Consider the following 57,263-nt stretch of genomic DNA (forward strand, 5'->3'; position numbering starts at 1 on the left):
AAGCTGGTTGCGTGAAAAGATGAAGACCCTGTTCTTCGGCTCTGGCCATGGTGGTGAGCGGGGAGCGCTACTGTACAGCCTGATCGGGACGTGCAAACTGAATGACGTGGAGCCAGAAAGCTACCTTCGCCATGTGCTTGGCGTCATAGCAGACTGGCCGGTCAACCGGGTCAGCGAACTGCTTCCGTGGCGCATAGCACTGCCAGCTGAATAACACATCCCCGTCAATACGGCCCTCGCTGTACGCTTACATATAAAGCTCCGTCAGATATTATGGAGAACAGAACGTTTCTGCGCTGTCTTGCTAGGGCGATAAACACCTAGCTATGTCGTTTGTGTAGTAGGCCCTAGATATTGGGGCTATGAGTGCAGCGAAGGCTGTCAGGAACAACGACCGCTTAAGAGCTTTATTACCCCGCCTTGACGGATGTTCTCCTCGTATTGACGAACTGGAACGCCGGATTGTCAGCGCCAATGATATAAGACGGTAAATCACCATTTGGATTAGCTCGATCCATCCAACATGTTGTTTCCTAGAGGTTCTTACATCAGAAAGGACATCAACATACTGAGCAGAGAAGACTTTTAGATGGTAAAGCAAATGCGCTAGCAGGGCGAGTACATTGTCGATATTGCGACTCAGGTTGGTTATTCTGAGCGAACTTGTACCGGCGGTCAGTCTGAAGCTGCAGCCACTTATTCTTCCGGATCACAGGTAATCATATATGGCAAACTGTAATACAGTCGCTTGTACTGAAAAGTATTATGTATAAAATAGAATCTGTATTCATATCAGCACAAGGGACCACCAAATCCCGGCAGCATTCCTTACGTCAGTTATCCCGCATCACCCTGTGAGTGCGGGATTTTTTTTTTGAGGTTCCTTTTTATTGAATATATATAAATAATGAATAATCGTGGATTCTGATAATCCCCTGCAGGGTGCAATCAGGTAAACAGTAAATACATCAGTTCATACCGTTTGTCTTTTTTTAACAAAGAAAATAGTCCTGGAGTAGTTCCCGGGCATTTGCCCGGGATGATTACTGTTTTAACGGATTATTAATCTTTGCATATTCAAATGGACTGATAAATCTTTCTCTGTTTGCATTCAGAAAATCGGCCCACCACTGTAGCATCAGTCGGCGTTCTCCCAGATGTTCTGCTTTATGAATGTAAGCAGCACGTACACCATTACGCTCCTGATGACTCATCTGACGTTCCACTGCATCACGGGACCACAATCCTGATTCTATTAACGCGCTACATGCCATCGTCCTGAATCCATGCCCACAGATATCCTGGGTTGTGTCATACCCCATAACTCTGAGGGCTTTATTTACGGTGTTTTCACTGATTGGTTTATGCGGGTCATGTGCTCCCGTAAAGACCAGACCATTTTCACCAGCCCATGTCTGAAGTTCTGTAAGTATAGCTACAGCCTGCTTGCTGAGGGGAACAAGATGCGGAGTTCTCATCTTGGAACCCCGGTGCGAGAAATTTACGCCTGGCAGAGGCTCGCGTTCAGCAGGAATAGTCCACATGGCATTTTCAATATCAATTTCTGACCAGCGGGCATATCTGAGTTCACTGGAGCGAATAAAAACCAGTAAATTCAGCATAACAGCAAGTCGGGTAACAGGCTGACCTTTATAACTGCCAATACGGGACAGAAGTTCAGGAAGACGTGAAAGATCAAGAGCGGGGCGATGCTGGCGTTTTACAGTGGTCAATGCGCCAGCCATATCCAGAGCAGGATTATATCTGATGATGCCAGACTGTACGGCATAACGCATTACAGCAGATATCCTTTGCTGCAGACGACTGGCGATTTCATAAATCTGTTTAGCCTCTGCAGCGCGAACTGGGATAAGCAGGTCCGGAGTGTTGAGTTTTGTGATATCCCGGTTGCCGATAAAAGGGAAAACATGCGTCTCGAGGCTTTTGAGTACTTTATCGCTGTGTGATTGTGTCCATTGTTTATTACTGGCATGCCAGCGTCGTGCAATATGTTCAAAAGAGAGCTGTAAATCAGGGACTACTTTTTTAGCTCTTTTCTGTTCGCAAGGGTCAATCCCCGCCGAAATTAGTTTTCGGGCCTCATCCCGTTTTGCACGAGCTTCGGAGAGAGAAACTTCTGGATACACACCAAGTGCAAGAGTCTTCTCCTTACCCAAAATACGATAACGGAGACGCCAGTAACGGGAACTATTGGGATGTACCAGCATGAGCATGCCAGCTCCGTCAGTGAGTTTATACGCCTTGTCAGTGGGCTTTGCAGCCCGAATTTTTGCGTCAGTCAGTGCCATATTTCAGCCTTCTGAATGCGTTAAAGAGGGTACAAATTCTGTCGAACTGAGGTATACCCGCAATTATACCCACACAATGGGGTTGATGTGGGGGGAATCTGGTTGAGTTCGGTAGAATTGATTTGGAGGAAGAACACTTAAATCATGGTGTTCTGAAACGAAAAACGGACCTCCGTGGAGGTCCGTTGATATGAATTTGGTGCCCGGACTCGGAATCGAACCAAGGACACGGGGATTTTCAATCCCCTGCTCTACCGACTGAGCTATCCGGGCAACGGGGCGCATTAAACCTGATTCGCCTCGTCTCGTCAATCAAATTTCTTCAATTTAGGGCAGACTGCACAATCTATCATCACTTTGCCGCTATTGCACGCATTGTCAGGCAAACCAGGCGGTCCAGGCGGCGGAAAGCGGCATTGCCAGAAGGAGTGCTGGAAGCATGTTGACCACCGGGAACATTTTAATGCCACAGATGCGTAATCCGGTTGCCAGCAGCAATAAACCGCCTACAGCGCTGAAGTCTGCCATCATCGACGGTGTGGTCAGCGGTAATATCAGCGCGGCAGCCCACGCCAGCGTTAACTGGATGATCAGTAATGGAATGCTAATCACCGACACCGCAATACCCAACGAGCAGGCGAAGATCATCGCCGTAAAGAAATCGAGAAATGACTTGGCGATTAAAATACTCGGATCGCCGGTCATCCCTTCGTTCATCGCCCCGAAGATCCCGGTGCCGCTGGCGCAAAACAGGACAATAATCGCGACATAATTCTGAATAAAAGATTCATGCGCTGGCTTCTTACGTGAGTGGCGAAACAGATTTTGTGCTTTGGTGACCGCGGTATTGACGCCTTTTTCCAGCAGACAAATTTCGCCGATTAATGCCCCGAGTAAGGTTGTTAAAACCATCGCCGGAAGGTTGGCGCATTTCACCACCAGTAAAATACCAATCCCCAGCGATGCCAGACCAAAAATTGATGTCATGGAGACGCGGATACGTTCCGGTAAGCGTTGACTAAGGAGTGCACCGAGAACGCCACCCAGTAATACTGCACTTGCGTTGATAAAAGGACCGATGACCACAAGAGTTCCTGTTAGCTGCATTGTCTGATTTTCTTATTATGACCGTTTGGCTCCTTCGATGGCTTGTTTGTTCGCAAAGTCCTGGCTTGCACGCTCTGGCGAAAGGTGCCATGATTGCGCGAATTTTCTCCTCTCTGTACGGAGTTTGCCCGATGCACGCCACCTCCTTACATTCTCTCGCTTATCGCCGTTTCGCGCGAAACTCCTCCCTTTTTCTGCTCATGCGGTGAGGTTAACGCACGCTCACTGCAGGACAACAGTAAAATCAGAGCGTTTCTGCTTTTACTGATGTCTGGCGGTCGGAGCTGGTGACCAGTTTGACCCATATCTCGTGGGGCAGGGTTTTTCACCTTGTCCGGTATTCTTACTTCCCCGAAACGGGTTTTGCGCTTATGAAATCAATGAATATTGCCGCCAGTAGTGAACTGGTATCCCGACTTTCTACTCATCGCCGCGTGGTGGCGTTGGGAGATACTGATTTTACGGACGTCGCGGCAGTCGTCATTACCGCTGCGGATAGTCGCAGTGGCATTCTTGCGTTGCTTAAGCGCACCGGTTTTCATCTACCGGTGTTTTTGTATTCCGAACATGCTGTTGAATTACCTGCGGGCGTTACGGCGGTAATCAACGGCAACGAGCAGCAGTGGCTGGAGCTGGAATCCGCAGCCTGTCAGTATGAAGAGAATTTGCTGCCACCGTTTTATGACACGCTGACGCAGTACGTTGAGATGGGCAACAGCACCTTTGCTTGCCCTGGACATCAACATGGTGCGTTCTTTAAAAAGCATCCTGCCGGACGCCATTTTTACGATTTCTTTGGCGAGAACATCTTTCGCGCCGATATGTGTAACGCTGACGTAAAATTGGGCGATCTGCTTATTCATGAAGGATCGGCGAAGGATGCGCAGAAATTCGCAGCCAAAGTCTTTCATGCCGATAAAACCTATTTTGTACTGAACGGCACATCGGCAGCGAATAAAGTGGTGACGAATGCGCTGTTAACGCGTGGCGATCTGGTGCTCTTCGACCGTAACAACCATAAGTCGAATCATCACGGCGCGCTGATTCAGGCGGGGGCGACGCCGGTCTATCTGGAAGCTTCACGTAACCCGTTTGGTTTCATTGGCGGTATTGATGCGCACTGTTTTAATGAAGAGTATCTGCGCCAGCAAATTCGCGACGTTGCGCCAGAAAAAGCCGACCTGCCGCGCCCGTTTCGCCTGGCGATTATTCAGCTGGGAACCTATGACGGCACTGTCTATAACGCCCGTCAGGTGATCGATACCGTTGGGCATCTGTGTGATTACATTCTGTTTGATTCCGCGTGGGTCGGTTACGAACAGTTTATCCCGATGATGGCGGATAGCTCGCCGCTGCTGTTAGAACTTAACGAAAACGATCCGGGGATCTTTGTGACCCGGTCGGTGCACAAACAGCAGGCGGGCTTCTCGCAGACATCGCAGATCCATAAAAAAGATAACCATATTCGCGGGCAGGCGCGTTTTTGCCCGCATAAGCGGTTAAATAATGCCTTTATGCTCCATGCTTCTACCAGCCCGTTCTATCCGCTGTTTGCCGCGCTGGACGTTAACGCCAAAATTCATGAAGGGGAGAGTGGGCGTCGGCTGTGGGCGGAGTGCGTTGCGTTGGGGATTGAAGCCCGGAAGGCGATTCTTGCGCGCTGTAAGCTGTTCCGCCCGTTTATCCCGCCTGTTGTTGATGGCAAATTGTGGCAGGATTATCCGACATCAGTGTTAGCCAGTGACCGTCGTTTTTTCAGTTTTGAGCCGGGGGCGAAGTGGCACGGCTTTGAAGGATATGCCGCGGATCAGTATTTTGTTGATCCGTGCAAGCTGTTACTCACTACACCAGGTATCAATGCCGAAACCGGCGAATATAGCGACTTTGGCGTTCCGGCGACGATTCTGGCGCACTACCTGCGTGAGAACGGCATTGTGCCGGAGAAGTGCGATCTCAACTCCATTCTGTTCTTATTAACTCCGGCGGAAAGCCACGAGAAGCTGGCACAACTGGTGGCGATGCTGGCGCAGTTTGAACAGCATATTGAGGATGACTCGCCGCTGGCTGAGGTGTTGCCGAGCGTTTATAACAAATATCCGGTGCGCTATCGCGACTACACCCTGCGCCAGTTGTGTCAGGAGATGCACGATTTGTATGTCAGTTTCGACGTCAAAGACCTACAAAAAGCGATGTTCCGCCAGCAGAGTTTCCCGTCAGTGGTGATGAATCCCCAGGATGCGCATAGCGCTTATATTCGCGGTGAAGTGGAGTTGGTGCGGATTCGTGATGCCGAAGGGCGAATTGCGGCAGAAGGGGCGTTGCCTTATCCACCAGGCGTGCTTTGCGTGGTACCCGGAGAAGTCTGGGGTGGGGCGGTTCAACGTTATTTCCTTGCGCTGGAAGAAGGGGTGAATTTGTTGCCGGGATTTTCGCCGGAGCTGCAAGGTGTCTATAGCGAAACCGATGCAGATGGCATGAAACGGTTGTACGGGTATGTGTTGAAGTAAGAATAAAAAAACGGGTCACCTTCTGGCGACCCGTTTTTCTTTGCGTAATTAGTGGCTAACCGTCTGTGTGCCTGTCGGGACACGAACGTGTTTATATTTGAACATCGCCATGAACGCGAAGGCCAGAACCACGGAGTAACCTGCGAAAATCAGCCATACGGTCTGCCAGTCGGTAATGCCGTTTTGGGTGTACATCTCAACCACTTTACCGCTCACGATGCCGCCGAGGATACAGCCGAAGCCGTTAGTCATCATCAGGAACATCCCCTGCGCACTGGCGCGAATTGCCGGGCTAACTTCTTTTTCGACAAACACCGAACCAGAGATGTTGAAGAAGTCGAATGCGCAGCCGTAAACAATCATCGACAGAACCAGCAGTACGGTGCCGAACGGAGTCGGGTCACCGTAAGCAAACAGCGCAAAACGCAGGATCCACGCCACGATACTGATCATCATTACGTTCTTAATGCCGTAGCGGCTTAAGAAGAACGGGATGGTCAGAATGAACAGGGTTTCAGAGATCTGCGAAATCGACATGATGATTGACGCATGCTGCACGATGAAGCTGCTGGCAAACATCGGATCTTTGTCGAAGCTGTGCAGGAAGGTGTTACCGAACATGTTGGTAATCTGCAGTTCCGCGCCCAGCAGCATTGAGAAGATGAAGAAGATTGCCATACGCTTGTTTTTAAACAGCGCGAATGCATCGAGGCCCAGCAGGGTTGTCCAGCTCTGATTCGCTTGCTGTTTAGCAACCGGAATATGCGGCAGAGTCAGGGTAAACAGAACCAGAATGGCGGAAAGTGCTGCGCCAATATACAGCTGCATGTGGCTTAATTCGAAGCCAGACAGGCTCACCACCCACATTGCCATGATAAAGCCGATGGTGCCCCAGATACGGATTGGCGGGAAGTCAGTAACGATATCCATCCCGGCATTTTGCAGGCGATAGTAAGAGATGGTGTTGATTAACCCAAGCGTTGGCATATAAGCAAACGAGTTAATCAATATCACAAGGAACATCGCTTCCGGTGTCGTGACCTGTGCCGCCATGAACAGCGTGATAGCGCCAATGGTGTGGCAAATGGCATATACCCATTTCGCACTTAACCATTTGTCGGCCACAATCCCCAGCAGCGCAGGCATAAAGACCGCTGCGATACCCAGTGAGCTATAAACTGCGCCAATAGAAGCACCGTCAAACTTCAGGGTAACAAACATATAGGAGCCGAGGGTCGTCAGCCAACTTCCCCACAGACAGAACTGCAGAAAAGAGAGGATTTTCAGCTGCAGCTTAAGATTCATGTTAATTTCCTCACATCGTGATGCGGATGAGTGTTTGAAAAAGCACATTTGACCGTGCGAGATGATGCGATTCTATCAACTTCGCGGACTGGTTTTTTGTTACCTGTGGCAAATAATTGCAAACATTCCCAATTTGCAAAACGAAATTGTGATGTGGATAACATTTTTGCCCCTGAGCATCGTCAGGGGCGGTTAATGGAATTATCGGCGGCGGTAGGATTTTTGCGCGGTATTCACTTTATAAAGATAACGGCGAGATTCCGCAGAGGGATGGCGGGTCGTCAGCGTCTGATAAACATCGCCCGGCGTCATGGTGTTAATAATATTGGCAGCCTGAATCTTATCATTCGAAAAGACTCGCAGCACGCTGCCTGCGCCGCCGTTATAGGCGGTGATGACGGCATAACGCCGCGATGTTGGGTTATCAATTCCGCCGAGATAAACATTGTTCAGCATCGCCAGATACGCGGTGCCGGTATCAATATTGCTGGCAGGATCAAACAAGAAACTGCGGCTCGGCGTGCCGGATTTCCCCTGCGAGCGGAACACATCTTTCCCGGCAGTATGTTGTACCACCTGCATTAATCCCAGCGCATCGGAACGGCTGACCGCATACGGGTTAAAGGAAGATTCAGTCTGCATAATTGCCAGAATCAGCGACTCATCAACGCCATATTTCCGTGACGCCTGGCGGACCATACCGAGATATTTGTGCGCACGTTTATCAAGGTGGTTCGGTACCATGTTAATGGTGACGCTGTAGATGATACGCAGCCCGTTACTGCGGCTTTGCAGACGGTTTTTCAGCAGATAATCCGCGAAGTTGCTTGCGCGACCTTCCCAGCGAATCGGCTGCCCGGTGTTGTCCACCACCTGACCGTAAAGGAAAGGTTCTTTCGAAATCGTAATATCATCAACGTCGGAATAGAGATCGACCGAACTCGGATCGTCACCCATCAGCAACGTTTTGATAATTGCCCGGCGCAAATGCGCGGCAGGTTCTGTCCCGGCGATAGTTTCGATAGTAATCGTACCGTCATCGAAGTTGATGTGGCTGCGGGTCTGATATTGATCGGTGTATTTCACGTAGTCCTTAGGACCGGCGATCACCACCTCTTTGAATCCCCAGATGTTCTCAATATTGTGGGCAAATTGCCCCATCAGAATATCAAAACCGTTGGTATCTTTGACCCAGGCTTCGTTATAGGTATCGCCTTTTTTGGTCGTCGAACAGGAGATGAGCAACGGCGCAATCAAAGCCAGCGCGAGATATTTTTTCATCATTCCGGGTGCGTGTTGTGTTTGTTTTTATGCAAGTTGCCGGAGGCGTGCTCCGGCACTGTTTTTATTTTTTATCTTCCGGCGTATAGCCCTCGATATGCACCTCTTTACCCTCGAACAGGAAGTTGACCATCTCCTGCTCAAGCAGCTTGCGGTGCTCGGCATTCATCATGTTGAGTTTCTTTTCATTAATCAGCATGGTTTGCTTGTGCTGCCACTGCGCCCAGGCTTCTTTGGAGATCTCGTTATAGATGCGTTTTCCCAGCTCGCCGGGGTACAGCTGAAAATCCTGACCTTCTGCTTCACGTTGCAGGAAAGTACAAAAAATCGTTCTGCTCATAAATCATCCTCTTTATCGACTCACGCGCTAAACCGGCGCGCCAGTGCGTAACTGCTGTAACAAACGCTCCACGGGAGCCGCCAGGCCAACTGACGGCGGTTGCGCTAAGTTATACCAGAGCGCATTGCCTTCATCCATGCAGCCGGTGAATGACGACACGGGAAGCCACATAGGCACAATATCTAAGTGGAAATGGCTGAAGGTATGCCGAAACGCGGTCAGTTGCGTCAGGTTATCGGCAGCAATCTGCCGTTGCGCCAGCCACTGCCGCAAACTTTCTTCGTCGGCAAACTGCGGGAAACAGTATAAACCGCCCCACAATCCGCTCGGCGGACGCTGCGCCAGCAATACTTCATCTTCGTGCTGTAATAGCAAAAAGTAGCCGGTGCGCTCCGGCAGCGTCTGTTTCGGTTTTTTGCCCGGATAAAGCGCCCAGCTATTGTTGGCGGCGGCAATACATCCGTTTTGTAGCGGACAGAGCGAACATTTCGGTTTCGAGCGCGTACAAATCATCGCACCCAAATCCATCATCGCCTGATTAAACCGTTCCACGCCAACCGCGGGCGTCATCTGCTCGCTCAAACTCCATAATTTATTCTCGACCTCTTTTTTCCCTGGCCAGCCGCTTACAGCATAGCAGCGCGCCAGCACCCGTTTGACGTTACCGTCGAGAATCGGAAAGTGCTTACCCAGAGAAAGCGAGAGAATCGCGCCTGCGGTGGAACGCCCGACGCCCGGCAGTGCTGCAACTTCCTCAAAGGTTTCCGGGAATTTACCGCCGTGTAAGGTCGCCACTTGTTGTGCCGCTTTATGCAGATTGCGCGCGCGGGCGTAATAGCCAAGCCCGGTCCACAAGTGGAGAACTTCGTCGAGCGGCGCATTGGCGAGATCGGTCACCGTCGGGAAGCGCGCCATAAAGCGTTCAAAATAGGGGATAACGGTCGCAACCTGAGTTTGTTGCAACATCACTTCTGAGAGCCATACTTTGTAGGGCGTCTTGTCAATTTGCCAGGGCAGAGTTTTTCGCCCGTATTTATCGTACCAGTCCAGAACCTGGGCTGAAAATTGCGACGCTTGCATGGTCACCGAATTCACTGTTGTTGGGGGCAAGATTGCAGCACAGCGACGGCAGGGTGTAAACCGGAACTTTCCGCAGCCACGGCCTTATCATGCTTGCATCCGGCAACTAACTTTGGATAATGCCCGTTTTCAGAACACTTTCACAAGCGACTAAACCTTTATGAAAAACGACGTCATTTCACCGGAATTTGATGAAAACGGCCGCCCACTGCGCCGTATCCGTAGTTTTGTGCGCCGCCAGGGGCGACTGACCAAAGGCCAGGAACATGCGCTGGAAAACTACTGGCCGGTGATGGGCGTTGAGTTCAGCGAAGATATGCTGGATTTCCCCGCGCTTTTTGGCCGTGAAGCGCCGGTGACGCTTGAGATTGGTTTTGGCATGGGGGCGTCGCTGGTGGCAATGGCTAAAGATCGCCCTGAGCAGGACTTCCTCGGCATTGAAGTGCATTCACCGGGCGTTGGTGCGTGCCTGGCTTCTGCGCATGAAGAAGGTTTAAGCAACCTGCGCGTGATGTGTCACGATGCGGTTGAAGTGCTGCATAAAATGATTCCTGACAATTCATTGCGCATGGTGCAGCTCTTTTTCCCTGACCCGTGGCACAAAGCGCGCCATAATAAACGCCGTATCGTTCAGGTGCCGTTTGCCGAACTGGTAAAAAGCAAACTGCAGCTGGGGGGCGTATTCCATATGGCGACCGACTGGGAACCTTATGCGGAACATATGCTTGAAGTGATGTCTTCTATTGACGGTTATAAAAACCTGTCAGAGAGCAATGATTACGTACCGCGTCCGGCATCACGTCCGGTGACGAAATTTGAACAACGTGGTCATCGTCTTGGTCACGGAGTATGGGACTTAATGTTCGAGAGGGTGAAATAATGGCAAAGAACCGTAGCCGTCGTCTGCGTAAAAAAATGCACATCGACGAATTCCAGGAATTAGGATTTTCGGTGGCATGGCGATTCCCGGAAGGTACATCGGAAGAACAGATTGATAAAACCGTTGATGATTTTATTAACGAGGTTATCGAACCGAACAAACTGGCCTTTGACGGCAGCGGTTATCTGGCCTGGGAAGGTCTGATCTGCATGCAGGAAATCGGCAAATGCACCGAAGAACATCAGGCGATTGTGCGTAAGTGGCTGGAAGAGCGCAAACTGGATGAGGTACGCACCAGCGAACTTTTCGACGTTTGGTGGGACTAAGAAAGCATACGGGCGATGACAAATGCAAAACTGCCTGATGCGCTACGCTTATCAGGCCTGGAAAGATGCACGATCGAGTAGGCGGGATAAGGTGTTTACGCCGCATCCGGCATGGAAAACGCGTACTTTGTTATCAATCTGGGGCCAGCAAATGCTGGCCTGATTTTTTCTTGAGGGAAGACTATGATGCGCAAAATGCTGCTGGCGGCAGCACTTTCAGTGACGGCAATGACCGCTCACGCCGACTACCAGTGCAGCGTCACGCCGCGTGACGATGTGATTGTCAGCCCGCAAACCGTGCAGGTGAAGGGCGAAAACGGCAATCTGGTGATCACGCCAGACGGCAACGTGATGTATAACGGTAAGCAATATTCCCTGAATGCCGCCCAGCGCGAGCAGGCGAAGGATTATCAGGCTGAACTACGCAGCACGCTGCCGTGGATTGATGAAGGCGCGAAAAGCCGCGTCGAGAAAGCCCGTATTGCTCTGGATAAAATTATCGTTCAGGAGATGGGCGAAAGCAGCAAAATGCGCAGCCGTCTGACCAAACTTGATGCGCAGCTGAAAGAGCAGATGAACCGCATTATTGAAACGCGCAGCGATGGCCTGACGTTTCACTATAAAGCCATTGATCAGGTTCGCGCCGAAGGCCAGCAATTAGTGAATCAGGCAATGGGTGGAATTTTACAGGACAGCATTAATGAAATGGGCGCGAAAGCGGTGCTGAAAAGCGGCGGTAACCCATTACAGAATGTGCTGGGAAGCCTGGGGGGGCTGCAATCCTCAATCCAAACCGAGTGGAAAAAGCAGGAAAAAGATTTCCAGCAGTTTGGCAAAGATGTTTGTAGCCGCGTTGTGACTCTGGAAGATAGCCGCAAAGCCCTAGTCGGGAATTTAAAATAATCCTCTATTTTAAGACGGCATAATACTTTTTTATGCCGTTTAATTCTTCGTTTTGTTACCTGCCTCTAACTTTGTAGATCTCCAAAATATATTCACGTTGTAAATTGTTTAACGTCAAATTTCCCATACAGAGCTAAGGGATAATGCGTAGCGTTCACGTAACTGGAGGAATGAAATGGAGTTTTTCAAAAAGACGGCACTTGCCGCACTGGTTATGGGTTTTAGTGGTGCAGCATTGGCATTACCCAATATCACCATTTTAGCAACCGGCGGGACCATTGCCGGTGGTGGTGACTCCGCAACCAAATCTAACTACACAGCGGGTAAAGTTGGCGTAGAAAATCTGGTTAATGCGGTGCCGCAACTAAAAGACATTGCGAACGTTAAAGGCGAGCAGGTAGTGAATATCGGCTCCCAGGACATGAACGATAATGTCTGGCTGACACTGGCGAAAAAAATTAACACCGACTGCGATAAGACCGACGGCTTCGTCATTACCCACGGTACCGACACGATGGAAGAAACTGCTTACTTCCTCGACCTGACGGTGAAATGCGACAAACCGGTGGTGATGGTCGGCGCAATGCGTCCGTCCACGTCTATGAGCGCAGACGGTCCATTCAACCTGTATAACGCGGTAGTGACCGCAGCTGATAAAGCCTCCGCCAACCGTGGCGTGCTGGTAGTGATGAATGACACCGTGCTTGATGGCCGTGACGTCACCAAAACCAACACCACCGACGTAGCGACCTTCAAGTCTGTTAACTACGGTCCTCTGGGTTACATTCACAACGGTAAGATTGACTACCAGCGTACCCCGGCACGTAAGCATACCAGCGACACGCCATTCGATGTCTCTAAGCTGAATGAACTGCCGAAAGTCGGCATTGTTTATAACTACGCTAACGCATCCGATCTTCCGGCTAAAGCACTGGTAGATGCGGGCTATGATGGCATCGTTAGCGCTGGTGTGGGTAACGGCAACCTGTATAAATCTGTGTTCGACACGCTGGCGACCGCCGTGAAAACCGGTACTGCAGTCGTGCGTTCTTCCCGCGTACCGACGGGCGCTACCACTCAGGATGCCGAAGTGGATGATGCGAAATACGGCTTCGTCGCCTCTGGCACGCTGAACCCGCAAAAAGCGCGCGTTCTGCTGCAACTGGCTCTGACGCAAACCAAAGATCCGCAGCAGATCCAGCAGATCTTCAATCAGTACTAATCGCCTCGCCCTGGTATCGTGCCGGGGCTTTTTCACTTCAGACTCACGTCCATTGCCAATTTTAATTACCCTAATGATAATCACCGGAATAAATTATTCTGCGCGAGGGTTTTCGGGTGAAAAAGCAATGGATTGTTGGCACGGCGCTGCTTATGTTGATGACAGGTAATGTCTGGGCAGATGGCGAACCACCAACTGAAAATATCTTAAAAGATCAATTCAAAAAGCAGTATCACGGCATTCTCAAGCTTGATGCTATCACCTTAAAAAATCTTGATGCTAAGGGTAATCAGGCCACCTGGTCAGCGGAAGGCGATGTCTCTTCCAGTGACGATCTCTATACCTGGGTCGGTCAGTTGGCAGATTACGAACTGCTCGAACAGACCTGGACGAAAGATAAACCGGTAAAATTCTCGGCGATGTTAACCAGTAAAGGAACGCCCGCGTCTGGCTGGTCGGTGAACTTTTACTCTTTTCAGGCGGCAGCCAGCGATCGTGGGCGGGTGGTCGACGATATCAAAACGAATAATAAATATCTGATCGTGAATAGCGAAGATTTCAATTATCGCTTTAGTCAGCTTGAATCTGCGTTGAATACCCAGAAGAACTCGATTCCTGCGCTGGAAAAGGAAGTGAAAGCGCTTGATAAGCAAATGGTGGCGGCGCAGAAAGCAGCGGATGCATATTGGGGAAAAGATGCAAACGGTAAGCAAATGACCCGCGAAGACGCCTTTAAAAAAATTCACCAACAGCGTGATGAGTTTAATAAACAGAACGATAGCGAGGCGTTCGCGGTTAAATATGACAAAGAGGTTTATCAACCGGCGATTGCGGCATGTCATAAACAGAGTGAAGAGTGTTATGAAGTGCCGATTCAGCAGAAACGAGATTTCGATATCAACGAACAACGGCGACAGACTTTTCTGCAATCACAAAAACTTAGCCGTAAATTGCAGGATGACTGGGTAACGCTCGAAAAAGGGCAATATCCGTTAACGATGAAAGTTTCAGAAATAAACAGTAAAAAAGTCGCGATTTTGATGAAAATTGACGATATCAACCAAGCTAATGAACGCTGGAAAAAAGATACCGAACAACTGCGGCGCAATGGGGTGATTAAGTAAGTTTGATATAGTGCACGATTTGTAGCAGGATGCGGCGTTGACCCCGCATCCGGCAATCAACGTCTGATGCGACGCTTGCGCGTCTTATCAGACCTACAACCGCTGCCACATGTCGGCTGGATAAGGCGTTCACGCCGCATCCGGCAATACAAGTTTACTCAGCCAGAAAAAGCTCCAGCAGCGAATTTAAAAACAGCTTCCCATGTTCCGTTATCTGCCAGTAATCCGCACATTCGGTGAGATAACCCTGGGCAATCGCCTCGTCTAACTGTGGGCGAATCACATCTTCGCAAAGCCCGGTATACGCAATAAACTCCACGCGCGGCGCGGCCTCCAGCAGACGGAAGCGATTCATAAAGAACTCAAACGGCTTATCTGTGGCTTCGACATCACGCTGGCTTTCCAGATACCTTCCTTGCATAAAACCACGCGGATGACGCGTTTTGGTGGTACGCAGAATGCGCCCATCCGGGAAGGTCACTTTGCCGTGTGCGCCGCAGCCAATACCGATGTAGTCACCAAAGCGCCAGTAGTTGAGATTGTGCTGGCACTGATAACCGGGTTTGGCGTAAGCGGAAGTTTCATATTGCTGATAACCCGCTGCGGTTAATAACTGATGCCCCTGTTCGAATATATCCCACAACGCGTCATCGTCCGGCAGCACCGGTGGTCGCGAACCAAACAGCGTATTGGGTTCGATGGTCAGTTGATACCAGGAAAGATGCGGCGGATTCAGTTCAATGGCCTGGCGTAGATCGCCAAGCGCCTCTTCCAGTGATTGATCCGGCAGCCCATGCATCAAATCAAGGTTAAAGCTACGTAACCCTAAACCGCTCGCCAGCTTCGCCGCGCGTTTCGCTTCTTGCGGGCCATGAATACGCCCAAGTCGTTTCAGCTTTTCTTCGCTAAAACTCTGCACACCAATAGAGATGCGGTTCACACCAGCACGCTGATAATCGACAAAGCGATCGGCTTCTACCGTGCCAGGGTTCGCTTCCATAGTAATTTCTGCATCCGCTGCCAGCGGCAAACGCGCACGCACGCCGTCCAGCAGCGTTTGCATCGCCGGGCCGGAAAGCAGGCTCGGCGTACCACCGCCAATAAAGATTGTCTTTACTTCACGGCCCTGAGCGTAAGCCACATCGTTGTCCAGATCGTTAAGCAGATGCTGAACATAATCGTCGTGCGGCACTTCTCCTTTCAACGCGTGAGAGTTGAAATCGCAGTACGGGCATTTCTGCACGCACCACGGGATGTGAATGTAGAGACTCAGCGGAGGTAATTTAACCATTACGTAAAGCGTCCAGCAGCAGTTTCAACGCCTGACCACGGTGGGAAATGGCGCTCTTTTCTTCGCGGGTCAGTTCGGCGGCGGTTTTCCCTTCGGAAGGTACGAAGAAGATTGGATCATAACCAAAGCCACCAGTGCCCGCTGGTTCACGAGTAATCACGCCCGGCCAGCTACCGTGGCATACCAGCGGAGTGGGATCTTCCGCGTGACGCAGATATACCAGCACGCAGTGGAAACGCGCCTGACGTTGGTCGTCCGGTACGTCTTTCATTGTTTCCAGCAGTTTTTGCAGATTCTTTTGATCGGTCGCGTCTTCACCGGAATAACGCGCGGAGTAAATGCCCGGCGCGCCGCCAAGCACATCTACCGCCAGACCAGAGTCGTCGGCAATTGCCGGTAAAGCGGTCACTTTTGCCGCATGGCGCGCTTTCAGAATCGCGTTTTCGATAAAGGTCAGGCCGGTTTCTTCAGCGGAATCAACGCCGAGGTCTGTTTGGGCCACGATATCAAGACCGAAGTCGCTAAGCAGCGACGCCAGCTCACGCACTTTACCGACATTGCCGGTTGCGAGGACAACTTTTTGCATAGGATACCTAATTAATTAACGCCGCGATTTCTGGCGGGATTTGTTGCGGATTAATGATTTTAATTTGTTTGTGGCGGCCAAGTTCGCCTTTTTCAATCACCACCTGGCTTTTGGCAACCCGGAATTGCTTACCGAGAAACTTCACCAGATGACTGTTGGCCTGGCCGTCAACCGGCGGCGCGGTAATGGCGACTTTAACTTCGTCGCCATGTAAACCGACAATAGAATCACGGCTGGCTTTCGGCTGAATATAGAGCCGTAAAACCAGACCGTCATCATTAACTGTTACGGCATTCATAACGCCATCCACAGCCCTGGCAGCAGCATATTTCCGGTTGCCTGTAATACTTCTGCGACACCCATATTGATGACATACAGCAGCAGAACGAGGATCATCGGCGAGAAATCAATCCCACCCATTGCCGGTAGCAGGCGGCGAATCGGGCGCAGCAGCGGATCGGCCAGCTGAATCAGCACGTATTCAATCGGGCTACGCCCCTGGCTTACCCAGCTCATAATCGCCATCACCAGCAGGACCCAGAAAATCAGCAGGCCGATGGTTTTCAGCAGAATCAGTAAACCGGCAATCCAGATGATTGGCAGGAAGGTCACCACTTTAAACAGCACGATGGCTTTGATAAAACTGAGAATATAGGCAACCAGCAGCGAGGCGCTGTCAATTGGCCCCATTGCCGGAATAACGCGGCGCAGTGGCCCGATAATTGGCTGCGTTACCTTCACTACAAACTGTGAGAAGGGGTTGTAAAAATCACAATGAGCCCACTGCATCCAGATGCGTAATAACAGCACCATGGTATACAGCTCAATGACCGTTGAAAGCAGGAAAGTCAACGTATTCATGGCGTTCCTTTAATTCCTTATTTTTTAGAGTAATCACGCGCACCAAAAATTGCAGTGCCGATACGAACCATCGTGCTACCTGCCGCAATGGCGGCTTCCATATCGTCCGACATTCCCAGAGAGAGCGTGTCGATATGCGGGTAGCGCGTTTTCAGTCCGGCAAATGCTACAGCCATTTGGCGTGCAACTTCAAACTGCCTTACATATTCTGACTCAGGCGCAGGGATTGCCATCAACCCGCGCAGACGTAAACGCGGTAGTTCAGCGACCGCAGCTGCCAGCTCGTCCAGTTCAGCCAGTTGAATCCCGGACTTACTGTTTTCATCACTAATGTTAATTTGAATCAGAACGTTAAGAGGGGGAAGTTCTGCCGGGCGCTGGTCGTTGAGACGGGTAGCGATGCGCAAACGGTCGATGGTATGACACCAGTCGAAATGCTCTGCCACCAGGCGGCTTTTATTAGACTGCAACGGGCCAATAAAATGCCATTCTAATCCTGTTACGCCCAGTTCCTGAAAGTGGCGAATTTTATCTACCCCTTCCTGAACGTAGTTTTCACCAAATTGACGCTGCCCGGCATCAATGGCTTCTGCGATGGCGCTCGCAGGTTTTGTTTTACTGACTGCAAGCAGCGTAATTTCTTCTGGAGAACGGCCGCAACGCGTTGCAGCCGCTGAGATTTTGTCCCGGACCTGTGCCAGGTTATGCGCAATATCGTTCATTTTCCGAGGATCTTAGTATGAATATGGAAGAAATTGTGGCCCTTAGTGTAAAGCATAACGTCTCGGATCTACACCTGTGCAGCGCCTGGCCCGCACGATGGCGCATTCGCGGCAGAATGGAAGCTGCGCCGTTTGATACGCCGGACGTCGAAGAGCTACTGCGGGAGTGGCTGGATGACGATCAGCGGGCAATATTGCTGGAGAATGGTCAGCTGGATTTTGCCGTGTCGCTGGCGGAAAACCAGCGATTGCGTGGCAGCGCATTCGCGCAACGGCATGGCATTTCGCTGGCGTTACGGCTGTTACCTTCGCACTGCCCGCAGCTCGAACAGCTTGGCGCACCAACGGTATTGCCGGAATTACTCAAGAGCGAGAATGGCCTGATTCTGGTGACGGGGGCGACGGGGAGTGGCAAATCTACCACGCTGGCGGCGATGGTTGGCTATCTCAATCAACATGCCGATGCGCATATTCTGACGCTGGAAGATCCTGTTGAATATCTCTATGCCAGCCAGCGATGTTTGATCCAGCAGCGGGAAATTGGTTTGCACTGTATGACGTTCGCATCGGGATTGCGGGCCGCATTGCGGGAAGATCCTGATGTGATTTTGCTCGGAGAGCTGCGTGACAGCGAGACAATCCGTCTGGCACTGACGGCGGCAGAAACCGGGCATTTGGTGCTGGCAACATTACATACGCGTGGTGCCGCGCAGGCAGTTGAGCGACTGGTGGATTCATTTCCGGCGCAGGAAAAAGACCCCGTGCGTAATCAACTGGCAGGTAGTTTACGGGCAGTGCTGTCACAAAAGCTGGAAGTGGATAAACAGGAAGGACGCGTGGCGCTATTTGAATTGCTGATTAACACACCCGCGGTGGGGAATTTGATTCGCGAAGGGAAAACCCACCAGTTACCGCATGTTATTCAAACCGGGCAGCAGGTGGGGATGATAACGTTTCAGCAGAGTTATCAGCACCGGGTGGGGGAAGGGCGTTTGTGACGTTGCCATGCCCGATGCGCAAGCTTATCGGGCCTACAAAGGCAATAAATGTCTGATGCGACGCTAACGCGTCTTATCAGACCTATAGCCGCTGCCAGATGTGTGCTGGATAAGGTGTTCACGCCGCATCCGGCAATAAGACGCGATGATATTATTTACACTCCGCCAGGCGTTTAAATCGCCTTAATATCCCTGCTCGAAATAGCTTTCGAGAATAATAACCGCAGAGGCAGAGTCAACTTTGCCTTTGTTGAGCGCCCGATAGCCGCCCTGTTCAAACAGACCGGAACGGGCTTCCACAGTGCTAAGACGCTCGTCATGGAGCTTTACTTCAACACCGAAACGGCCATGAATACGGTTGGCAAATTTACGCGCTCTGGCAGTCAATGGTTGCTCGGTGCCGTCCATATTCAGCGGCAAACCGACGATGATTTCGTCCGGCTGCCACTCTTTCAGTAAACGCTCGATAATGTTCCAGTCCGGCGTACCGTCCTGTGCTTTAATTGCAGGCAAAGGGCGAGCGGTGCCGGTAATGCGTTGGCCGACCGCTACGCCAATGCTTTTGGTGCCGAAGTCGAAGGCGAGTAAGGTTCCACTCATCAGGCGTGCCCTGCCACACCAGGCATGGTGAGAATATCCACACCAATCAGTTTTGCCGCCTCGCGCCAGCGGTCGGCAATCGGCGTTTTGAACAGAATATTCAGATCTGCCGGGGCGGTTAGCCACGCGTTATCGAGAATTTCTTGTTCCAGTTGGCCTTTCTCCCAGGAGGCATAGCCCAGAGCCACCAATACGTCAGACGGTTGTTTATCGGTGCCGAGCGTTTCCAGCACATCGCGGGAAGTGGTCATCACCGTGTTGTCTGAAATGCGAATGCTGGAAGCAAAATTGGAGGGCGGAGTATGCAAAATAAACCCGCGATCTTCAGCCAGTGGGCCGCCGAGCATAACCGGTTTATCCAGACGGATTGATTCATCACGCGGCTCCGGCGTGATCTTCAGCTTTTCCAGAATCCCTTCAATTTTGAGATTTTCCAGCGGCTTGTTGACGATGATCCCCATTGCACCATTGGTATTATGTTCGCAAATGTAGACCACGGAACGACGGAAAATCGGATCCTGGAGAGCAGGCATGGCAATAAGAAAGTGATGCTGTAAATTCATTGTCAGAGGTTCTGTTTCCTGGTTCAAAAAAGCAACAGCGCCCAGTATGCGTGGAAAGAAGGGCGCTGTCACTCAGAGTCTCAACGAGATCCTTCTCGCTAAGGTGGGTTACTGCTGCTGTAAACGTGCTTCGATGGCATCCATTAACATTCCGGTGATCGACACCGGAAACTCTGCTTCAATCTCACGAATACAGGTTGGGCTGGTGACGTTAATTTCAGTCAGACGGTCGCCGATGATATCCAGACCAACAAAAATCAGCCCTTTTTCTTTCAGCGTCGGCCCGATCTGACGGGCGATTTTCCAGTCACTTTCCGTCAGCGGACGAGGTTCACCGCGACCACCGGCAGCCAGATTGCCACGGGTTTCGCCCCCCTGCGGAATACGCGCCAGGCAGTACGGTACCGGCTCGCCATCCACCACCAGCACGCGTTTGTCGCCATCTTTAATGGCTGGCAGGTAATTTTGCGCCATGCAGTAGCGAGTGCCATGCTCAGTCAGGGTTTCGGCAATCACGCCGAGGTTTGGATCGCCTTCTTTCACGCGGAAAATCGACGCGCCGCCCATACCGTCCAGCGGCTTAAGAATGATGTCGCTGTGTTTCTCCCAGAACGCTTTTAGCTGCGCTTTATTGCGCGTAACCAGCGTTTCTGGCGTTAAGTCAGAGAACCAGGCGGTAAACAGTTTCTCGTTACAGTCGCGCAGGCTCTGCGGCTTGTTAACGATCAGCGTCCCTTTCTCTTCGGCACGTTCCAGAATATAGGTCGCGTAGATAAACTCGGTATCAAACGGCGGGTCTTTACGCATCAGGATCACATCGAGATCGGCCAGCGGCAGATCCTGTTCACCGACGAACGAAAACCACTCTTCGTAGTTCTGCTTCACGTTCAGCGTGCGGGTATGGGCGCGGGCTTCGCCATTGATCAGATACAGATCGCCCATCTCCATATAGTGAAGTTCGTAACCACGACGCTGTGCTTCCAGCAACATAGCGAAACTGGAATCTTTCTTGATGTTGATGTTTGCGATGGGGTCCATCACGATGCCGAGCTTGATCATTATTCTTCTCCGTTAGCCCAAATCGCCAAATCGTACTTGTAGCGCGGTAATGGCGGTGAGCGCAGTTGTCTCTGTACGCAAAACGCGAGGTCCCAACAGGATATCAGTAAATTGATAGCGGGCAGTCATGGCAATTTCATCTGCCGATAAACCGCCTTCCGGGCCAATCAGCAGGCGGACGCGTTCAACCGGTAACGGCAACGTATTGATGCTGTTACTGGCGCGCGGGTGAAGATTCAGTTTCAGTCCTTCATCCTGCTCTGCACACCAGGCTTCCAGATCCATCGCTGGACGGATTTCCGGCACCCGGTTACGACCACACTGCTCACAGGCAGCAATTGCAATCTTCTGCCACTGCTGGAGCTTCTTGTTCAGACGTTCACTATCCAGTTTAACGCCGCAGCGCTCAGAAAAAAGTGGCGTAATGAGGCTTACACCGAGTTCGATCGATTTCTGGATCGTAAATTCCATTTTTTCACCACGCGACATCACCTGACCGAGGTGAATATGCAGCGGAGATTCGCGATCGTCGAGCTGGCCTTCCAGCACCTTCACTTCCACGCTTTTTTTGCTGGCGCTGGTAATTTCGGCGTCAAAGACCTGGTTGCTACCGTCAAACAATTGCAACGCCTGCCCCGGCCCCATGCGCAGTACGCGCCCGATATGGTTGGCGGCATCTTCGCAAAGCGCGATGTGAGAATGGCTGGTCAGTGGTTCAGGATGATAAATGCGGGGGATACGCATAGTTAAAAATCCGCGTCGTCTCCCCACGCGGTTGTACGCGTGGGGTAGGGGTTAACAAAAAGAATCCCGCTAGTGTAGGTTAGCTCTTTCGCGCCTGGCAAGCGCGTTGCACATACGGGTTATGATTGCCCTGCACCTTCGCGATGCGTTCATCGCGCTCGCACTCCCAGTCGGTAACCGGATACATCTTGTTCCATGCGTTGAACAGCTGCGTTTGCTGGCGAGAGAGTGTCAGGTTGTATTGGTCGCGCATATAGAAGTAGGTGCGCGCAATGGCACCGCGTGCACGCGCTGGTGGTTCGGCAGCTTTTTCTTTGAAATCGACCTTCATGGCGCATTGACCGTACTGGCCTTCGCCGCCATTCCACTGGCTGTACATAAAGTTGCCGCGATCGCCATTCACCTCACCGACTGACGGCTGCAGGTTATGCATATCGCTTTCCATCTTGCGATAGACCGGATCTTTAGCGCAGTTTTTACGTCCACCGTCCTGCCAGCACTGGCGCTGGTGACCGAATTGCCAGGCGGGAACGACGTGTTCCCACTCTACGCGGCTGGCGCGGTTTTCATTTTTGCGCACCTGATAGCCGCACGATTGCAGATCAACAACGCCTTTTTTGCCCTGCCAGTTAATTTTACATCCGCAATAAAACGTACCGGGCGCGTCAGCGTGGACTTTTACCGCCGCGGCTTTCGCCTGAGAAAAACTATTGATACCTTCGGCCAACGCCGGGCCGGAAAATGCTGCGCTCAGTACCACCGCAGCAATAGACAAATAACGGTACATCACTTACTCCGTGTTAAAACGAGCCAGCAACGTAGCGAAAGTTGTTTTGGTATGCAATCAGCCAGATCAGGAAAGTTCCTGATAGTTCAGATGGTTATTTCGCAACCAGCTGTTCACCGCAGTGAACACAGCGATAGACGGCCTCGCCACGAACTACGCGATTATGGCGGCGTACGGTAAGCTGATGCTCCTGGCACTTGCAGCGGTAGGGGAAGGTGTTGCGACGCACGGATTGCAGTTCGAACTGATGCGTACGACGGGCGGGAACACCCAGCACGTTTTCCATCATCCACTTCCACTCTTTGCCATGTGGCGCTACGCGGCCGAAATGTTTCCATACCAGCAAATGTGCCAGTTCGTGCGGCACCACTTCTTCAATAAAGGCTTCACTGTTTTCCAACAGCAAAACGGGATTGAGGCGAATTTCATAGCTTTCCAGCCAGGCTGTTCCGGCGGAGGTTCCGCGCTGGGTGTAAGAGAGTTTTGGCTCCGGGTAGTTACGCCCTAGCTTCAGGTTGGCCTGGGCGAGTTTTTCCCGCAGGCGACGCATAACGGCCTGTTGGATGGCGATAGGGAGACGGGATGTTTTCATAGCGGCAGAGGATAGAGCGAAGAAAAGATGACTGCAAGAGGTGGCTTCCTCCGCGATGGGAGGAAGCTTGGGGAGATTAATCGTGAGCGCCTATTTCGCGCAGTTTACGACCTTTCATCAGATTACGTTCAATATGTTCCAGCGAAACGTGTTTGGTTTCCGGTACCAGCCACAATGTCAGCAGGATAAACAGTACGTTCAGAGCCGCATACACCCAGAAGGTGTTGGCGTTACCCAGCGTGTTGAGCATGGTCAGGAACGTTGCGCCAACGATCATGTTGGCAATCCAGTTGGTGGCAGTGGAGCAGGTGATGCCAAAATCGCGGCCTTTCAGCGGCTGAATTTCGGAGCACAGTACCCAAATCAGCGGACCGGCACTCATGGCAAAACCGACAATAAACATCAGCAGCATGGCGATGGCGAAATACTGCGCCGACGGAGAGTGAATACCGATATGCATCATTGTACCGAGTACGCCCATGCCAGCAGCCATCACCAGGAAGCCCAGCGTTAGCGTTGGTTTACGTCCCCAGCGGTCAACAAGGCCGATTGCGATAAAGGTGGCAAGTACGTTGGTCAGGCCGACAATCACGGTCCCCCACATTTGCTCGGTAGTGTTGGTATAACCCGCCAGTTCGAAGATTTTCGGCGCGTAATACATGATGACGTTCATCCCGGTGAATTGCTGCATTACCTGCAACAGTACGCCAAGGAACACCGCGCGGCGGAAGTTGCTGTTCTCTTTAAACAGCGCCCAGCCACTCTGTTTAACCTGCAAACTTTCACGGATTTCATCCAGTTCGCGTTTCGCTTCCGCGCTGGTGTCACGCAGGCGTAGCAGCACGCGTTCGGCATCAACAAAACGGCGTTTGGCGGCAAACCAACGTGGGCTGTCTGGCAGGAAGAAGACACCAATCAGCAGCAAAATTGCCGGGATGATAATCACACCCAGCATCCAGCGCCATGCACCGGTGTAGCTGAAGGCTGTATCAGAAAGATAAGCACCGAGGATCCCGATAGTGATCATCAACTGATACATCGAGATCATACTGCCACGAATTTTTTCCGGCGCAATTTCAGAGAGGTACAGCGGTGCGGTATAAGAGGCCACACCCACCGCCAGCCCCAGTAGAACGCGGGAAAGAATCAGTACTTCAACGTTTGGCGCAGCCGCAGAGAACAGCGAACCGGCAACAAACAAAATTGCGCCGATCATCAGGCTCTTTTTGCGCCCGAGTTTAAAGGAGAGCCAGCCGCTGCCCACCGCACCGACTGCCGCACCGAACATCATGGAGCTTACGACCCATTCTTGCGTGTGCGAAGTAATCTGGAATTCATCTGCAATAAACGGCAGTGCGCCAGCAATTACACCGATATCCAGGCCAAAGAGTAATCCCGCCAGAGCGGCAAGGAAGCAGACGAAAAACGTCATTGCCTTGTTTGACCGCCCCTGTTTTTTAGCGTCAGGCATGATGCCCTCCAATATGGTTATTTTTTATTGTGAATTAAGATAGGTGAGTACGACGTAAAAAGATGTGAAGCAAATCACATCAGTGTAATCGCTTACACTAACATTTATCTTAGTTATGGTTTAAGTGCATGAAAATAATTGAGTTATATCATCATAGATTAAACGCTGTTATCTGCAATTAAGACTTTACTGAAAAGAAATGTAACAACTGTGAAAACTGAATAATAATATGAAAATATTACAAATATTTGGCTGGTGTTATTGGTGTAATCGGTTTCAGTAGTGATGATAATTTGCGATAAAACGTGTTGAGGAAGAATGATGTTATTGTGCGGGCAGCTTTTTGCCGGATGCGGCGTGAATGCCTATCCACCGCGGTGAGGTAAAAGAAAAAGGCCAGCGCGAGGCTGGCCTTTGAAAGCAGGTGAAGAAAGATTACTTCAGACCGGCAGCATCGCGCAGCAGCTGCGCTTTGTCGGTTTTTTCCCACGGGAAATGTTCACGACCAAAGTGACCGTATGCTGCGGTTTCTTTGTAGATCGGGTGCAGCAGATCCAGCATCTGAATCAGACCGTATGGGCGCAGGTCGAAGAACTCACGTACCAGCAGAGTCAGTTGTTCAGAAGGCACTTTCTCAGTACCGAAAGTTTCTACCATGATGGAGGTCGGTTCAGCCACGCCGATTGCGTAGGAAACCTGAATTTCACAACGATCGGCCAGGCCAGCAGCAACGATGTTTTTCGCGACATAACGTGCTGCGTAGGCTGCGGAACGGTCCACTTTTGATGGATCTTTACCAGAGAATGCTCCGCCACCGTGACGTGCCATGCCGCCGTAGGTATCAACGATAATTTTACGACCAGTCAGACCGCAGTCACCCATCGGGCCACCGATAACAAAACGACCGGTCGGGTTGATGAAGAATTTGGTGGCAGAAGTCAGCCATTCAGCGGGCAGAATCGGCTTGATGATCTCTTCCATTACCGCTTCTTGCAGCGATTTCTGGTCGATCTCTTCAGAGTGCTGAGTGGAAAGCACGACAGCATCAATACCAACGATTTTGCCGTCGTCATACTGGAAAGTCACCTGGCTTTTCGCGTCCGGGCGCAGCCACGGCAGAGTACCGTTTTTACGCACTTCAGCCTGACGCTGTACCAGACGGTGTGCATAGGTGATAGGTGCTGGCATCAGCACGTCGGTTTCATTAGTTGCGTAGCCAAACATCAGACCCTGGTCACCCGCGCCCTGTTCCAGCGGATCGGCACGGTCAACGCCCTGGTTGATGTCAGGAGACTGTTTGCCGATAGCACTCAGAACCGCACAGGAGTTAGCGTCAAAGCCCATGTCGGAATGTACATAGCCAATTTCGCGAACGGTGTTACGGGTGATCTCTTCGATGTCTACCCAGGCGCTAGTGGTGATTTCGCCGCCAACTAAAACCATGCCGGTTTTTACGTAGGTTTCGCAAGCAACGCGTGCTTTCGGATCCTGTTCGAGGATCGCGTCTAAAACGGCATCAGAGATTTGGTCAGCAATTTTGTCAGGATGCCCTTCAGAGACGGACTCGGACGTAAAAAGGTGTTTTGCCATATTTAATATCACCTAAAGAGAATTTGGTTAGCTCAAACTGTTGTGTGGATTTTCTGTGGTAGCGGATCCTACCACGACTCTGCAGGTTAAAAACACTGGCAGTCTGAGTGTTAATCGGTATGGATGGATTAACATCTGGATGGCTATTTTAGGTCAATTCTTCACCCGATTTCCACTTTTTTTTGAATCGTGTCTCATTCTGTTAAAAACGTGGCTGGAAATTTTTCCTGACAATGCCGGCATTCTGCGTATTTATCTTTTGCAATTTTCTGCCATTGTGGGGTATAAAACGCGGCGCGCGGCTTAAATAAAAAGCACACGACGTTTCTTTCGTGTTGCCACTTCCAGCCGGGTTGAAATCAGAGTTTTGGCTTGTGGGTTCGTCTTAACAGGCGGCCGTGGAGGTGATACGAAATAATGAACCGTTGTCTGCTGCTTAACCTGTCTCACCGTTCTGGTGAAGATTCGTTCCCCGCACTCTGCATCTCTGCTTTGCATACCTGCCGATGTTATACCCATCTCGGCGCTTCTCAGGATTCAAGAGCTGGTTACAGTTACTGAGGACTGAACAAGGGCGCTCTTGTAAAAACAAGAGTTTTCTCGTGGTTTCGCCGAACTGTCACACTTACGTTCGGTTATGTGCTTAATAATGTTATGAAAAAGAAACCGGTTGCGCAGTCGGAGCGTCAGCATACACTGCTGGAAAATCCATGTGCTTATGGGTTGTTATCGCAGTTCCAGGCTGCGATAGTCGTTAACTGTTTTACACTTAATAAAATAATTTGAGGTTCGCTATGTCTGACGACATGTCTATGGGTTTGCCTTCGTCAGCGGGCGAACACGGTGTACTACGCTCCATGCAGGAGGTTGCAATGAGCTCCCAGGAAGCCAGCAAGATGCTGCGTACTTACAATATTGCCTGGTGGGGCAATAACTACTATGACGTTAACGAGCTGGGCCACATCAGCGTGTGCCCGGACCCGGACGTCCCGGAAGCTCGCGTCGATCTCGCGCAGTTAGTGAAAACTCGTGAAGCACAGGGTCAGCGTCTGCCTGCACTGTTCTGTTTCCCACAGATCCTGCAGCACCGTTTGCGTTCCATTAACGCCGCGTTCAAACGTGCGCGGGAATCCTACGGCTATAACGGCGATTACTTCCTTGTTTATCCGATCAAAGTTAACCAGCACCGCCGCGTGATTGAGTCCCTGATTCATTCGGGCGAACCGCTGGGACTGGAAGCAGGCTCGAAAGCAGAGTTGATGGCGGTGCTGGCACATGCTGGCATGACCCGTAGCGTCATCGTCTGCAACGGTTATAAAGACCGCGAATATATCCGCCTGGCATTAATTGGCGAGAAGATGGGCCACAAGGTCTACCTGGTCATTGAGAAGATGTCAGAAATCGCCATTGTGCTGGATGAAGCAGAACGTCTGAATGTCGTTCCTCGTCTGGGCGTGCGTGCACGTCTGGCTTCGCAGGGCTCGGGTAAATGGCAGTCCTCCGGCGGGGAAAAATCGAAGTTCGGCCTGGCTGCGACTCAGGTACTGCAACTGGTTGAAACCCTGCGTGAAGCCGGGCGTCTCGACAGCCTGCAACTACTGCACTTCCACCTCGGTTCGCAGATGGCGAATATTCGCGATATCGCCACAGGCGTTCGTGAATCGGCGCGTTTCTATGTGGAACTGCACAAGCTGGGCGTCAATATTCAGTGCTTCGACGTCGGCGGCGGTCTGGGCGTGGACTATGAAGGCACCCGTTCGCAGTCTGACTGCTCCGTAAACTACGGCCTCAATGAATATGCCAACAACATCATCTGGGCGATTGGTGATGCGTGTGAAGAAAACGGTCTGCCGCATCCGACGGTAATCACCGAATCGGGTCGTGCGGTGACTGCGCATCACACCGTGCTGGTGTCTAATATCATCGGCGTGGAACGTAACGAATACACGGTGCCGACCGCGCCTGCAGAAGATGCGCCGCGCGCGCTGCAAAGCATGTGGGAAACCTGGCAGGAGATGCACGAACCGGGAACTCGCCGTTCTCTGCGTGAATGGTTACACGACAGTCAGATGGATCTGCACGACATTCATATCGGCTACTCTTCCGGCACCTTTAGCCTGCAAGAACGTGCATGGGCAGAACAACTCTATCTGAGCATGTGCCATGAAGTGCAGAAGCAACTGGATCCGCAAAACCGTGCGCATCGTCCGATAATCGACGAACTGCAGGAACGTATGGCGGACAAAATGTACGTCAATTTCTCGCTGTTCCAGTCAATGCCGGACGCATGGGGGATCGACCAGTTGTTCCCGGTTCTGCCGCTGGAAGGGCTGGATCAAGTGCCGGAACGTCGCGCTGTGCTGCTGGATATTACCTGTGACTCTGACGGTGCTATCGACCACTATATTGATGGTGATGGTATTGCCACGACAATGCCAATGCCGGAGTACGATCCAGAGAATCCGCCGATGCTCGGTTTCTTTATGGTCGGCGCATATCAGGAGATCCTTGGCAATATGCACAACCTGTTCGGTGATACCGAAGCGGTTGACGTGTTCGTGTTCCCTGACGGTAGCGTAGAAGTAGAACTGTCTGACGAAGGCGATACCGTGGCAGACATGCTGCAATATGTACAGCTCGATCCGAAAACGCTGTTAACCCAGTTCCGCGATCAAGTGAAGAAAACCGATCTTGATGCTGAACTGCAACAACAGTTCCTTGAAGAGTTCGAGGCAGGTTTGTACGGTTATACTTATCTTGAAGATGAGTAAGTCCTGTGTTACTTGAATCCGCTTAATTTAGCGGTGATAATCCGCCACAATTTATTGTGACAAATCCAACCCTTCCTCGTCGGGCCTAACGACGCGGAAGGGTTTTTTTATATCGACTTTGTAATAGGAGTCCATCCATGAGCACCTTAGGTCATCAATACGATAACTCACTGGTTTCCAACGCCTTTGGTTTTTTACGCCTGCCGATGAACTTCCAGCCGTATGACAGCGATGCCGACTGGGTGATCACCGGCGTGCCGTTCGACATGGCCACCTCTGGCCGTGCGGGTGGTCGCCACGGTCCGGCAGCGATCCGTCAGGTTTCGACGAATCTGGCCTGGGAACACAACCGCTTCCCGTGGAATTTCGACATGCGTGAGCGTCTGAACGTCGTGGACTGCGGCGATCTGGTATATGCCTTTGGCGATGCCCGTGAGATGAGCGAGAAGCTGCAGGCGCACGCCGAGAAGCTGCTGGCTGCCGGTAAGCGTATGCTCTCCTTCGGTGGTGACCACTTTGTTACGCTGCCGCTGCTGCGTGCTCATGCGAAGCATTTCGGCAAAATGGCGCTGGTACACTTTGACGCCCACACCGATACCTACGCGAACGGTTGTGAATTTGACCACGGCACCATGTTCTATACCGCGCCGAAAGAAGGTCTGATCGACCCGAATCATTCCGTGCAGATTGGTATTCGTACCGAGTTTGATAAAGACAACGGTTTTACCGTGCTGGACGCCTGCCAGGTGAACGATCGCAGCGTGGATGACGTTATCGCCCAAGTGAAACAGATTGTGGGTGATATGCCGGTTTACCTGACCTTTGATATCGACTGCCTGGATCCTGCTTTCGCGCCGGGAACCGGTACGCCAGTGATTGGCGGCCTGACCTCCGATCGCGCCATTAAACTGGTACGCGGCCTGAAAGATCTCAACATCGTTGGGATGGACGTAGTGGAAGTGGCTCCGGCATACGATCAGTCGGAAATCACCGCTCTGGCTGCGGCGACGCTGGCGCTGGAGATGCTCTATATTCAGGCGGCGAAAAAGGGCGAGTAAGCACCAGATGCGATGCGCACGGGTAAAACGTGCCATTAATGTCGGATGCGGCGTGAACGCCTTATCCGACCTACGTTCGGCACCCGTAGGCCGGATAAGATGCGCCAGCATCGCATCCGGCAATGCGCACAGGGTAACAAATGTGCCATTCATGTCAGAAGGGGCGTGAACGCCTTATCTGACCTACGTTCGACACCACCAGGCTTTACTTAATCCCATCTGCGCTCATACGATCGCGAATATGCTGGGCGCGTTCGGCGGATGCAGGATGGTCGTCAAACATTGAGCTTTGGCGACCTTCTTCCAGTTTTGCCAGTTTTTCAAAGCTGGTGGCAAGACCTGCCGGGCTGATGCCGCGTTGGCGCAGAAGATCGTAAGAATAATCATCGGCTTCTGCTTCCTGGCGCTGGGAGAATTGCGAATTGACTAATTTCTCGCCCAGATCACCGAGTTGTGATTGAGATAAACTGCCGACAATCCCGCCCGCAGAGGCCGCAGCTACTCGCACGGCATTTGTACCAAGTGCCACCTGCATTCCTTTTTTCACATGGCCTAATGCCACGTGCCCCATTTCGTGACCGATCACCGCTTCGACTTCGTTATCCGTCATCATATCCATCAGCCCGCTATAGACACGGATACAGCCGTTAGCCATTGCAAAGGCGTTCACATCCTTCGCCATATACACTTTGTAATTTACCGGCTGACCGTTGATATTGTTGCCTAGCGCATTGGCAATAGTTGTCAGACGTTTAGCGTATTCGCTATTGGCTGGCGCAATCGTCGCCTTGCTGTCCATCTCCTGACATGCCTGATCGCTCAGGGTTTTCACCTGCTCATCACTCAAACTGTAAGCCTGAAAAGCTTCCGCTCCTGATGAGAGCAGTCCGTTGGAGTCCATATTCTGGCAACCGGTCAGTACCGTTGCCACGCTCATTGCTACCAATAAGGCGCGAATTTTCATGTTTTCTCTTCCGCACAAGGTCAGGATTATTCTAAAAATGCGCCGTTTGCAGGTGAATCGACGCTCAGTCTCAGTATAAGGAAAAGCGCAACGGACGGGCGAGTAGATTGCGCAACATGCGAGCATGATCCAGAGATTTCTGAAGCAGCAAAAGGATGTTCCATGTACATGACGCGCGGCTTGCGGTAAATTGTTGGCAAATTTTCCGGCGTAGCCCAAAACGCGCTGTCGTCAAGTCGTTAAGGGCGTGCCCTTCATCATCCGATCTGGAGTCAAAATGTCCTCACGTAAAGAGCTTGCCAATGCTATTCGTGCGCTGAGCATGGACGCAGTACAGAAAGCCAAATCCGGTCACCCGGGTGCCCCTATGGGTATGGCTGACATTGCCGAAGTCCTGTGGCGTGATTTCCTGAAACACAACCCGCAGAATCCGTCCTGGGCTGACCGTGACCGCTTCGTGCTGTCCAACGGCCACGGCTCCATGCTGATCTACAGCCTGCTGCACCTCACCGGTTACGATCTGCCGATGGAAGAACTGAAAAACTTCCGTCAGCTGCACTCTAAAACTCCGGGCCACCCGGAAGTAGGTTATACCGCTGGTGTGGAAACCACCACCGGTCCGCTGGGTCAGGGTATTGCCAACGCAGTCGGTATGGCGATTGCAGAAAAAACGCTGGCGGCGCAGTTTAACCGTCCAGGTCACGACATTGTCGACCACTACACCTACGCCTTCATGGGCGACGGCTGCATGATGGAAGGCATCTCCCACGAAGTTTGCTCTCTGGCGGGTACGCTGAAGCTGGGTAAACTGATTGCGTTCTACGATGACAACGGTATCTCAATCGATGGTCACGTTGAAGGCTGGTTCACTGACGACACCGCAATGCGTTTCGAAGCTTACGGCTGGCACGTTATTCGCGACATCGACGGTCATGACGCGGCATCCATCAAACGCGCAGTAGAAGAAGCGCGCGCAGTGACTGACAAACCGTCCCTGCTGATGTGCAAAACCATCATCGGTTTCGGTTCCCCGAACAAAGCCGGTACCCACGACTCCCACGGTGCGCCGCTGGGCGACGCTGAAATTGCCCTGACCCGCGAACAGCTGGGCTGGAAATACGCGCCGTTCGAAATCCCGTCTGAAATCTATGCTCAGTGGGATGCGAAAGAAGCAGGCCAGGCGAAAGAATCTGCATGGAATGAGAAGTTTGCGGCTTACGCGAAAGCTTATCCGCAGGAAGCGGCTGAATTTACCCGCCGTATGAAAGGCGAAATGCCGTCTGACTTCGACGCCAAAGCGAAAGAGTTTATCGCTAAACTGCAGGCTAATCCGGCGAAAATCGCCAGCCGTAAAGCGTCGCAGAATGCTATCGAAGCGTTCGGCCCGCTGTTGCCTGAATTCCTCGGCGGCTCTGCTGACCTGGCACCGTCTAACCTGACCCTGTGGTCTGGTTCTAAAGCAATCAACGAAGATGCTGCAGGTAACTACATCCACTACGGTGTTCGCGAGTTCGGTATGACCGCGATTGCTAACGGTATCTCCCTGCACGGTGGTTTCCTGCCGTACACCTCCACCTTCCTGATGTTCGTGGAATACGCACGTAACGCCGTACGTATGGCTGCGCTGATGAAACAGCGTCAGGTGATGGTTTACACCCACGACTCCATCGGTCTGGGCGAAGATGGCCCGACTCACCAGCCGGTTGAGCAGGTCGCTTCTCTGCGCGTGACCCCGAACATGTCTACATGGCGTCCGTGTGACCAGGTTGAATCCGCGGTCGCGTGGAAATACGGCGTTGAGCGTCAGGACGGCCCGACTGCGCTTATCCTCTCCCGTCAGAACCTGGCGCAGCAGGAACGAACTGAAGAGCAACTGGCAAACATCGCGCGCGGTGGTTATGTGCTGAAAGACTGCGCCGGTCAGCCGGAACTGATTTTCATCGCTACCGGTTCAGAAGTTGAACTGGCTGTTGCTGCCTACGAAAAACTGACTGCCGAAGGCGTGAAAGCGCGCGTGGTGTCCATGCCGTCTACCGACGCATTTGACAAGCAGGATGCTGCTTACCGTGAATCCGTACTGCCGAAAGCGGTTACTGCACGCGTTGCTGTAGAAGCGGGTATTGCTGACTACTGGTACAAGTATGTTGGCCTGAACGGTGCTATCGTCGGTATGACCACCTTCGGTGAATCTGCTCCGGCAGAGCTGCTGTTTGAAGAGTTCGGCTTCACTGTTGATAACGTTGTTGCGAAAGCAAAAGAACTGCTGTAATTAGCATTTCGGGTAAAAAGGTCGCTTCGGCGACCTTTTTTATTACCTTGATATGTCCGTTTGCGGACAAGCAATAGATAAAGCGTGTTGTAGATCACAAATATTTATATGCAATAAATATCAATTATGTAATATGCATCACGATATGCGTATTGACATTTGTTGTTATAACTATAACTCAATGTTATATAAGAAATTAATAATTAACTGTTTTCAAAACACCGGTTTCCCTGCTCAATTGCTTTCATTAAACCGCACGAGTATTTTATTTTTACCGCCGGACGGTACCCTAAAAATAAAATAAGGATAATTTATGCGGCTTAGTGATTATTTTCCAGAATCATCAATCTCAGTTATACATTCAGCAAAAGATTGGCAGGAAGCTATCGATTTCTCGATGGTATCATTGCTGGATAAAAACTATATCAGCGAGAATTACATTCAGGCAATTAAAGATTCCACCATTAACAATGGCCCTTATTATATTCTCGCACCAGGCGTGGCAATGCCTCATGCGCGACCGGAATGTGGGGCGCTTAAAACCGGGATGTCTTTGACATTACTTGAACAAGGTGTTTATTTTCCGGGGAATGACGAACCAATTAAATTACTCATCGGACTCTCTGCTGCCGATGCCGATTCGCACATTGGCGCTATTCAGGCGTTAAGTGAATTACTGTGCGAAGAAGAAATACTCGAACAACTCTTAACAGCATCATCAGAAAAACAATTAGCGGACATTATCAGCCGCGGATAATTACTCTCTCCTCTACAGGATAATATTATGGAAAACAAGTCTGCTCGTGCAAAGGTCCAGGCTTTTGGGGGCTTTTTGACTGCAATGGTCATCCCCAATATTGGTGCTTTTATTGCCTGGGGTTTTATTACTGCGTTATTTATTCCCACCGGTTGGCTGCCTAACGAACATTTCGCCAAAATTGTCGGCCCGATGATTACCTATTTATTGCCCGTGATGATTGGTTCTACCGGTGGTCATCTGGTCGGCGGTAAACGCGGCGCGGTCATGGGCGGAATAGGTACTATTGGTGTGATCGTCGGCGCAGAGATCCCGATGTTCCTTGGCTCAATGATTATGGGGCCGCTCGGTGGGCTGGTCATAAAATATGTTGATAAGGCACTGGAAAAACGCATACCTGCTGGTTTTGAGATGGTTATCAATAACTTCTCATTAGGTATCGTGGGGATGCTCCTTTGTCTGCTGGGTTTTGAAGTGATCGGCCCGGCGGTGTTAATTGCCAATACTTTCGTCAAAGAGTGTATTGAGGCGCTGGTACATGCGGGTTATCTGCCATTGTTGTCAGTCATCAATGAACCGGCGAAAGTGCTTTTCCTCAATAATGCGATCGATCAGGGCGTCTATTATCCGCTGGGAATGCAACAGGCTTCGGTTAACGGTAAATCCATCTTCTTTATGGTGGCCTCTAACCCAGGTCCGGGCCTGGGGCTGCTGCTGGCGTTTACCTTGTTTGGTAAAGGGATGAGTAAACGTTCTGCGCCCGGGGCGATGATTATTCACTTCCTCGGTGGGATCCACGAACTGTATTTCCCGTATGTGCTGATGAAGCCGCTGACCATTATTGCCATGATTGCGGGCGGTATGTCTGGCACCTGGATGTTTAACTTACTGGACGGTGGTCTGGTGGCTGGCCCAAGTCCGGGGTCTATCTTTGCTTACCTGGCACTGACGCCGAAAGGCTCGTTCCTGGCGACAATTGCCGGTGTTACGGTAGGTACCCTGGTGTCCTTTGCTATTACTTCGCTGATACTGAAGATGGAAAAAACGGTGGAAACGGAGAGCGAAGATGAGTTTGCTCAGTCAGCCAATGCGGTTAAGGCGATGAAACAAGAGGGTGCATTCTCGTTAAGCAGGGTTAAGCGTATCGCCTTTGTTTGCGATGCGGGGATGGGCTCCAGTGCGATGGGCGCGACCACCTTCCGTAAACGCCTGGAAAAAGCGGGGCTGGCAATTGAAGTAAAACATTACGCCATAGAAAACGTGCCTGCGGATGCGGATATCGTCGTTACTCATGCCAGTCTGGAAGGGCGCGTGAAACGTGTGACGGATAAACCACTGATATTGATTAATAACTATATTGGCGATCCAAAACTCGACACTTTATTTAATCAATTAACCGCCGAACATAAACACTGATTACAGAGGTAAAAATGAAAACCAAAGTTGCTGCTATTTATGGCAAGCGGGATGTCCGTCTGCGCGTATTTGAACTGCCAGAAATTACCGATAATGAATTACTGGTGAGTGTAATTTCTGACAGCGTCTGTTTATCGACCTGGAAAGCGGCGTTACTCGGTAGTGAACATAAACGCGTACCCGACGATTTAGAAAATCATCCGGTCATTACCGGGCATGAATGTGCCGGGGTTATTGTCGAAGTGGGTAAAAATCTCACTGGCAAATATAAAAAAGGCCAGCGTTTTGTATTGCAACCGGCGATGGGGTTACCAAGCGGATATTCAGCGGGCTACAGCTACGAATATTTTGGCGGCAATGCCACTTATATGATTATTCCCGAAATCGCCATTAATTTGGGCTGCGTATTACCGTATCACGGCTCTTATTTTGCTGCGGCGTCGCTGGCAGAGCCTATGTGCTGCATTATTGGTGCTTATCATGCCAATTATCACACCACGCAATATGTTTATGAGCATCGCATGGGCGTCAAACCTGGCGGCAATATTGCACTGCTGGCGTGTGCAGGTCCGATGGGCATTGGCGCTATCGATTACGCCATTAACGGCGGCATACAACCGTCGCGGGTGGTGGTGGTCGATATCGACGACAAACGTCTGGCGCAGGTACAGAAGCTGCTGCCGGTGGAACTGGCGGCCAGTAAAGGCATTGAGCTGGTGTATGTGAATACCAAAGGGATGAGCGATCCTGTCCAGATGCTGCGGGCGCTGACAGGAGATGCCGGGTTCGATGACATTTTTGTTTATGCGGCGGTGCCTGCTGTCGTTGAGATGGCTGATGAATTACTGGCGGAAGATGGCTGTCTGAACTTCTTTGCCGGGCCGACGGATAAAAACTTCAAAGTGCCGTTTAATTTCTACAACGTCCATTACAACAGCACGCACGTCGTCGGTACATCTGGCGGTTCAACGGACGACATGAAAGAGGCGATTGCCCTTAGCGCCACTGGGCAGTTACAGCCGTCGTTTATGGTGACCCATATCGGTGGCCTGGATGCGGTGCCAGAAACCGTGCTCAATCTGCCGGATATCCCTGGCGGTAAAAAACTCATTTATAACGGCGTGACCATGCCGCTCACTGCCATTGCCGATTTTGCCGAAAAAGGCAAAACCGATCCGCTGTTTAAAGAGTTGGCGCGGCTGGTTGAGGAAACGCACGGCATCTGGAATGAACAGGCCGAGAAATATCTGCTGGCACAATTTGGCGTTGATATCGGGGAGGCCGCGCAATGATGTCCCTGGCGTGGCCATTATTTCGCGTTACGGAACAGGCAGCGTTGGCTGCCTGGCCGCAAACCGGATGTGGCGACAAAAATAAAATTGATGGCCTGGCGGTCACCGCGATGCGCCAGGCATTAAACGACGTCGCTTTTCGTGGACGAGTGGTTATCGGCGAAGGAGAAATTGACCATGCGCCGATGCTGTGGATTGGCGAAGAGGTGGGCAAAGGCGATGGGCCAGAAGTCGATATCGCGGTTGATCCCATTGAAGGCACGCGGATGGTGGCGATGGGGCAGAGCAATGCGCTGGCGGTCATGGCTTTCGCCCCTCGAGATAGCCTGTTACATGCGCCCGATATGTATATGAAAAAGCTGGTTGTTAATCGGCTGGCGGCGGGCGCGATTGATCTGTCTTTGCCTCTGACGGACAACCTGCGCAACGTGGCGAAAGCGTTAGGCAAACCGCTGGATAAGCTGCGCATGGTTACGCTGGATAAACCGCGCCTGAGTGCCGCGATTGAGGAAGCAACACAGCTGGGCGTGAAGGTTTTTGCCCTGCCGGATGGCGATGTCGCCGCCAGCGTGCTGACCTGCTGGCAGGATAATCCTTACGATGTGATGTACACCATCGGCGGTGCGCCAGAAGGCGTGATTTCTGCCTGTGCCGTTAAAGCATTAGGCGGGGATATGCAGGCCGAGCTGATTGACTTTTGCCAGGCTAAAGGGGATTACACGGAAAATCGGCAGATTGCAGAGCAGGAGCGCAAGCGTTGCAAGGCAATGGGCGTTGACGTTAACCGTGTGTACTCGCTCGATGAACTGGTGAGGGGGAACGATATCCTCTTTAGCGCTACGGGCGTGACGGGCGGTGAGCTGGTGAACGGTATCCAACAGACGGCGAATGGGGTGCGGACGCAGACATTACTGATCGGCGGCGCGGACCAAACGTGTAATATAATAGACTCCCTGCATTGATGGTGATCTATCGGAAGACCAATGGCGACGCTGACAGAAGATGATGTGCTTGAGCAACTGGATGCACAGGACAATTTATTTTCATTTATGAAAACTGCGCATACCATTTTGCTCCAGGGGATACGCCAGTTTCTGCCGTCGCTGTTTGTCGATAACGATGAAGAGATCGTGGAATATGCAGTGAAGCCGTTACTCGCCCAAAGCGGCCCGCTTGACGATATTGATGTTGCACTGCGTTTGATTTATGCGTTGGGGAAAATGGATAAATGGTTGTACGCCGATATCACGCATTTTTCCCAGTTCTGGCATTACCTGAACGAACAGGATGAAACGCCCGGATTTGCCGATGACATGACCTGGGATTTTATCAGCAACGTCAATAGCATAACCTGCAATGCGACGCTCTATGACGCGTTGAAAGCGATGAAGTTCGCCGATTTCGCCGTCTGGTCAGAGGCGCGTTTTAGCGGAATGGTCAAAACGGCGCTGACGCTGGCAGTAACGACCACCTTAAAGGAATTAACGCCGTGAAAATTGAATTAACGGTGAATGGGCTGAAGATACAGGCACAGTACCAGAACGAAGAGATTGAAAATGTACATAAACCGTTGCTGCACATGTTGGCGGCCTTACAGACGGTAAATCCGCAGCGGCGTACGGTGGTTTTTCTTTGCGCTCCGCCGGGGACGGGTAAATCAACCCTAACCACCTTCTGGGAATATCTCGCGCAACAAGACCCGGAACTGCCCGCTATTCAGACGCTCCCGATGGATGGTTTTCACCATTACAATAGCTGGCTGGATGCGCATCAATTGCGCCCCTTCAAAGGCGCACCAGAGACATTTGACGTTGCGAAACTGACGGAAAATCTGCGCCAGGTCGTGGAAGGGGATTGTACGTGGCCGCAGTACGATCGACAAAAGCATGAACCTGTTGAAGATGCGTTGCACGTTACCGCACCACTCGTCATCGTCGAAGGAAACTGGTTGTTACTGGATGATGAAAAGTGGCTGGAGTTGGCATCTTTCTGCGATTTTTCTATTTTTATTCATGCACCTGCTCAAATTCTGCGGGAGCGCTTGATTAGTCGTAAAATTGCGGGAGGATTAACGCGGCAAGTAGCCGAAGCATTTTATGCCCGCACCGATGGCCCCAATGTCGAGCGTGTGCTGATGAATAGCCGTCAGGCCAATCTGATAGTAGAGATGACTGAAGAAGGCCGGTATCACTTCACAAGCTGACAATTTATTCCAGTTATTGTAGGGTTATTATTACGCCAGCCTGGAATAAAGCTTCCCACAAAAGGGGATAAAAGTGTGATGTGAGTCAGATAAATGTCTTCTTCGGCTGGACAAACATTCCTTTTATTCCACGTTTCGCTTATCCTAGCTGAAGCGTTTCAGTCGATTAAATGTTCGACAATTAACCAATCAGTCGCAGTTTGCGACAGGTAAGGTTTCCCCGGACGATTTGCTGGATTACTCTGTCTGGCAAATTTGCTCAGGGAAAACCTTGCAGGAGATCTATGACCGTACGCGTAGCGATAAATGGCTTCGGTCGCATCGGGCGTAATGTGGTTCGTGCTTTGTATGAATCCGGACGCCGGGCGGAAATTACCGTGGTGGCAATCAACGAACTGGCGGATGCTGCGGGCATGGCGCATTTGTTGAAATATGACACCAGCCATGGCCGTTTTGCATGGGAAGTACGACAGGAACGCGATCAACTTTTTGTTGGTGATGACGCCATCCGCGTATTGCATGAACGTTCACTGCAATCGCTCCCCTGGCGTGAACTTGGCGTTGATGTAGTCCTCGACTGCACCGGCGTATATGGCTCCCGCGAGCATGGCGAAGCGCATATTGCCGCCGGGGCCAAAAAAGTGCTCTTTTCACATCCTGGCAGTAACGATCTCGACGCGACCGTTGTTTACGGCGTCAATCAGGATCAACTTCGTGCGGAACACCGCATCGTTTCTAACGCTTCCTGTACCACGAATTGCATAATTCCCGTCATCAAATTGTTAGATGATGCGTACGGTATTGAGTCCGGCACTGTGACCACAATTCACTCCGCCATGCACGATCAACAGGTTATTGATGCATACCATCCTGACCTGCGTCGCACCCGGGCAGCCAGCCAGTCGATCATTCCGGTCGATACTAAACTGGCCGCCGGTATCACACGATTTTTTCCGCAATTTAACGATCGCTTTGAAGCGATTGCGGTACGTGTGCCAACCATAAATGTGACGGCAATCGATTTAAGCGTGACGGTGAAGAAACCTGTAAAAGCCAATGAAGTCAACCTGTTGCTGCAAAAAGCAGCACAAGGTGCATTTCATGGTATAGTTGACTATACGGAATTGCCGTTGGTCTCTGTAGATTTTAACCACGATCCGCACAGTGCCATTGTCGATGGCACCCAAACCCGGGTCAGTGGCGCACACCTGATCAAAACGTTGGTCTGGTGCGATAACGAATGGGGCTTTGCTAACCGAATGCTCGACACGACGTTAGCTATGGCTACTGTTGCTTTCAGGTAAGACGCAAGCAGCGTCTGCAAAACTTTTAGAATCAACGAGAGGATTCACCATGTCTGTAATTAAGATGACCGATCTGGATCTTGCTGGGAAACGTGTATTTATCCGTGCGGATCTGAACGTACCAGTAAAAGACGGGAAAGTAACCAGCGACGCGCGTATCCGTGCTTCTCTGCCGACCATCGAACTGGCCCTGAAACAAGGCGCAAAAGTGATGGTAACTTCCCACCTGGGTCGTCCTACCGAAGGCGAGTACAACGAAGAATTCTCTCTGCTGCCGGTTGTTAACTACCTGAAAGACAAACTGTCTAACCCGGTTCGTCTGGTTAAAGATTACCTCGACGGCGTTGACGTTGCTGAAGGTGAACTGGTTGTTCTGGAAAACGTTCGCTTCAACAAAGGCGAGAAGAAAGACGACGAAACCCTGTCCAAAAAATACGCTGCACTGTGTGACGTGTTCGTAATGGACGCATTCGGTACTGCTCACCGCGCGCAGGCTTCTACTCACGGTATCGGTAAATTCGCTGACGTTGCGTGCGCAGGCCCGCTGCTGGCAGCTGAACTGGACGCGCTGGGTAAAGCACTGAAAGAACCTGCTCGCCCGATGGTGGCTATCGTTGGTGGTTCTAAAGTATCTACCAAACTGACCGTTCTGGACTCCCTGTCTAAAATCGCTGACCAGCTGATTGTTGGTGGTGGTATCGCTAACACCTTTATCGCGGCACAAGGCCACGATGTGGGTAAATCCCTGTACGAAGCTGACCTGGTTGACGAAGCTAAACGTCTGCTGACCACCTGCAACATCCCGGTTCCGTCTGATGTTCGCGTAGCAACCGAGTTCTCTGAAACTGCACCGGCTACCCTGAAATCTGTTAACGATGTGAAAGCTGACGAGCAGATCCTGGATATCGGTGATGCTTCCGCTCAGGAACTGGCTGAAATCCTGAAGAATGCGAAAACCATTCTGTGGAACGGTCCGGTTGGCGTGTTCGAATTCCCGAACTTCCGCAAAGGTACTGAAATCGTGGCTAACGCTATCGCAGACAGCGAAGCGTTCTCCATCGCTGGCGGCGGCGACACTCTGGCAGCAATCGACCTGTTCGGCATTGCTGACAAAATCTCCTACATCTCCACTGGCGGCGGCGCATTCCTCGAATTCGTGGAAGGTAAAGTACTGCCTGCAGTAGCGATGCTCGAAGAGCGCGCTAAGAAGTAAAAAATCACAGGGCAGGGAAACCTGCCCTTGTTTCAGCGCGCTTTTAGAGCACGCAATTTTTCATACTCTAAATAATTCGAGTTGCAGGAAGGCGACAAGAGAGTGAATCCCCAGGAGCTTACATAAGTAAGTGACTGGGGTGAGCGAACGCAGACGCAGCACATGCAACTTGAAGTATGACGAGTATAAGGCCCGACGATACAGGACAAGAGACATGTCTAAGATTTTTGATTTCGTAAAACCTGGCGTAATCACTGGTGATGACGTACAGAAAGTTTTCCAGGTAGCAAAAGAAAACAACTTCGCACTGCCAGCAGTAAACTGCGTCGGTACTGACTCCATCAACGCCGTACTGGAAACCGCTGCTAAAGTTAAAGCGCCGGTTATCGTTCAGTTCTCCAACGGTGGTGCTTCCTTTATCGCTGGTAAAGGCGTGAAATCTGACGTTCCGCAGGGTGCTGCTATCCTGGGCGCGATCTCTGGTGCGCATCACGTTCACCAGATGGCTGAACATTATGGTGTTCCGGTTATCCTGCACACTGACCACTGCGCGAAGAAACTGCTGCCGTGGATCGACGGTCTGTTGGACGCGGGTGAAAAACACTTCGCAGCTACCGGTAAGCCGCTGTTCTCTTCTCACATGATCGACCTGTCTGAAGAATCTCTGCAAGAGAACATCGAAATCTGCTCTAAATACCTGGAGCGCATGTCCAAAATCGGCATGACTCTGGAAATCGAACTGGGTTGCACCGGTGGTGAAGAAGACGGCGTGGACAACAGCCACATGGACGCTTCTGCACTGTACACCCAGCCGGAAGACGTTGATTACGCATACACCGAACTGAGCAAAATCAGCCCGCGTTTCACCATCGCAGCGTCCTTCGGTAACGTACACGGTGTTTACAAGCCGGGTAACGTGGTTCTGACTCCGACCATCCTGCGTGATTCTCAGGAATATGTTTCCAAGAAACACAACCTGCCGCACAACAGCCTGAACTTCGTATTCCACGGTGGTTCCGGTTCTACTGCTCAGGAAATCAAAGACTCCGTAAGCTACGGCGTAGTAAAAATGAACATCGATACCGATACCCAATGGGCAACCTGGGAAGGCGTTCTGAACTACTACAAAGCGAACGAAGCTTATCTGCAGGGTCAGCTGGGTAACCCGAAAGGCGAAGATCAGCCGAACAAGAAATACTACGATCCGCGCGTATGGCTGCGTGCCGGTCAGACTTCGATGATCGCTCGTCTGGAGAAAGCATTCCAGGAACTGAACGCGATCGACGTTCTGTAAGATATTCCTTTCTGCTTATCTCAAGGCCCGCTCTGCGGGTCTTTTTTTCGCCAAAAGCAAAATTGCCTGATGCGCTACGCTTATCAGGCCTACACGTATCCTGCAATATATTGAATTTGCAGGTTTTTGTAGGCCGGATAAGGCGTTCACGCCGCATCCGGCATGACAAAGCGCACATTGATATCTGTCTGAGCCCCGCTCTGCGGGGATTTTTTCGCCAAAAGCAAGGTGATTCAGATGAGAAATCTGTGATCTATTTGGCAAAATTATGCTTTATTGTTTACCCTTGTCAGACTGCCCGTCATAAGGCGGCGGAGTGTATTTCTCCATTTTGAGTCAGTTGAAAAGGAATATTGAATGGAAGATTTGAATGTTGTCGATAGCATAAACGGCGCGGGAAGCTGGCTGGTAGCTAACCAGGCGCTGCTGCTAAGTTATGCAGTAAACATCGTGGCGGCACTCGCGATCATCATCGTTGGTTTGATTATCGCGCGGATGATTTCCAACGCGGTGAATCGCCTGATGATCTCCCGTAAAATCGATGCCACTGTTGCTGATTTTCTTTCTGCATTAGTCCGTTACGGTATTATCGCCTTTACGCTAATCGCTGCACTGGGACGCGTGGGTGTACAAACCGCGTCAGTCATTGCTGTACTCGGTGCCGCAGGCTTAGCTGTTGGTCTGGCTTTGCAGGGGTCACTGTCTAACCTGGCCGCTGGCGTGTTACTTGTCATGTTCCGCCCGTTCCGTGCCGGAGAATATGTTGACCTGGGCGGCGTAGCCGGTACTGTGCTGAGTGTGCAGATTTTCTCCACCACCATGCGTACTGCAGACGGTAAAATTATCGTTATTCCGAACGGTAAAATTATTGCCGGAAATATTATTAACTTCTCCCGCGAGCCAGTTCGCCGTAACGAATTTATTATTGGCGTGGCGTATGATTCCGATATCGATCAGGTTAAGCAGATCCTGACCAATATTATCCAGTCTGAAGATCGCATTTTGAAAGATCGCGAAATGACTGTGCGCCTGAACGAACTTGGTGCATCGTCGATTAATTTCGTGGTCCGCGTCTGGAGCAACAGCGGCGATCTGCAAAACGTGTACTGGGATGTGCTGGAGCGTATTAAACGTGAATTTGATGCCGCCGGTATCAGCTTCCCGTACCCGCAAATGGATGTGAACTTTAAGCGGGTGAAAGAAGACAAAGCTGCGTAATCAACGCTGAGGCCAGATAATACTCTCTGGCCTCTCTCTTATTAGTTTTTCTGATTGCCAATTAATATTATCAATTTCCGCTAATAACAATCCCGCGATATAGTCTCTGCATCAGATACTTAATTCGGAATATCCAACGTGTTTTCTTATTACTTTCAAGGTCTTGCACTTGGGGCGGCTATGATCCTACCGCTCGGTCCACAAAATGCTTTTGTGATGAATCAGGGCATACGTCGTCAGTACCACATTATGATTGCCTTACTTTGTGCTATCAGCGATTTGGTCCTGATTTGCGCCGGGATTTTTGGTGGCAGCGCGTTATTGATGCAGTCGCCGTGGTTGCTGGCGCTGGTCACCTGGGGCGGCGTAGCCTTCTTGCTGTGGTATGGTTTTGGCGCTTTTAAAACAGCAATGAGCAGTAATATTGAGTTAGCCAGCGCCGAAGTCATGAAGCAAGGCAGATGGAAAATTATCGCCACCATGTTGGCAGTGACCTGGCTGAATCCGCATGTTTACCTGGATACTTTTGTTGTACTGGGCAGCCTTGGCGGGCAACTTGATGTGGAACCAAAACGCTGGTTTGCACTCGGGACAATTAGCGCCTCTTTCCTGTGGTTCTTTGGTCTGGCTCTTCTCGCAGCCTGGCTGGCACCGCGTCTGCGCACGGCAAAAGCACAGCGCATTATCAATCTGGTTGTGGGATGTGTTATGTGGTTTATTGCCTTGCAGCTGGCGAGAGACGGTATTGCTCATGCACAAGCCTTGTTCAGTTAGGCGCTATCTGATGGAAAAATAAAACAGAGGCGCTAAGCTTGCCTCCAGAGGTCCTGAATTTTGGGCAAGTCAATTAACACGGAGAGACTAACGTGAAGTTCAAAGTTATCGCCCTGGCGGCATTAATGGGTATTAGCGGGATGGCAGCGCAGGCTAACGAATTGCCGGATGGACCGCATATTGTCACCTCCGGTACGGCAAGCGTGGATGCGGTGCCAGACATTGCCACTCTTGCGATTGAAGTTAACGTGGCCGCGAAGGATGCCGCTACTGCCAAGAAACAGGCAGATGAGCGCGTCGCACAATACATTTCCTTCCTTGAACTCAATCAGATCGCGAAAAAAGATATCAGCTCAGCAAACTTACGCACCCAGCCAGATTATGATTATCAGGATGGTAAAAGTATCCTTAAAGGCTACCGCGCTGTGAGAACGGTGGAAGTCACGCTCCGTCAGTTAGACAAACTGAATTCCTTGCTGGATGGCGCGCTGAAGGCGGGTCTTAACGAAATTCGTTCTGTGTCGCTGGGCGTGGCGCAGCCGGATGCCTATAAAGACAAAGCGCGTAAGGCAGCGATTGATAACGCGATTCATCAGGCGCAGGAACTGGCGAACGGCTTTCATCGTAAACTGGGGCCGGTATATAGCGTGCGCTACCATGTTTCCAACTATCAGCCCAGCCCAATGGTGCGGATGATGAAAGCCGATGCCGCGCCGGTGTCCGCCCAGGAAACTTACGAGCAGGCCGCTATTCAGTTTGATGATCAGGTCGATGTGGTCTTCCAGTTAGAACCTGTGGATCAACAACCCGCTAAAACACCTGCAGCACAATAATATTTGTAGCCCGACGTATTCGTCGGGCTAATGCCTTTACCCGATATTGCCTCCTTTTTCTGTAATTTTCTGTAAAACCATGACGTAATCACCTATCTTTGCTCGCGGTTTCATCAAGGATAGGCTGACTGAAACGGTTAAGCGGACAAGGATGCGGGGGAGGGGGATGGACATTTTTATTTCGAAAAAGATGCGCAATTTCATTTTATTAGCGCAAACCAATAATATTGCCCGGGCGGCAGAAAAAATCCATATGACGGCTTCGCCATTTGGTAAAAGCATTGCCGCGCTGGAAGAACAAATTGGCTATACGCTATTTACCCGCAAAGATAATAATATCAGCCTCAATAAAGCCGGACAGGAACTGTATCAAAAACTGTTCCCGGTTTATCAACGGCTTTCTGCGATTGATAATGAAATCCATAACTCAGGACGTCGTTCACGAGAAATTGTGATTGGCATAGATAATACTTATCCGACAATTATTTTCGATCAGTTGATTAGTCTCGGAGATAAGTATGAAGGCGTGACCGCCCAGCCAGTTGAGTTCAGCGAAAATGGCGTTATCGATAATCTTTTTGACCGCCAGTTAGATTTTATTATCTCCCCACAGCATGTATCTGCACGAGTTCAGGAACTGGAAAACCTGACTATCAGTGAACTACCACCGCTGCGATTAGGCTTTCTCGTTTCTCGCCGTTATGAAGAGCGACAAGAGCAAGAGCTGCTTCAGGAGCTGCCCTGGCTACAAATGCGCTTTCAGAACCGGGCCAACTTCGAAGCAATGATTGATGCGAATATGCGACCTTGTGGGATCAATCCAACCATTATTTATCGTCCCTACAGTTTTATGGCCAAAATCAGCGCCGTGGAGCGCGGACATTTTCTGACGGTGATCCCGCATTTTGCCTGGCGACTGGTGAATCCGGCAACGCTGAAATATTTTGATGCACCGCACAGGCCGATGTATATGCAGGAATATCTTTATTCAATCAGAAATCATCGTTATACCGCCACGATGCTTCAGCATATTGCTGAAGATCGTGACGGGACGAGTCATTAACCCAGCATCGAGCCGGTTGCAATTAAATTACGGTGTAAGTCGAAGACGTGGCTAAGATCGTGGTGAATATGTCCGCCAGGCGCATTTTCCAGATAGCGATGCAGATAATCCCGATACATAGGATGTGCACAATTATCAATGATAGTGCGGGCGCGTTGAAGCGGGGAAAGACCGCGCAGATCGGCGATCCCTTGTTCGGTGATGATCACTTTGACGCTGTGTTCGCTGTGATCAACATGGCTGCACATTGGCACGACGGTTGAGATCTTGCCTTCTTTAGCAATCGACGGGGCCATAAAGATCGACAGATACGCGTTGCGTTCAAAATCACCGCTGCCGCCGATGCCGTTCATCAGATCGACCCCGGCTACGTGTGTTGAGTTGGCATGCCCGTAAATATCAAACTCCAGGCCGACGTTCAGAGCGATGACGCCCAGACGACGGATGATTTCCGGGTTATTGGAAATCTCCTGCGGACGCAACACAATGCGGCTGGCAAAGTAATCCATATTGTCGTAAATCTTGCGCAGGGAATCGGCCGAGATTGTCAGGCTGGAGGCGCTGGCCCCGCTGATTTTGCCGGTTTCCAGTAAATGCACCACCGATTCCTGTAGCACTTCCGAATACATCATAAACGGAGGAATTACCGGGTTTTCCCCCAGACGCGCCATTACCGCATTATTGATATTGCCCACGCCACTTTGCAGCGGCAGAAATTCCGGCGGAATACGCCCATGCGCCATTTCCTGCAATAAGAACGTGACCACGTTATCGGCAATCTGCTGGTACATGGGATTTTGCTTATCCAGCATATTACCGGCGTCGGGCAAGTTGGTTTCCACGACGGCGACAATCTTTTTCGGATCGATTTGCACATAGCGGGTACCGACGCGATCCATTGCATGGAAGATCGACACGCTATTGCGCCGCGGTGGCGCGCCAGGAATCACAATATCCGCCAGTTCTGCAACGCGCGGATCGTGATAGTGATTGAGTTCAATGATCACTTTCTTCGCCCGCAGCAGCCAGGTCGGCGCATTACCGATCCCGCTGGTTAACCAGACTCGACCATCCGGTGCCAGTGCCGATGCTTCAATGACGGCAACATCAATGTCGCCGAAGAAACCGTAATTGACCATTTGCGCCACTTCGCTCAAATGCAGGTCAACGAAACTCACCGCGCCCTGATTGATCTTTTTACGTAAACCGGACGATGTTTGATATGGCGCACGCCAGGAAACAGCATCGGCGTCAGAAAGTACATCGTCAGCGGCGGCGCTGATTGACGCACCCGTCAGAAGGCGAATTTGATACGGCTTTTTGGCCTCATGCTGTTCGTTAGCTCTGCGGGCAATCGCGGTGGGTAGGGCTTTCGGCGAACCCGCCGGGGTAAAGCCGCTAAATGCCACCATGTCGTTATGCTGGATAATTTCTGCCGCTTCATTGGCGGTCATCCTTGTCCACTGAGTTTCCATTTTTACTCCTTCGTTCGCAGGGATTAATGACCAACGAAATTAGGTTTACGTTTTTCGAGGAAAGCGTTCATCCCTTCCTGGTAATCTTCGCTGTCATACACCGCGCGGCGCATCCCCTGAATACGTTCAAATTCATCGGAGTTCATGGTGTGTGCTTCGCCCAGTACACGCAGCTCTTCTTTGATAACGGCAATGGCTAACGGCGCTTTCTCAGAGATGTGGTGCGCCATTTGTAAGGTGAAATCTTCCAGTTCTTCCACTTCCACAACATGGTTGAGGATGCCGACAGCCAGCGCGCGCTGGGCGGTGATTGGCGAAGCGGTAAAAATCAGCTCTTTGACAATGTGGAAGCCCGCGTCGCGGGTCAGGTTGTGAATGCCGACCAGGTTATACGGGACGCCGAGGTTTACAGGCGTCATTGAGAAGGTTGAGGTACTGGCGGCGATGATCAGATCGGAACTCATGATCATTTCAAATGCGCCACCCCAAACACTACCTTCCACCATCGAAATGATCGGTTTCGGGAATTTTTGGATCATGCGGGTGATTTGACGCAATGGATCATCATAGGAGAGCGGATCGCGACCGCCAGACGGCAGTTCGTGAATATCGTGACCTGCGGAGAAGACTTTGGATCCACTCGGTGCGCGCAAAATGATACAGCGAATTTCCGGCCGGTTGAGATCGCTTAACGCCTGCATAAGATCATCAATAAAGACTTTACTTAAGGCATTAAGTTTTCGGCCATAGTTAAACTCAATGACCGCCACTTTGTTGATAGTGACAACGTTAACATACTGATAAGACATAAAAATTCCTTTAATCAAAATATTGCGTCTGGATAAATTCACTGAGCTGCCGCAGGCCGGTGCGCGGTGAGAGCGTATTGTTTTTGACCGCTAAAAGCGTCTGGCGGTAATAGCGATCGAAATCTTCATTCGCGAACAGGTGATTCAGTACTTCTTCTTCGGTCTGCTTACGCAGCCATTCCACCGATTGTTGTTGCCGCACTTGTTGTAAACGACCACTGGCAGTTAGCGCGGTTTTGAAGTCGATGATGGCGTGCCAGATCTCATCGATTCCACGTTTTTCCAGTGCGCTACAAGTCAGAACCCGTGGCTGCCATTCGTCGTATTTACGTCGCAGAATATGCAGGGCACTCTCGTACATATGCCGGGCAATGGCGACATTGGTATGGTTATCGCCATCGTCTTTGTTGATAACGATCAGATCAGCCACTTCCATCAGCCCTTTTTTAATGCCCTGCAGATCATCGCCGCCACCGGCAATTTGCAACGAGATAAAACAGTCCACCATGCGGGCGACTTCTGTTTCCGACTGCCCGACGCCAACCGTTTCGACAATCACTACGTCATAACCCGCTGCTTCGCATAACAGCATTAATTCCCGCGCTCGCTGACTGGCACCGCCCAGATGACCGGAGGATGGTACCGGGCGAATAAACGCCGCTTCGGCACGCGCCAGGTCATTCATGCGGGTTTTATCCCCGAGAATGCTACCGCCAGTGACCGGGCTGCTGGGATCGACCGCAATAACCGCGACCTTTAATCCCTCTCGAATCAACAACATGCCAAAGGCCTCAAGAAAGGTACTTTTCCCCGCGCCGGGGGTGCCGGTAACGCCCAGTCGCAGGGTGTTACCGCAGTACGGCATAATGGCATCAAGCAGCTGCGTACTTAGTGCCTGATGACGCGGGTGACGGCTTTCCACCAGCGTCATGGCCTGGGCGAGTGTGGCACACTCACCCTGACGTAAGCGGCGAATACTTTCTGCCAGCGTGGCTTCATTAATCATGATGCTGGCTTATCAGATTCAGTACGTCGCGCACACTGTCGAGCATAGGTGTACCTGGACCATAAATCGCCGCCACGCCGCGCTCTTGCAGGAAGGCGTAATCCTGCGGCGGAATGACGCCACCCGCGACCACGCAGATATCTTCGCGTCCCCATTTTTTCAGCGCTTCGACCAGTTCCGGGATCAGCGTTTTATGACCGGCAGCCAGTGAGGATGCGCCCACTACGTGAACGTCGTTTTCTACGGCCAGGCGGGCGATCTCTTCAGGTGTAGAGAACATCGGGCTTAAATCTACGTCGAAACCGAGATCGGAATAGGCGCTGGCGATCACTTTCGCGCCGCGATCGTGTCCATCCTGGCCCATCTTAGCGATCAGAATGCGCGGGCGACGACCATTGTCGGCAAGGAACTGCTCCGTTTGCGCAACAATGGCATCGAACTCGGAGGCCGATTTCTCAGACTGATGATAGCTTTGCGCAATCACGCCGGTAACACACTGGCTTGGCACCAGATAACGGTCGAAAGCGACTTCCAGCGCATCGGAAATTTCACCCAGGGTGGCGCGAACGCGAGCGGCATTAACAGCGGCAGCCAGCAGGTTTTCGTTATGCTGTGCGGCGTGAGTCAGGGCGTTCAACGCGGCGGTTACGGCGGCATCATCACGGGTGGCGCGAATGCGTTCCAGCGAAGCAATTTGCTCGTTACGCACCATCACGTTGTCGATCTCAAGTACATCGGTTTCGTCTTCGTGATCCAGTTTGTACTTGTTGACACCAACGATGACACGCTTGCCCTGGTCGATCAGCGACTGTTCGCGCGCTGAGGCCTCTTCGATCATTCGTTTTGGCAGACCTGCTTCGATCGCTTTCGCCATGCCACCGGCTTCGTCGATCTGTTGGATAATAGCTCTGGCTTGTTTGACGATTTGATCGGTCAGCGACTCAATGTAATAGGATCCGGCCAGTGGATCGACGGTGCGGCAGAGTTCTGATTCTTCCTGGATGATGATCTGGGTGTTGCGGGCAATGCGTGCTGAGAAATCGGTAGGCAAACCAAGCGCTTCGTCAAAGGCGTTGGTATGCAGTGACTGAGTACCGCCCAGCGTCGCAGCCAGCGCTTCAATGGTGGTGCGGATAACGTTGTTATACGGATCCTGTTCAGTCAGGCTCCAGCCTGAGGTCTGGCAGTGGGTACGCAGCGCCAGTGATTTCGGGTCCTGTGCGCCAAATCCACTGACCGCTTCGCTCCATAAATAACGTGCCGCACGCAACATGGCGACGTTCATAAACAGATCCATGCCGATGCCGAAGAAGAACGACAGGCGAGGAGCGAAGTCATCAATTTTCAGTCCGGCAGAGATTGCTGCTTTGATGTACTCAATCCCATCAGCGAGCGTAAATGCTACCTGCTGCACGCAGTTGGCACCCGCTTCACCCATGTGGTAACCGCTGATACTGATGGTATTAAATCGCGGCATGTTGCCGGAACACCAGGCGATGATGTCGGCGATAATGCGCATTGACGGTTTTGGTGGGTAAATATAGGTGTTGCGGCAGAGGTACTCTTTGAGAATATCGTTTTGAATGGTGCCGGTCAGTTTATCAGGTGTAACACCTTGCTCTTCTGCGGCGACGATATAAAACGCCAGTACTGGTAGCACTGCGCCATTCATGGTCATCGAAACCGACATTTTATCCAGCGGGATCTGGTCGAACAGGACTTTCATATCTTCCACGGTGTCGATAGCGACGCCCGCTTTGCCGACGTCGCCCGCCACGCGCGGGTTATCGGAGTCGTAGCCACGGTGGGTGGCAAGGTCAAACGCAACGGAAAGACCTTTTTGCCCGGCGGCCAGGTTACGGCGATAAAAAGCGTTGGACTCTTTTGCTGTTGAAAAACCAGCATACTGACGGATGGTCCACGGTTGGGCGGTATACATAGTGGCACGCGGGCCACGAACGTAGGGCGGCAAACCAGGAAGGGTACCTGTCACCTCCAGATTATCGAGATCGGCTTCGGTATACAGCGGCTTGATGGCGATCCCTTCCGCGGTTTGATGAACCAGCGAGTCGACAGTTTTCTCCCGACGGCTCAATTCCTTGTTGGCAAGCTGTTGCCACTCCTGCACGTTAGACATTATTTGCTCCGTAAAACGCAATCAAAATGAGGGTATTTGCGCCTACGGTGAGCTTTTTACGTGGGTTTGTCGCCAGCAAAAAAAATGCATTCAGACGTCGTTTTTTGCCGCCTGAGATTTGTCTATTTTGTGATGTGATTCAAGGAATACAAAAAGAAGTGAGGACAACGCCTGATATCTGCTATCAGGCATTATTTGATAGATTAATCCTGACGAAGGACTTTGTGACCATAATCGAGTAACGCATCAGTGACTTTACGCATCATGCGGCTTTCAGGAGCAAAGCGGTGCCAGTAGAGCATCCGTCGTTGAAATAGCCCAGGCGTTAAGTCAATCAGTTCACCGCTGGCCAGCTCTTTCTCGATTTGCAGGTGCGGGATCATACAGCAGGTGGTGCCCTGGCGAGCAAGTTGTACGAACGCTTCTGAAGAATTAACGATATGGCAGGGCACGCTGCCTGGAGGCAGATCGAAGTTTTGCTGCAAAAAGGCCTGGTGCATATCGTCAAGATGGTCAAACGCGACCACTGGCGCTTTCAGTAATGCCGAACGCGTTACGCCGTTAGGGAAATATTTTTCGGCAAAGGGTTTTGAGCTGACGAACAGATAGTCGAGCGCACCAAGTTTATCGACAAGACAACTCGGCAGCGCCTGATGTTGAATACTCACCGCGCCGACCACTTCGCCGCGGCGCAGACGTTCCTGAGTGCGGGTTTCATCTTCTACCTGCAAGTTGAGGCGGATAGGCGAATCAGCCAACACAGGAGCCAGTGCAGGAAGCAACCACGTCGCCAGACTGTCGGCGTTGACCGCCAGTGAAAGCAGCAGCGGAGTCGAACCGGTTTGTTCATCGCCCAGCCACTCTTCTTCCAGCAACTCCACCTGGCGCAGCAGTGCCAGCAGTTTTTGCCCTTGTTCCGTCGGGCGCGGCGGTACGGTACGCACCAACAGCGGCTGCCCGAACATATTTTCCAGTTGCTTAATGCGCTGTGAGACGGCTGATTGTGTAATGCACAGCTTTTGTGCCGCGCGCTCAAATCCTCGTTCACGTATCACCGCATCCAGTGCCTGTAATGTTCTGTAGTCCGGGCGTTTCATTGCTGTTGTCTGCTCCTGGTAAATGCTTTTTCCTGCACTATGACACAATTTTGTGTCAGGTTGCATATACCGAAGCCGTCGGCGGGTAACATTTGTATTCGTGGTTAAACGCGCAGCTTAAAAGATCAGGGATTTGCGCTAATGCATTTCGCTCAGCGAGTTCGCGCCCTGGTTGTGTTGAATGGCGTGGCGTTATTGCCTCAATTTGCCTGTAAACAGGGGCTTGTGAACGGTGAACTGGTGCGCCTGTTTGCTCCGTGGAGCGGCATACCCAGATTGTTGCATGCCTTATTTGCGGGGCGAAAGGGGATGCCTGCCATTGCGCGATATTTTATGGATGAGTTAACCACGCGGCTTGCCAACGGGGTCTGAATCGCTTTTTTTGTATATAATGCGTGTGAAATTTCATACCACAGGCGAAACGATCATGACGCAGGATGAATTGAAAAAAGCAGTAGGATGGGCGGCACTTCAGTATGTTCAGCCCGGCACCATTGTTGGTGTAGGTACAGGTTCCACCGCCGCACACTTTATTGACGCGCTCGGTACAATGAAAGGCCAGATTGAAGGGGCCGTTTCCAGTTCAGATGCTTCCACTGAAAAACTGAAAAGCCTCGGCATTCACGTTTTTGATCTCAACGAAGTCGACAGCCTTGGCATCTACGTTGATGGCGCAGATGAAATCAACGGCCACATGCAAATGATCAAAGGCGGCGGCGCGGCGCTGACCCGTGAAAAAATCATTGCTTCGGTTGCAGAAAAATTTATCTGTATTGCAGACGCTTCCAAGCAGGTTGATATTCTGGGTAAATTCCCGCTGCCAGTAGAAGTTATCCCGATGGCACGTAGTGCAGTGGCGCGCCAGCTGGTGAAACTGGGCGGTCGTCCGGAATACCGTCAGGGCGTGGTGACCGATAATGGCAACGTGATCCTCGACGTCCACGGCATGGAAATCCTTGACCCGATAGCGATGGAAAACGCCATAAATGCGATTCCTGGCGTGGTGACTGTTGGCTTGTTTGCTAACCGTGGCGCGGACGTTGCGCTGATTGGCACACCTGACGGTGTCAAAACCATTGTGAAATGATCTGACGGGGGAACCTCCCCCGTTAAAAAAATTCTCTTCATTAAATTTGGTGACATGTGTCACGTTTTTACCTGGCTATTGTCGATTGCTCTAAATAAATCTTCTAAACCAGCATATTCATCCAAGAATTACCTTTGCGTGATATTTCCTCAACATCGCGACGCAAACGTTCATATTGCCGCAATATTATTTTTTGATATGTTGAAAGGCGGACGCAAATCCGCACACAACATTTCAAAAGACAGGATTGGGTAAATGGCAAAGGTATCGCTGGAGAAAGACAAGATTAAGTTTCTGCTGGTAGAAGGCGTGCACCAAAAGGCGCTGGAAAGCCTTCGTGCAGCTGGTTACACCAACATCGAATTTCACAAAGGCGCGCTGGATGATGAACAATTAAAAGAATCCATCCGCGATGCCCACTTCATCGGCCTGCGATCCCGTACCCATCTGACTGAAGACGTGATCAACGCCGCAGAAAAACTGGTCGCTATTGGCTGTTTCTGTATCGGAACAAACCAGGTTGATCTGGATGCGGCGGCAAAGCGCGGGATCCCGGTATTTAACGCACCGTTCTCAAATACGCGCTCTGTTGCGGAGCTGGTGATTGGCGAACTGCTGCTGCTATTGCGCGGCGTGCCGGAAGCCAATGCTAAAGCGCACCGTGGCGTGTGGAACAAACTGGCGGCGGGTTCTTTTGAAGCGCGCGGCAAAAAGCTGGGTATCATCGGCTACGGTCATATTGGTACGCAATTGGGCATTCTGGCTGAATCGCTGGGAATGTATGTTTACTTTTATGATATTGAAAATAAACTGCCGCTGGGCAACGCCACTCAGGTACAGCATCTTTCTGACCTGCTGAATATGAGCGATGTGGTGAGTCTGCATGTACCAGAGAATCCGTCCACCAAAAATATGATGGGCGCGAAAGAAATTTCACTAATGAAGCCCGGCTCGCTGCTGATTAATGCTTCGCGCGGTACTGTGGTGGATATTCCGGCGCTGTGTGATGCGCTGGCGAGCAAACATCTGGCGGGGGCGGCAATCGACGTATTCCCGACGGAACCGGCGACCAATAGCGATCCATTTACCTCTCCGCTGTGTGAATTCGACAACGTCCTTCTGACGCCACACATTGGCGGTTCGACTCAGGAAGCGCAGGAGAATATCGGCCTGGAAGTTGCGGGTAAATTGATCAAGTATTCTGACAATGGCTCAACGCTCTCTGCGGTGAACTTCCCGGAAGTCTCGCTGCCACTGCACGGTGGGCGTCGTCTGATGCACATCCACGAAAACCGTCCGGGCGTGCTAACTGCGCTCAACAAAATTTTTGCCGAGCAGGGCGTCAACATCGCCGCGCAATATCTGCAAACTTCCGCCCAGATGGGTTATGTAGTTATTGATATTGAAGCCGACGAAGACGTTGCCGAAAAAGCGCTGCAGGCAATGAAAGCTATTCCGGGTACCATTCGCGCCCGTCTGCTGTACTAATTCCCCTTCTCTGAAAATCAACGGGCAGGTCACTGACTTGCCCGTTTTTTTATCCCTTCTCCACACCGTTGCCGCGTTGCGCATTCTACTTTGCGAGTCTGCTCCAGAAAATAAATCAAAGTCAGATCAATGCGTTGTGTTTATTTAATGGGGATTTACGATGGCAGGGCAGCATGGGGCTGTAACGGTAAAGCCCTCACCGAAGCGAGGGCTTGAAGGAGAAGGGTTATGATGCGACTTGTCATCATACTGATTGTACTGTTACTCATAAGTTTCAGCGCTTATTAACAGTCAGTCTCAGGGGAGGAGCAATCCTCCCTTACCCTTACTCACTAAATTAGGTCAAAGAATCAACGATGTCAATCAGGGCGATGCAGGTGTGTCGCCCTTACCACTCCCAGACTTTCGACGGTGTAACCACCGCAGGCAGTGGGATATCCCACTCTTCAACGGGGAGTTTTTCCACCAACTGACAATCATGCGCATAACCCACCGGTTGCATTTTATAGTGCTGCCAGTTTTGTAAGGTCCGATCATAAAAACCTCCGCCCATTCCCAGGCGCTGACCGTACTCATCAAAGGCGACCAGGGGGGTGATCAGGACGTCTAATCGGGAAAGGGGGAGCACGTCACGCACATCCAATTTTGGCTCATGGATCTTCAACCTGTTCATCACCAGTTCGCTTTGCGGATGGTAATTCAGGAACAGCAAATTACCGGCACTAAAGGGATGCAAAACTGGAAGATATACGCGCTTACCGGCGCGCCAGAGTTGTTCTATGAGTGGCTGGGTGTCGAGTTCGCCATCAAAAGAGAGGAATACAGCGACCGTATGTGCCATCACCACCGGGGGATAAGTCATCATCCGGGTAGCGGCTTGTTGACCCATTTCCTGCTGTTGTTCCGGCGTTAACGCACGACGACGTTGCCGAATCATTTTGCGGATTTCTTGTCGGGATAATATCAGTGGGAGTTCTGGTAGTTGCGTCATGGCTGGTGCCAGATAAGAAGGGAATCTCCGAGATGCCGCCGCAGGCTGTAACCCTTGAACCCTTGGTTCAAGGTGAATGTGTCGTCGCAGTTTTAAGGCTTCTCGGACGGACCGAGCATGCTCACCAACCGCGGAGCGCCACATTCTTGTGGTATGAAATATCGGCTCAGGGGACTGGCCCGCTTGCGAACATCTCAGAGAAATTTTGTCTTCACGGTTACTCTACCACAGTAAACCGAAAAGTGTCATTCAAAGTTTTGGTTAGTTTTTTCGGTGATGCGACCTTGTTCAAGTAACGCTTGTTCTATGGTCTGCTGCAGCATCCGAATACGCTGTTCCATACTTGCCGCGTAGTCACGAGTCTTCGCTTTTTCTTGCGCTAACTCATAGCTGATATTCAATGCGGCAATGAAGACCAACTGTTCAGTATTTGTGACTCTAGTGCGTTCTTTCAGATCTTGCAACCGTTGGTTCAGATCGTCCGCTGCCTGATTCA

59 protein-coding genes, 1 tRNA gene, 1 other RNA gene and 1 pseudogene (1 of these 62 running past the window's edge) are annotated in these 57,263 nt (G+C 51.2%); 32 read left to right on the forward strand and 30 right to left on the reverse strand.

Annotated elements, in window-relative coordinates:
• Positions 1-214, forward strand: a 214-nt coding sequence (locus ACJHX3_RS19970; protein ID WP_369760741.1) for a transposase domain-containing protein, incomplete at its 5' end; no start/stop codon positions are given.
• Positions 215-224: 10 nt separating this feature from the next.
• On the opposite strand, the pseudogene ACJHX3_RS19975 reads toward ACJHX3_RS19970, so the two are convergent.
• The 4 genes and pseudogenes from ACJHX3_RS19975 to ACJHX3_RS19990 form a co-directional block, all read right to left on the reverse strand.
• A pseudogene (locus ACJHX3_RS19975) lies at positions 225-475 on the reverse strand (IS110 family transposase); the annotation flags it as partial.
• A 568-nt stretch (positions 476-1,043) separates the two neighbouring features.
• The gene (locus ACJHX3_RS19980; protein ID WP_023147234.1) at positions 1,044-2,309 is read right to left on the reverse strand and encodes a tyrosine-type recombinase/integrase; all 1,266 of its coding nucleotides are present in this window, start codon (positions 2,307-2,309) and stop codon (positions 1,044-1,046) included.
• A 197-nt stretch (positions 2,310-2,506) separates the two neighbouring features.
• Positions 2,507-2,582: transfer RNA gene (locus ACJHX3_RS19985), tRNA-Phe, on the reverse strand.
• A gap of 105 nt (positions 2,583-2,687) precedes the next feature.
• A complete protein-coding gene (locus ACJHX3_RS19990) occupies positions 2,688-3,395 on the reverse strand; it encodes a DUF554 domain-containing protein (protein ID WP_000234533.1) in 708 nt (235 codons plus the stop codon).
• Between the two features lie 152 nt (positions 3,396-3,547).
• Here ACJHX3_RS19990 and ACJHX3_RS19995 point away from each other — a divergent pair, with 152 nt between their 5' ends.
• Positions 3,548-3,625, forward strand: a complete 78-nt coding sequence (locus ACJHX3_RS19995; RefSeq protein WP_212734103.1) for a hypothetical protein — start codon at positions 3,548-3,550, stop codon at positions 3,623-3,625.
• Between the two features lie 162 nt (positions 3,626-3,787).
• Positions 3,788-5,923: an ornithine decarboxylase gene (gene speC, locus ACJHX3_RS20000; RefSeq protein ID WP_094321960.1), complete on the forward strand. Its 2,136-nt coding sequence runs from the start codon at positions 3,788-3,790 to the stop codon at positions 5,921-5,923.
• Between the two features lie 48 nt (positions 5,924-5,971).
• Here the strand turns inward: speC and nupG are convergent, their stop codons facing one another.
• The 4 genes from nupG to mutY form a co-directional block, all read right to left on the reverse strand.
• Complete coding sequence (gene nupG, locus ACJHX3_RS20005) at positions 5,972-7,228, reverse strand: nucleoside permease NupG (protein ID WP_001049791.1); 1,257 nt, start codon at positions 7,226-7,228, stop codon at positions 5,972-5,974.
• 201 nt (positions 7,229-7,429) lie between these two features.
• On the reverse strand, positions 7,430-8,509 hold the full coding sequence (mltC, locus tag ACJHX3_RS20010) for a membrane-bound lytic murein transglycosylase MltC (RefSeq protein WP_001298916.1): 1,080 nt from the start codon (positions 8,507-8,509) through the stop codon (positions 7,430-7,432).
• A gap of 64 nt (positions 8,510-8,573) precedes the next feature.
• On the reverse strand, positions 8,574-8,849 hold the full coding sequence (locus ACJHX3_RS20015; protein ID WP_000091700.1) for an oxidative damage protection protein: 276 nt from the start codon (positions 8,847-8,849) through the stop codon (positions 8,574-8,576).
• 27 nt (positions 8,850-8,876) lie between these two features.
• Entirely contained in the window at positions 8,877-9,929 is a 1,053-nt protein-coding gene (gene mutY / locus ACJHX3_RS20020; RefSeq protein WP_089642051.1) for an A/G-specific adenine glycosylase, read from the reverse strand.
• 160 nt (positions 9,930-10,089) lie between these two features.
• On the opposite strand from mutY, the gene trmB reads away from it, so the two are divergent.
• The 5 genes from trmB (at position 10,090) to ACJHX3_RS20045 (ending at position 14,384) form a co-directional block, all read left to right on the forward strand.
• Positions 10,090-10,809 (forward strand): tRNA (guanosine(46)-N7)-methyltransferase TrmB, encoded by a 720-nt coding sequence (trmB, locus tag ACJHX3_RS20025; RefSeq protein WP_000786911.1) that lies wholly within the window; start codon positions 10,090-10,092, stop codon positions 10,807-10,809.
• Complete coding sequence (locus tag ACJHX3_RS20030) at positions 10,809-11,135, forward strand: YggL family protein (RefSeq protein WP_001107564.1); 327 nt, start codon at positions 10,809-10,811, stop codon at positions 11,133-11,135. Before trmB ends, ACJHX3_RS20030 begins: the two co-directional genes overlap by 1 nt.
• Before the next feature lie 183 nt (positions 11,136-11,318).
• A complete protein-coding gene (locus tag ACJHX3_RS20035; RefSeq protein ID WP_000984796.1) occupies positions 11,319-12,038 on the forward strand; it encodes a DUF2884 domain-containing protein in 720 nt (239 codons plus the stop codon).
• A 175-nt stretch (positions 12,039-12,213) separates the two neighbouring features.
• Entirely contained in the window at positions 12,214-13,260 is a 1,047-nt protein-coding gene (gene ansB / locus ACJHX3_RS20040) for an L-asparaginase 2 (RefSeq protein ID WP_075591684.1), read from the forward strand.
• Positions 13,261-13,376: 116 nt separating this feature from the next.
• Positions 13,377-14,384, forward strand: a complete 1,008-nt coding sequence (locus tag ACJHX3_RS20045) for a DUF1202 family protein (RefSeq protein ID WP_000745244.1) — start codon at positions 13,377-13,379, stop codon at positions 14,382-14,384.
• A 154-nt stretch (positions 14,385-14,538) separates the two neighbouring features.
• On the opposite strand, the gene hemW is transcribed toward ACJHX3_RS20045, so the two are convergent.
• The 5 genes from hemW to yggS are packed head-to-tail and all read right to left on the reverse strand — an operon-like array spanning position 14,539 to position 17,844.
• Complete coding sequence (hemW, locus tag ACJHX3_RS20050; RefSeq protein WP_000239943.1) at positions 14,539-15,675, reverse strand: radical SAM family heme chaperone HemW; 1,137 nt, start codon at positions 15,673-15,675, stop codon at positions 14,539-14,541.
• A complete protein-coding gene (gene rdgB / locus ACJHX3_RS20055; protein ID WP_001174777.1) occupies positions 15,668-16,261 on the reverse strand; it encodes an RdgB/HAM1 family non-canonical purine NTP pyrophosphatase in 594 nt (197 codons plus the stop codon). The genes hemW and rdgB overlap by 8 nt, the downstream gene beginning before the upstream one ends.
• A gap of 7 nt (positions 16,262-16,268) precedes the next feature.
• Positions 16,269-16,559 carry a DUF167 family protein YggU gene (gene yggU, locus ACJHX3_RS20060; protein WP_000994920.1) on the reverse strand — a complete coding sequence of 97 codons (291 nt, stop codon included), beginning with the start codon at positions 16,557-16,559 and terminating at the stop codon, positions 16,269-16,271.
• Positions 16,556-17,122 carry an osmotic shock tolerance protein YggT gene (yggT, locus tag ACJHX3_RS20065; RefSeq protein WP_001094831.1) on the reverse strand — a complete coding sequence of 189 codons (567 nt, stop codon included), beginning with the start codon at positions 17,120-17,122 and terminating at the stop codon, positions 16,556-16,558. The genes yggU and yggT overlap by 4 nt, the downstream gene beginning before the upstream one ends.
• A gap of 17 nt (positions 17,123-17,139) precedes the next feature.
• A complete protein-coding gene (gene yggS / locus ACJHX3_RS20070) occupies positions 17,140-17,844 on the reverse strand; it encodes a pyridoxal phosphate homeostasis protein (RefSeq protein WP_000997795.1) in 705 nt (234 codons plus the stop codon).
• Between the two features lie 17 nt (positions 17,845-17,861).
• On the opposite strand from yggS, the gene ACJHX3_RS20075 reads away from it, so the two are divergent.
• Positions 17,862-18,842 (forward strand): PilT/PilU family type 4a pilus ATPase, encoded by a 981-nt coding sequence (locus ACJHX3_RS20075; RefSeq protein ID WP_001326494.1) that lies wholly within the window; start codon positions 17,862-17,864, stop codon positions 18,840-18,842.
• Positions 18,843-19,025: 183 nt separating this feature from the next.
• On the opposite strand, the gene ruvX is transcribed toward ACJHX3_RS20075, so the two are convergent.
• The 8 genes from ruvX to metK form a co-directional block, all read right to left on the reverse strand.
• Positions 19,026-19,442, reverse strand: coding sequence for a Holliday junction resolvase RuvX (gene ruvX, locus ACJHX3_RS20080; protein WP_000017106.1), 417 nt, complete (start codon positions 19,440-19,442; stop codon positions 19,026-19,028).
• Entirely contained in the window at positions 19,442-20,005 is a 564-nt protein-coding gene (locus ACJHX3_RS20085) for a YqgE/AlgH family protein (protein ID WP_001053178.1), read from the reverse strand. Before ACJHX3_RS20085 ends, ruvX begins: the two co-directional genes overlap by 1 nt.
• 108 nt (positions 20,006-20,113) lie before the next feature.
• Positions 20,114-21,064 (reverse strand): glutathione synthase, encoded by a 951-nt coding sequence (gshB, locus tag ACJHX3_RS20090; protein ID WP_000593273.1) that lies wholly within the window; start codon positions 21,062-21,064, stop codon positions 20,114-20,116.
• A gap of 12 nt (positions 21,065-21,076) precedes the next feature.
• Positions 21,077-21,808: a 16S rRNA (uracil(1498)-N(3))-methyltransferase gene (gene rsmE / locus ACJHX3_RS20095; RefSeq protein ID WP_001300912.1), complete on the reverse strand. Its 732-nt coding sequence runs from the start codon at positions 21,806-21,808 to the stop codon at positions 21,077-21,079.
• A 79-nt stretch (positions 21,809-21,887) separates the two neighbouring features.
• Positions 21,888-22,595: a deoxyribonuclease I gene (gene endA, locus ACJHX3_RS20100; protein ID WP_000286500.1), complete on the reverse strand. Its 708-nt coding sequence runs from the start codon at positions 22,593-22,595 to the stop codon at positions 21,888-21,890.
• A 94-nt stretch (positions 22,596-22,689) separates the two neighbouring features.
• Positions 22,690-23,187: a SprT family zinc-dependent metalloprotease gene (locus ACJHX3_RS20105; RefSeq protein ID WP_001300769.1), complete on the reverse strand. Its 498-nt coding sequence runs from the start codon at positions 23,185-23,187 to the stop codon at positions 22,690-22,692.
• A 76-nt stretch (positions 23,188-23,263) separates the two neighbouring features.
• Positions 23,264-24,658: a galactose/proton symporter gene (gene galP, locus ACJHX3_RS20110; protein ID WP_001112301.1), complete on the reverse strand. Its 1,395-nt coding sequence runs from the start codon at positions 24,656-24,658 to the stop codon at positions 23,264-23,266.
• A 435-nt stretch (positions 24,659-25,093) separates the two neighbouring features.
• Entirely contained in the window at positions 25,094-26,248 is a 1,155-nt protein-coding gene (gene metK, locus ACJHX3_RS20115; RefSeq protein ID WP_001062128.1) for a methionine adenosyltransferase, read from the reverse strand.
• A 55-nt stretch (positions 26,249-26,303) separates the two neighbouring features.
• Here metK and yqgD point away from each other — a divergent pair, with 55 nt between their 5' ends.
• From yqgD to speB, 5 genes are all read left to right on the forward strand, one after another.
• Positions 26,304-26,555, forward strand: a complete 252-nt coding sequence (gene yqgD, locus ACJHX3_RS20120) for a protein YqgD (protein WP_001303651.1) — start codon at positions 26,304-26,306, stop codon at positions 26,553-26,555.
• A gap of 110 nt (positions 26,556-26,665) precedes the next feature.
• On the forward strand, positions 26,666-26,809 hold the full coding sequence (gene yqgG, locus ACJHX3_RS20125) for a protein YqgG (protein WP_001297404.1): 144 nt from the start codon (positions 26,666-26,668) through the stop codon (positions 26,807-26,809).
• A gap of 93 nt (positions 26,810-26,902) precedes the next feature.
• Positions 26,903-27,034: an acid stress response protein YqgB gene (gene yqgB / locus ACJHX3_RS20130; RefSeq protein WP_001338822.1), complete on the forward strand. Its 132-nt coding sequence runs from the start codon at positions 26,903-26,905 to the stop codon at positions 27,032-27,034.
• 8 nt (positions 27,035-27,042) lie between these two features.
• On the forward strand, positions 27,043-29,019 hold the full coding sequence (speA, locus tag ACJHX3_RS20135; protein WP_001295380.1) for a biosynthetic arginine decarboxylase: 1,977 nt from the start codon (positions 27,043-27,045) through the stop codon (positions 29,017-29,019).
• Between the two features lie 137 nt (positions 29,020-29,156).
• Positions 29,157-30,077: an agmatinase gene (gene speB, locus ACJHX3_RS20140; RefSeq protein ID WP_000105566.1), complete on the forward strand. Its 921-nt coding sequence runs from the start codon at positions 29,157-29,159 to the stop codon at positions 30,075-30,077.
• A 205-nt stretch (positions 30,078-30,282) separates the two neighbouring features.
• On the opposite strand, the gene loiP is transcribed toward speB, so the two are convergent.
• Complete coding sequence (gene loiP, locus ACJHX3_RS20145) at positions 30,283-31,041, reverse strand: metalloprotease LoiP (RefSeq protein ID WP_001295379.1); 759 nt, start codon at positions 31,039-31,041, stop codon at positions 30,283-30,285.
• 277 nt (positions 31,042-31,318) lie between these two features.
• Between loiP and tkt the strand changes: the two genes are divergently transcribed.
• The 14 genes from tkt to srsR all read left to right on the forward strand — a co-directional run bounded on the left by tkt (position 31,319) and on the right by srsR (position 46,677).
• Positions 31,319-33,310, forward strand: coding sequence for a transketolase (tkt, locus tag ACJHX3_RS20150; RefSeq protein ID WP_000098614.1), 1,992 nt, complete (start codon positions 31,319-31,321; stop codon positions 33,308-33,310).
• Between the two features lie 313 nt (positions 33,311-33,623).
• Positions 33,624-34,067 carry a PTS mannitol transporter subunit IIA gene (cmtB, locus tag ACJHX3_RS20155; RefSeq protein ID WP_001239650.1) on the forward strand — a complete coding sequence of 148 codons (444 nt, stop codon included), beginning with the start codon at positions 33,624-33,626 and terminating at the stop codon, positions 34,065-34,067.
• Between the two features lie 27 nt (positions 34,068-34,094).
• Positions 34,095-35,483 (forward strand): PTS mannitol transporter subunit IICB, encoded by a 1,389-nt coding sequence (cmtA, locus tag ACJHX3_RS20160; RefSeq protein ID WP_094321961.1) that lies wholly within the window; start codon positions 34,095-34,097, stop codon positions 35,481-35,483.
• 14 nt (positions 35,484-35,497) lie between these two features.
• A complete protein-coding gene (locus ACJHX3_RS20165) occupies positions 35,498-36,775 on the forward strand; it encodes a zinc-binding dehydrogenase (protein WP_000853247.1) in 1,278 nt (425 codons plus the stop codon).
• Positions 36,772-37,737 carry a class II fructose-bisphosphatase gene (gene glpX, locus ACJHX3_RS20170; protein ID WP_000987283.1) on the forward strand — a complete coding sequence of 322 codons (966 nt, stop codon included), beginning with the start codon at positions 36,772-36,774 and terminating at the stop codon, positions 37,735-37,737. Before ACJHX3_RS20165 ends, glpX begins: the two co-directional genes overlap by 4 nt.
• A gap of 21 nt (positions 37,738-37,758) precedes the next feature.
• Positions 37,759-38,268 carry a fumarase E gene (gene fumE / locus ACJHX3_RS20175; RefSeq protein WP_000224146.1) on the forward strand — a complete coding sequence of 170 codons (510 nt, stop codon included), beginning with the start codon at positions 37,759-37,761 and terminating at the stop codon, positions 38,266-38,268.
• Positions 38,265-38,978, forward strand: coding sequence for a nucleoside/nucleotide kinase family protein (locus tag ACJHX3_RS20180; protein WP_094321962.1), 714 nt, complete (start codon positions 38,265-38,267; stop codon positions 38,976-38,978). The genes fumE and ACJHX3_RS20180 overlap by 4 nt, the downstream gene beginning before the upstream one ends.
• 284 nt (positions 38,979-39,262) lie before the next feature.
• A complete protein-coding gene (gene epd, locus ACJHX3_RS20185) occupies positions 39,263-40,282 on the forward strand; it encodes an erythrose-4-phosphate dehydrogenase (RefSeq protein WP_000218480.1) in 1,020 nt (339 codons plus the stop codon).
• A gap of 49 nt (positions 40,283-40,331) precedes the next feature.
• Positions 40,332-41,495 carry a phosphoglycerate kinase gene (gene pgk / locus ACJHX3_RS20190; protein WP_000111269.1) on the forward strand — a complete coding sequence of 388 codons (1,164 nt, stop codon included), beginning with the start codon at positions 40,332-40,334 and terminating at the stop codon, positions 41,493-41,495.
• Between the two features lie 214 nt (positions 41,496-41,709).
• Positions 41,710-42,789 carry a class II fructose-bisphosphate aldolase gene (gene fbaA / locus ACJHX3_RS20195; protein ID WP_000034372.1) on the forward strand — a complete coding sequence of 360 codons (1,080 nt, stop codon included), beginning with the start codon at positions 41,710-41,712 and terminating at the stop codon, positions 42,787-42,789.
• A gap of 357 nt (positions 42,790-43,146) precedes the next feature.
• Positions 43,147-44,007, forward strand: a complete 861-nt coding sequence (gene mscS, locus ACJHX3_RS20200; RefSeq protein ID WP_000389818.1) for a small-conductance mechanosensitive channel MscS — start codon at positions 43,147-43,149, stop codon at positions 44,005-44,007.
• 138 nt (positions 44,008-44,145) lie between these two features.
• Complete coding sequence (gene argO, locus ACJHX3_RS20205; protein WP_000493352.1) at positions 44,146-44,781, forward strand: arginine exporter ArgO; 636 nt, start codon at positions 44,146-44,148, stop codon at positions 44,779-44,781.
• Positions 44,782-44,873: 92 nt separating this feature from the next.
• On the forward strand, positions 44,874-45,614 hold the full coding sequence (locus ACJHX3_RS20210) for an oxidative stress defense protein (protein WP_000669834.1): 741 nt from the start codon (positions 44,874-44,876) through the stop codon (positions 45,612-45,614).
• A gap of 166 nt (positions 45,615-45,780) precedes the next feature.
• Positions 45,781-46,677, forward strand: coding sequence for a LysR family transcriptional regulator SrsR (gene srsR, locus ACJHX3_RS20215; RefSeq protein WP_000350807.1), 897 nt, complete (start codon positions 45,781-45,783; stop codon positions 46,675-46,677).
• On the opposite strand, the gene scpC is transcribed toward srsR, so the two are convergent.
• The 5 genes from scpC to argP all read right to left on the reverse strand — a co-directional run bounded on the left by scpC (position 46,674) and on the right by argP (position 53,201).
• Complete coding sequence (gene scpC / locus ACJHX3_RS20220; protein ID WP_094321963.1) at positions 46,674-48,152, reverse strand: propionyl-CoA:succinate CoA transferase; 1,479 nt, start codon at positions 48,150-48,152, stop codon at positions 46,674-46,676. The genes srsR and scpC overlap by 4 nt on opposite strands.
• Before the next feature lie 23 nt (positions 48,153-48,175).
• Entirely contained in the window at positions 48,176-48,961 is a 786-nt protein-coding gene (gene scpB, locus ACJHX3_RS20225) for a methylmalonyl-CoA decarboxylase (RefSeq protein ID WP_000122080.1), read from the reverse strand.
• Between the two features lie 10 nt (positions 48,962-48,971).
• Complete coding sequence (meaB, locus tag ACJHX3_RS20230; protein ID WP_094321964.1) at positions 48,972-49,967, reverse strand: methylmalonyl Co-A mutase-associated GTPase MeaB; 996 nt, start codon at positions 49,965-49,967, stop codon at positions 48,972-48,974.
• The gene (scpA, locus tag ACJHX3_RS20235; RefSeq protein WP_000073223.1) at positions 49,960-52,104 is read right to left on the reverse strand and encodes a methylmalonyl-CoA mutase; all 2,145 of its coding nucleotides are present in this window, start codon (positions 52,102-52,104) and stop codon (positions 49,960-49,962) included. Before scpA ends, meaB begins: the two co-directional genes overlap by 8 nt.
• Before the next feature lie 203 nt (positions 52,105-52,307).
• Positions 52,308-53,201: a DNA-binding transcriptional regulator ArgP gene (gene argP / locus ACJHX3_RS20240; protein WP_000828351.1), complete on the reverse strand. Its 894-nt coding sequence runs from the start codon at positions 53,199-53,201 to the stop codon at positions 52,308-52,310.
• Positions 53,202-53,342: 141 nt separating this feature from the next.
• Here argP and ACJHX3_RS20245 point away from each other — a divergent pair, with 141 nt between their 5' ends.
• The 4 genes from ACJHX3_RS20245 to ibsC all read left to right on the forward strand — a co-directional run bounded on the left by ACJHX3_RS20245 (position 53,343) and on the right by ibsC (position 56,064).
• Positions 53,343-53,573 (forward strand): hypothetical protein, encoded by a 231-nt coding sequence (locus ACJHX3_RS20245; RefSeq protein ID WP_001322018.1) that lies wholly within the window; start codon positions 53,343-53,345, stop codon positions 53,571-53,573.
• 55 nt (positions 53,574-53,628) lie between these two features.
• Positions 53,629-54,288: a ribose-5-phosphate isomerase RpiA gene (rpiA, locus tag ACJHX3_RS20250; protein ID WP_000189743.1), complete on the forward strand. Its 660-nt coding sequence runs from the start codon at positions 53,629-53,631 to the stop codon at positions 54,286-54,288.
• Between the two features lie 255 nt (positions 54,289-54,543).
• Positions 54,544-55,776 carry a phosphoglycerate dehydrogenase gene (gene serA / locus ACJHX3_RS20255; protein ID WP_001151604.1) on the forward strand — a complete coding sequence of 411 codons (1,233 nt, stop codon included), beginning with the start codon at positions 54,544-54,546 and terminating at the stop codon, positions 55,774-55,776.
• Positions 55,777-56,004: 228 nt separating this feature from the next.
• Positions 56,005-56,064 carry a type I toxin-antitoxin system toxin IbsC gene (gene ibsC / locus ACJHX3_RS20260; protein WP_010723220.1) on the forward strand — a complete coding sequence of 20 codons (60 nt, stop codon included), beginning with the start codon at positions 56,005-56,007 and terminating at the stop codon, positions 56,062-56,064.
• Between the two features lie 100 nt (positions 56,065-56,164).
• On the opposite strand, the gene ACJHX3_RS20265 is transcribed toward ibsC, so the two are convergent.
• From ACJHX3_RS20265 to zapA, 3 genes are all read right to left on the reverse strand, one after another.
• The gene (locus ACJHX3_RS20265; RefSeq protein WP_000192742.1) at positions 56,165-56,767 is read right to left on the reverse strand and encodes a 5-formyltetrahydrofolate cyclo-ligase; all 603 of its coding nucleotides are present in this window, start codon (positions 56,765-56,767) and stop codon (positions 56,165-56,167) included.
• Between the two features lie 20 nt (positions 56,768-56,787).
• A non-coding RNA gene (gene ssrS / locus ACJHX3_RS20270) (6S RNA) lies at positions 56,788-56,971 on the reverse strand.
• Positions 56,972-57,012: 41 nt separating this feature from the next.
• Positions 57,013-57,263 carry the 3' portion of a cell division protein ZapA gene (gene zapA / locus ACJHX3_RS20275; RefSeq protein WP_001276008.1) on the reverse strand. It continues 79 nt past the right edge of the window, so the window shows 251 of its 330 coding nt (coding positions 80-330); its start codon lies off the right edge, out of view; its stop codon occupies positions 57,013-57,015.

Source organism: Escherichia sp. WS1265, assembly GCF_046487585.1.
Taxonomy (GTDB): Bacteria; Pseudomonadota; Gammaproteobacteria; order Enterobacterales; family Enterobacteriaceae; genus Escherichia; species Escherichia coli.

Coding starts and splice junctions, on each gene's coding strand:
- cmtB (WP_001239650.1), top strand. CDS start 33,624: ATGCGGCTTAGTGATTATTTTCCAGAATCATCAATCTCAGTTATACAT.
- ACJHX3_RS20105 (WP_001300769.1), bottom strand. CDS start 23,187: ATGAAAACATCCCGTCTCCCTATCGCCATCCAACAGGCCGTTATGCGT.
- rpiA (WP_000189743.1), top strand. CDS start 53,629: ATGACGCAGGATGAATTGAAAAAAGCAGTAGGATGGGCGGCACTTCAG.
- ACJHX3_RS20085 (WP_001053178.1), bottom strand. CDS start 20,005: ATGAATTTACAGCATCACTTTCTTATTGCCATGCCTGCTCTCCAGGAT.
- argP (WP_000828351.1), bottom strand. CDS start 53,201: ATGAAACGCCCGGACTACAGAACATTACAGGCACTGGATGCGGTGATA.
- rdgB (WP_001174777.1), bottom strand. CDS start 16,261: ATGCAAAAAGTTGTCCTCGCAACCGGCAATGTCGGTAAAGTGCGTGAG.
- mltC (WP_001298916.1), bottom strand. CDS start 8,509: ATGAAAAAATATCTCGCGCTGGCTTTGATTGCGCCGTTGCTCATCTCC.
- galP (WP_001112301.1), bottom strand. CDS start 24,658: ATGCCTGACGCTAAAAAACAGGGGCGGTCAAACAAGGCAATGACGTTT.
- loiP (WP_001295379.1), bottom strand. CDS start 31,041: ATGAAAATTCGCGCCTTATTGGTAGCAATGAGCGTGGCAACGGTACTG.
- fbaA (WP_000034372.1), top strand. CDS start 41,710: ATGTCTAAGATTTTTGATTTCGTAAAACCTGGCGTAATCACTGGTGAT.
- ACJHX3_RS20245 (WP_001322018.1), top strand. CDS start 53,343: ATGCATTTCGCTCAGCGAGTTCGCGCCCTGGTTGTGTTGAATGGCGTG.
- fumE (WP_000224146.1), top strand. CDS start 37,759: ATGGCGACGCTGACAGAAGATGATGTGCTTGAGCAACTGGATGCACAG.
- gshB (WP_000593273.1), bottom strand. CDS start 21,064: ATGATCAAGCTCGGCATCGTGATGGACCCCATCGCAAACATCAACATC.
- ansB (WP_075591684.1), top strand. CDS start 12,214: ATGGAGTTTTTCAAAAAGACGGCACTTGCCGCACTGGTTATGGGTTTT.
- metK (WP_001062128.1), bottom strand. CDS start 26,248: ATGGCAAAACACCTTTTTACGTCCGAGTCCGTCTCTGAAGGGCATCCT.
- tkt (WP_000098614.1), top strand. CDS start 31,319: ATGTCCTCACGTAAAGAGCTTGCCAATGCTATTCGTGCGCTGAGCATG.
- ACJHX3_RS20265 (WP_000192742.1), bottom strand. CDS start 56,767: ATGACGCAACTACCAGAACTCCCACTGATATTATCCCGACAAGAAATC.
- nupG (WP_001049791.1), bottom strand. CDS start 7,228: ATGAATCTTAAGCTGCAGCTGAAAATCCTCTCTTTTCTGCAGTTCTGT.
- cmtA (WP_094321961.1), top strand. CDS start 34,095: ATGGAAAACAAGTCTGCTCGTGCAAAGGTCCAGGCTTTTGGGGGCTTT.
- mscS (WP_000389818.1), top strand. CDS start 43,147: ATGGAAGATTTGAATGTTGTCGATAGCATAAACGGCGCGGGAAGCTGG.
- ruvX (WP_000017106.1), bottom strand. CDS start 19,442: ATGAGTGGAACCTTACTCGCCTTCGACTTCGGCACCAAAAGCATTGGC.
- ACJHX3_RS19980 (WP_023147234.1), bottom strand. CDS start 2,309: ATGGCACTGACTGACGCAAAAATTCGGGCTGCAAAGCCCACTGACAAG.
- ACJHX3_RS20075 (WP_001326494.1), top strand. CDS start 17,862: ATGAATATGGAAGAAATTGTGGCCCTTAGTGTAAAGCATAACGTCTCG.
- ACJHX3_RS19995 (WP_212734103.1), top strand. CDS start 3,548: ATGCACGCCACCTCCTTACATTCTCTCGCTTATCGCCGTTTCGCGCGA.
- endA (WP_000286500.1), bottom strand. CDS start 22,595: ATGTACCGTTATTTGTCTATTGCTGCGGTGGTACTGAGCGCAGCATTT.
- speC (WP_094321960.1), top strand. CDS start 3,788: ATGAAATCAATGAATATTGCCGCCAGTAGTGAACTGGTATCCCGACTT.
- yggU (WP_000994920.1), bottom strand. CDS start 16,559: ATGAATGCCGTAACAGTTAATGATGACGGTCTGGTTTTACGGCTCTAT.
- yggT (WP_001094831.1), bottom strand. CDS start 17,122: ATGAATACGTTGACTTTCCTGCTTTCAACGGTCATTGAGCTGTATACC.
- scpC (WP_094321963.1), bottom strand. CDS start 48,152: ATGGAAACTCAGTGGACAAGGATGACCGCCAATGAAGCGGCAGAAATT.
- speA (WP_001295380.1), top strand. CDS start 27,043: ATGTCTGACGACATGTCTATGGGTTTGCCTTCGTCAGCGGGCGAACAC.
- epd (WP_000218480.1), top strand. CDS start 39,263: ATGACCGTACGCGTAGCGATAAATGGCTTCGGTCGCATCGGGCGTAAT.
- scpA (WP_000073223.1), bottom strand. CDS start 52,104: ATGTCTAACGTGCAGGAGTGGCAACAGCTTGCCAACAAGGAATTGAGC.
- yggS (WP_000997795.1), bottom strand. CDS start 17,844: ATGAACGATATTGCGCATAACCTGGCACAGGTCCGGGACAAAATCTCA.
- trmB (WP_000786911.1), top strand. CDS start 10,090: ATGAAAAACGACGTCATTTCACCGGAATTTGATGAAAACGGCCGCCCA.
- mutY (WP_089642051.1), bottom strand. CDS start 9,929: ATGCAAGCGTCGCAATTTTCAGCCCAGGTTCTGGACTGGTACGATAAA.
- pgk (WP_000111269.1), top strand. CDS start 40,332: ATGTCTGTAATTAAGATGACCGATCTGGATCTTGCTGGGAAACGTGTA.
- ACJHX3_RS20165 (WP_000853247.1), top strand. CDS start 35,498: ATGAAAACCAAAGTTGCTGCTATTTATGGCAAGCGGGATGTCCGTCTG.
- rsmE (WP_001300912.1), bottom strand. CDS start 21,808: ATGCGTATCCCCCGCATTTATCATCCTGAACCACTGACCAGCCATTCT.
- ACJHX3_RS20035 (WP_000984796.1), top strand. CDS start 11,319: ATGATGCGCAAAATGCTGCTGGCGGCAGCACTTTCAGTGACGGCAATG.
- scpB (WP_000122080.1), bottom strand. CDS start 48,961: ATGTCTTATCAGTATGTTAACGTTGTCACTATCAACAAAGTGGCGGTC.
- yqgB (WP_001338822.1), top strand. CDS start 26,903: ATGAAAAAGAAACCGGTTGCGCAGTCGGAGCGTCAGCATACACTGCTG.
- ACJHX3_RS20015 (WP_000091700.1), bottom strand. CDS start 8,849: ATGAGCAGAACGATTTTTTGTACTTTCCTGCAACGTGAAGCAGAAGGT.
- glpX (WP_000987283.1), top strand. CDS start 36,772: ATGATGTCCCTGGCGTGGCCATTATTTCGCGTTACGGAACAGGCAGCG.
- yqgG (WP_001297404.1), top strand. CDS start 26,666: ATGAACCGTTGTCTGCTGCTTAACCTGTCTCACCGTTCTGGTGAAGAT.
- serA (WP_001151604.1), top strand. CDS start 54,544: ATGGCAAAGGTATCGCTGGAGAAAGACAAGATTAAGTTTCTGCTGGTA.
- srsR (WP_000350807.1), top strand. CDS start 45,781: ATGGACATTTTTATTTCGAAAAAGATGCGCAATTTCATTTTATTAGCG.
- ACJHX3_RS20030 (WP_001107564.1), top strand. CDS start 10,809: ATGGCAAAGAACCGTAGCCGTCGTCTGCGTAAAAAAATGCACATCGAC.
- speB (WP_000105566.1), top strand. CDS start 29,157: ATGAGCACCTTAGGTCATCAATACGATAACTCACTGGTTTCCAACGCC.
- hemW (WP_000239943.1), bottom strand. CDS start 15,675: ATGGTTAAATTACCTCCGCTGAGTCTCTACATTCACATCCCGTGGTGC.
- meaB (WP_094321964.1), bottom strand. CDS start 49,967: ATGATTAATGAAGCCACGCTGGCAGAAAGTATTCGCCGCTTACGTCAG.